Origin of the sequence: Nocardia sp. NPDC050435, from assembly GCF_040655395.1 — a bacterium.
In the GTDB taxonomy this organism is placed as follows: Bacteria; Actinomycetota; Actinomycetes; order Mycobacteriales; family Mycobacteriaceae; genus Nocardia.
The window spans coordinates 654,797-709,476 of sequence record NZ_JBFAJW010000003.1; the positions used below are offsets into that span (position 1 = coordinate 654,797).

At 68.2% G+C, this 54,680-nt stretch carries 62 protein-coding genes (2 of these 62 running past the window's edge); 31 read left to right on the plus strand and 31 right to left on the minus strand.

The features are described from left to right. The 13 genes from AB0I43_RS11565 to AB0I43_RS11625 all read left to right on the plus strand — a co-directional run. Window positions 1-419, plus strand: partial view of a hypothetical protein gene (locus AB0I43_RS11565; protein ID WP_356970621.1) — the 3' portion only. It extends 493 nt beyond the left edge of the window; only the last 419 of its 912 coding nucleotides appear in the window; its start codon lies off the left edge, out of view; its stop codon occupies window positions 417-419. 125 nt (window positions 420-544) lie between these two features. Beyond that, complete coding sequence (locus tag AB0I43_RS11570) at window positions 545-1,282, plus strand: hypothetical protein (protein WP_356970619.1); 738 nt, start codon at window positions 545-547, stop codon at window positions 1,280-1,282. A gap of 63 nt (window positions 1,283-1,345) precedes the next feature. Continuing rightward, window positions 1,346-1,666 carry a type VII secretion target gene (locus tag AB0I43_RS11575; RefSeq protein ID WP_356970617.1) on the plus strand — a complete coding sequence of 107 codons (321 nt, stop codon included), beginning with the start codon at window positions 1,346-1,348 and terminating at the stop codon, window positions 1,664-1,666. Further along, window positions 1,663-2,385: a WXG100 family type VII secretion target gene (locus tag AB0I43_RS11580; RefSeq protein ID WP_356970615.1), complete on the plus strand. Its 723-nt coding sequence runs from the start codon at window positions 1,663-1,665 to the stop codon at window positions 2,383-2,385. Before AB0I43_RS11575 ends, AB0I43_RS11580 begins: the two co-directional genes overlap by 4 nt. Next, window positions 2,385-2,858: a hypothetical protein gene (locus tag AB0I43_RS11585; RefSeq protein ID WP_356970614.1), complete on the plus strand. Its 474-nt coding sequence runs from the start codon at window positions 2,385-2,387 to the stop codon at window positions 2,856-2,858. The genes AB0I43_RS11580 and AB0I43_RS11585 overlap by 1 nt, the downstream gene beginning before the upstream one ends. Next, complete coding sequence (locus tag AB0I43_RS11590) at window positions 2,855-3,709, plus strand: hypothetical protein (RefSeq protein WP_356970613.1); 855 nt, start codon at window positions 2,855-2,857, stop codon at window positions 3,707-3,709. The genes AB0I43_RS11585 and AB0I43_RS11590 overlap by 4 nt, the downstream gene beginning before the upstream one ends. 287 nt (window positions 3,710-3,996) lie before the next feature. Next, window positions 3,997-4,560, plus strand: coding sequence for a YbaB/EbfC family nucleoid-associated protein (locus tag AB0I43_RS11595; protein WP_356970611.1), 564 nt, complete (start codon window positions 3,997-3,999; stop codon window positions 4,558-4,560). A 2-nt stretch (window positions 4,561-4,562) separates the two neighbouring features. Further along, window positions 4,563-4,910, plus strand: a complete 348-nt coding sequence (locus AB0I43_RS11600; RefSeq protein WP_356970608.1) for a type VII secretion target — start codon at window positions 4,563-4,565, stop codon at window positions 4,908-4,910. Next, window positions 4,907-5,758, plus strand: coding sequence for a hypothetical protein (locus AB0I43_RS11605; protein ID WP_356970606.1), 852 nt, complete (start codon window positions 4,907-4,909; stop codon window positions 5,756-5,758). The genes AB0I43_RS11600 and AB0I43_RS11605 overlap by 4 nt, the downstream gene beginning before the upstream one ends. A 122-nt stretch (window positions 5,759-5,880) precedes the next feature. Further along, window positions 5,881-6,432 carry a hypothetical protein gene (locus AB0I43_RS11610; RefSeq protein WP_356970604.1) on the plus strand — a complete coding sequence of 184 codons (552 nt, stop codon included), beginning with the start codon at window positions 5,881-5,883 and terminating at the stop codon, window positions 6,430-6,432. Window positions 6,433-6,800: 368 nt separating this feature from the next. Beyond that, complete coding sequence (locus tag AB0I43_RS11615) at window positions 6,801-7,331, plus strand: hypothetical protein (RefSeq protein WP_356970602.1); 531 nt, start codon at window positions 6,801-6,803, stop codon at window positions 7,329-7,331. 173 nt (window positions 7,332-7,504) lie between these two features. Then, entirely contained in the window at window positions 7,505-7,990 is a 486-nt protein-coding gene (locus AB0I43_RS11620) for a hypothetical protein (RefSeq protein ID WP_356970600.1), read from the plus strand. Between the two features lie 94 nt (window positions 7,991-8,084). Further along, a complete protein-coding gene (locus tag AB0I43_RS11625; RefSeq protein ID WP_356970598.1) occupies window positions 8,085-8,333 on the plus strand; it encodes a hypothetical protein in 249 nt (82 codons plus the stop codon). A gap of 34 nt (window positions 8,334-8,367) precedes the next feature. On the opposite strand, the gene AB0I43_RS11630 is transcribed toward AB0I43_RS11625, so the two are convergent. Continuing rightward, the gene (locus tag AB0I43_RS11630) at window positions 8,368-9,459 is read right to left on the minus strand and encodes an alpha/beta hydrolase (RefSeq protein WP_356970596.1); all 1,092 of its coding nucleotides are present in this window, start codon (window positions 9,457-9,459) and stop codon (window positions 8,368-8,370) included. Between the two features lie 168 nt (window positions 9,460-9,627). Between AB0I43_RS11630 and AB0I43_RS11635 the strand changes: the two genes are divergently transcribed. From AB0I43_RS11635 to AB0I43_RS11655, 5 genes are all read left to right on the plus strand, one after another. Continuing rightward, a complete protein-coding gene (locus tag AB0I43_RS11635; protein WP_356970594.1) occupies window positions 9,628-10,584 on the plus strand; it encodes a GlxA family transcriptional regulator in 957 nt (318 codons plus the stop codon). 15 nt (window positions 10,585-10,599) lie between these two features. Next, entirely contained in the window at window positions 10,600-11,346 is a 747-nt protein-coding gene (locus AB0I43_RS11640) for a DJ-1/PfpI family protein (RefSeq protein WP_356970592.1), read from the plus strand. A gap of 457 nt (window positions 11,347-11,803) precedes the next feature. Further along, the gene (locus AB0I43_RS11645; RefSeq protein WP_356970591.1) at window positions 11,804-13,402 is read left to right on the plus strand and encodes a TROVE domain-containing protein; all 1,599 of its coding nucleotides are present in this window, start codon (window positions 11,804-11,806) and stop codon (window positions 13,400-13,402) included. Window positions 13,403-13,613: 211 nt separating this feature from the next. Further along, window positions 13,614-14,570 carry a DNA-processing protein DprA gene (locus AB0I43_RS11650; RefSeq protein WP_356970590.1) on the plus strand — a complete coding sequence of 319 codons (957 nt, stop codon included), beginning with the start codon at window positions 13,614-13,616 and terminating at the stop codon, window positions 14,568-14,570. Then, entirely contained in the window at window positions 14,567-15,508 is a 942-nt protein-coding gene (locus tag AB0I43_RS11655) for a hypothetical protein (RefSeq protein ID WP_356970589.1), read from the plus strand. The genes AB0I43_RS11650 and AB0I43_RS11655 overlap by 4 nt, the downstream gene beginning before the upstream one ends. A 66-nt stretch (window positions 15,509-15,574) precedes the next feature. Here the strand turns inward: AB0I43_RS11655 and AB0I43_RS11660 are convergent, their stop codons facing one another. Continuing rightward, window positions 15,575-15,742, minus strand: coding sequence for a hypothetical protein (locus tag AB0I43_RS11660; protein ID WP_356970587.1), 168 nt, complete (start codon window positions 15,740-15,742; stop codon window positions 15,575-15,577). Window positions 15,743-16,199: 457 nt separating this feature from the next. Continuing rightward, entirely contained in the window at window positions 16,200-16,766 is a 567-nt protein-coding gene (locus AB0I43_RS11665) for a hypothetical protein (protein ID WP_356970586.1), read from the minus strand. A 50-nt stretch (window positions 16,767-16,816) separates the two neighbouring features. Here AB0I43_RS11665 and AB0I43_RS11670 point away from each other — a divergent pair, with 50 nt between their 5' ends. Together AB0I43_RS11670 and AB0I43_RS11675 are read left to right on the plus strand one after the other, a co-directional pair. Continuing rightward, the gene (locus tag AB0I43_RS11670) at window positions 16,817-17,191 is read left to right on the plus strand and encodes a DUF1801 domain-containing protein (protein WP_356970585.1); all 375 of its coding nucleotides are present in this window, start codon (window positions 16,817-16,819) and stop codon (window positions 17,189-17,191) included. A gap of 193 nt (window positions 17,192-17,384) precedes the next feature. Beyond that, on the plus strand, window positions 17,385-19,271 hold the full coding sequence (locus AB0I43_RS11675; RefSeq protein WP_357431822.1) for a UvrD-helicase domain-containing protein: 1,887 nt from the start codon (window positions 17,385-17,387) through the stop codon (window positions 19,269-19,271). Between the two features lie 6 nt (window positions 19,272-19,277). Here AB0I43_RS11675 and AB0I43_RS11680 read toward each other — a convergent pair whose 3' ends face one another. The 6 genes from AB0I43_RS11680 to sucB all read right to left on the minus strand — a co-directional run bounded on the left by AB0I43_RS11680 (window position 19,278) and on the right by sucB (window position 25,025). Further along, on the minus strand, window positions 19,278-19,610 hold the full coding sequence (locus tag AB0I43_RS11680; protein ID WP_356970581.1) for a hypothetical protein: 333 nt from the start codon (window positions 19,608-19,610) through the stop codon (window positions 19,278-19,280). Between the two features lie 46 nt (window positions 19,611-19,656). Beyond that, complete coding sequence (lipA, locus tag AB0I43_RS11685; RefSeq protein WP_356970580.1) at window positions 19,657-20,673, minus strand: lipoyl synthase; 1,017 nt, start codon at window positions 20,671-20,673, stop codon at window positions 19,657-19,659. A gap of 10 nt (window positions 20,674-20,683) precedes the next feature. After that, entirely contained in the window at window positions 20,684-21,436 is a 753-nt protein-coding gene (gene lipB, locus AB0I43_RS11690) for a lipoyl(octanoyl) transferase LipB (protein ID WP_356970578.1), read from the minus strand. Window positions 21,437-21,652: 216 nt separating this feature from the next. Further along, window positions 21,653-22,186 (minus strand): N-acetyltransferase family protein, encoded by a 534-nt coding sequence (locus AB0I43_RS11695; RefSeq protein WP_356970576.1) that lies wholly within the window; start codon window positions 22,184-22,186, stop codon window positions 21,653-21,655. Window positions 22,187-22,368: 182 nt separating this feature from the next. Next, window positions 22,369-23,277, minus strand: coding sequence for a TIGR01777 family oxidoreductase (locus tag AB0I43_RS11700; protein ID WP_356970575.1), 909 nt, complete (start codon window positions 23,275-23,277; stop codon window positions 22,369-22,371). A gap of 5 nt (window positions 23,278-23,282) precedes the next feature. Then, the gene (gene sucB / locus AB0I43_RS11705) at window positions 23,283-25,025 is read right to left on the minus strand and encodes a 2-oxoglutarate dehydrogenase, E2 component, dihydrolipoamide succinyltransferase (protein WP_356970573.1); all 1,743 of its coding nucleotides are present in this window, start codon (window positions 25,023-25,025) and stop codon (window positions 23,283-23,285) included. A 271-nt stretch (window positions 25,026-25,296) separates the two neighbouring features. Between sucB and AB0I43_RS11710 the strand changes: the two genes are divergently transcribed. Further along, window positions 25,297-25,659 carry an oxidoreductase gene (locus tag AB0I43_RS11710; protein WP_356970571.1) on the plus strand — a complete coding sequence of 121 codons (363 nt, stop codon included), beginning with the start codon at window positions 25,297-25,299 and terminating at the stop codon, window positions 25,657-25,659. A 6-nt stretch (window positions 25,660-25,665) separates the two neighbouring features. Here the strand turns inward: AB0I43_RS11710 and AB0I43_RS11715 are convergent, their stop codons facing one another. Then, on the minus strand, window positions 25,666-25,977 hold the full coding sequence (locus tag AB0I43_RS11715; protein WP_356970569.1) for a peroxiredoxin-like family protein: 312 nt from the start codon (window positions 25,975-25,977) through the stop codon (window positions 25,666-25,668). A 30-nt stretch (window positions 25,978-26,007) separates the two neighbouring features. Here AB0I43_RS11715 and AB0I43_RS11720 point away from each other — a divergent pair, with 30 nt between their 5' ends. Continuing rightward, complete coding sequence (locus tag AB0I43_RS11720) at window positions 26,008-26,952, plus strand: cupin domain-containing protein (protein WP_356970568.1); 945 nt, start codon at window positions 26,008-26,010, stop codon at window positions 26,950-26,952. Here AB0I43_RS11720 and AB0I43_RS11725 read toward each other — a convergent pair. Further along, on the minus strand, window positions 26,924-28,438 hold the full coding sequence (locus tag AB0I43_RS11725; protein WP_357431824.1) for a leucyl aminopeptidase: 1,515 nt from the start codon (window positions 28,436-28,438) through the stop codon (window positions 26,924-26,926). The genes AB0I43_RS11720 and AB0I43_RS11725 overlap by 29 nt on opposite strands. 92 nt (window positions 28,439-28,530) lie before the next feature. Between AB0I43_RS11725 and gcvT the strand changes: the two genes are divergently transcribed. Together gcvT and AB0I43_RS11735 are read left to right on the plus strand one after the other, a co-directional pair. Then, window positions 28,531-29,631, plus strand: coding sequence for a glycine cleavage system aminomethyltransferase GcvT (gene gcvT, locus AB0I43_RS11730; protein WP_357431826.1), 1,101 nt, complete (start codon window positions 28,531-28,533; stop codon window positions 29,629-29,631). A gap of 176 nt (window positions 29,632-29,807) precedes the next feature. Further along, window positions 29,808-30,908: a branched-chain amino acid aminotransferase gene (locus tag AB0I43_RS11735; RefSeq protein ID WP_357431828.1), complete on the plus strand. Its 1,101-nt coding sequence runs from the start codon at window positions 29,808-29,810 to the stop codon at window positions 30,906-30,908. 23 nt (window positions 30,909-30,931) lie between these two features. Here AB0I43_RS11735 and AB0I43_RS11740 read toward each other — a convergent pair whose 3' ends face one another. The 6 genes from AB0I43_RS11740 to AB0I43_RS11765 all read right to left on the minus strand — a co-directional run bounded on the left by AB0I43_RS11740 (window position 30,932) and on the right by AB0I43_RS11765 (window position 35,899). Further along, complete coding sequence (locus tag AB0I43_RS11740; RefSeq protein ID WP_356970561.1) at window positions 30,932-31,645, minus strand: MBL fold metallo-hydrolase; 714 nt, start codon at window positions 31,643-31,645, stop codon at window positions 30,932-30,934. 139 nt (window positions 31,646-31,784) lie between these two features. Next, the gene (locus AB0I43_RS11745) at window positions 31,785-32,525 is read right to left on the minus strand and encodes an adenosylcobinamide-GDP ribazoletransferase (protein WP_357431975.1); all 741 of its coding nucleotides are present in this window, start codon (window positions 32,523-32,525) and stop codon (window positions 31,785-31,787) included. Window positions 32,526-32,527: 2 nt separating this feature from the next. Continuing rightward, window positions 32,528-33,121: a hypothetical protein gene (locus AB0I43_RS11750; protein ID WP_356970560.1), complete on the minus strand. Its 594-nt coding sequence runs from the start codon at window positions 33,119-33,121 to the stop codon at window positions 32,528-32,530. After that, a complete protein-coding gene (cobT, locus tag AB0I43_RS11755; RefSeq protein WP_357431830.1) occupies window positions 33,118-34,242 on the minus strand; it encodes a nicotinate-nucleotide--dimethylbenzimidazole phosphoribosyltransferase in 1,125 nt (374 codons plus the stop codon). The genes AB0I43_RS11750 and cobT overlap by 4 nt, the downstream gene beginning before the upstream one ends. A gap of 70 nt (window positions 34,243-34,312) precedes the next feature. After that, entirely contained in the window at window positions 34,313-34,864 is a 552-nt protein-coding gene (locus tag AB0I43_RS11760) for a bifunctional adenosylcobinamide kinase/adenosylcobinamide-phosphate guanylyltransferase (RefSeq protein WP_357431832.1), read from the minus strand. Window positions 34,865-34,924: 60 nt separating this feature from the next. Next, window positions 34,925-35,899 carry a helix-turn-helix domain-containing protein gene (locus AB0I43_RS11765; protein ID WP_357431834.1) on the minus strand — a complete coding sequence of 325 codons (975 nt, stop codon included), beginning with the start codon at window positions 35,897-35,899 and terminating at the stop codon, window positions 34,925-34,927. Between the two features lie 86 nt (window positions 35,900-35,985). Here AB0I43_RS11765 and AB0I43_RS11770 point away from each other — a divergent pair, with 86 nt between their 5' ends. Together AB0I43_RS11770 and AB0I43_RS11775 are read left to right on the plus strand one after the other, a co-directional pair. After that, a complete protein-coding gene (locus tag AB0I43_RS11770; protein ID WP_356970553.1) occupies window positions 35,986-36,147 on the plus strand; it encodes a hypothetical protein in 162 nt (53 codons plus the stop codon). Beyond that, window positions 36,144-36,305, plus strand: a complete 162-nt coding sequence (locus AB0I43_RS11775; RefSeq protein WP_357431836.1) for a hypothetical protein — start codon at window positions 36,144-36,146, stop codon at window positions 36,303-36,305. The genes AB0I43_RS11770 and AB0I43_RS11775 overlap by 4 nt, the downstream gene beginning before the upstream one ends. A gap of 79 nt (window positions 36,306-36,384) precedes the next feature. Here the strand turns inward: AB0I43_RS11775 and AB0I43_RS11780 are convergent, their stop codons facing one another. Continuing rightward, window positions 36,385-37,053: a DUF3043 domain-containing protein gene (locus AB0I43_RS11780; RefSeq protein ID WP_357431838.1), complete on the minus strand. Its 669-nt coding sequence runs from the start codon at window positions 37,051-37,053 to the stop codon at window positions 36,385-36,387. 185 nt (window positions 37,054-37,238) lie between these two features. On the opposite strand from AB0I43_RS11780, the gene AB0I43_RS11785 reads away from it, so the two are divergent. Next, window positions 37,239-37,589 carry an iron-sulfur cluster assembly accessory protein gene (locus tag AB0I43_RS11785; RefSeq protein WP_356970546.1) on the plus strand — a complete coding sequence of 117 codons (351 nt, stop codon included), beginning with the start codon at window positions 37,239-37,241 and terminating at the stop codon, window positions 37,587-37,589. Window positions 37,590-37,671: 82 nt separating this feature from the next. After that, window positions 37,672-38,640, plus strand: a complete 969-nt coding sequence (locus tag AB0I43_RS11790; protein ID WP_356970544.1) for a carbohydrate kinase family protein — start codon at window positions 37,672-37,674, stop codon at window positions 38,638-38,640. 58 nt (window positions 38,641-38,698) lie between these two features. Here AB0I43_RS11790 and asnB read toward each other — a convergent pair whose 3' ends face one another. Continuing rightward, a complete protein-coding gene (gene asnB, locus AB0I43_RS11795; protein WP_357431840.1) occupies window positions 38,699-40,642 on the minus strand; it encodes an asparagine synthase (glutamine-hydrolyzing) in 1,944 nt (647 codons plus the stop codon). A gap of 425 nt (window positions 40,643-41,067) precedes the next feature. On the opposite strand from asnB, the gene AB0I43_RS11800 reads away from it, so the two are divergent. Further along, window positions 41,068-42,117, plus strand: coding sequence for a cytochrome c oxidase subunit II (locus tag AB0I43_RS11800; RefSeq protein WP_356971404.1), 1,050 nt, complete (start codon window positions 41,068-41,070; stop codon window positions 42,115-42,117). A gap of 13 nt (window positions 42,118-42,130) precedes the next feature. Further along, complete coding sequence (locus AB0I43_RS11805; protein WP_356970541.1) at window positions 42,131-42,547, plus strand: cytochrome c oxidase subunit 4; 417 nt, start codon at window positions 42,131-42,133, stop codon at window positions 42,545-42,547. Between the two features lie 56 nt (window positions 42,548-42,603). Here AB0I43_RS11805 and AB0I43_RS11810 read toward each other — a convergent pair whose 3' ends face one another. From AB0I43_RS11810 to AB0I43_RS11825, 4 genes are all read right to left on the minus strand, one after another. Beyond that, a complete protein-coding gene (locus tag AB0I43_RS11810) occupies window positions 42,604-43,461 on the minus strand; it encodes an SDR family NAD(P)-dependent oxidoreductase (RefSeq protein WP_357431842.1) in 858 nt (285 codons plus the stop codon). A gap of 135 nt (window positions 43,462-43,596) precedes the next feature. Then, window positions 43,597-44,874 (minus strand): FAD-binding oxidoreductase, encoded by a 1,278-nt coding sequence (locus AB0I43_RS11815; protein WP_357431844.1) that lies wholly within the window; start codon window positions 44,872-44,874, stop codon window positions 43,597-43,599. Window positions 44,875-44,997: 123 nt separating this feature from the next. Next, a complete protein-coding gene (locus tag AB0I43_RS11820) occupies window positions 44,998-46,377 on the minus strand; it encodes an AarF/ABC1/UbiB kinase family protein (protein ID WP_357431846.1) in 1,380 nt (459 codons plus the stop codon). A 107-nt stretch (window positions 46,378-46,484) separates the two neighbouring features. Beyond that, window positions 46,485-47,255 (minus strand): sporulation protein, encoded by a 771-nt coding sequence (locus AB0I43_RS11825; RefSeq protein WP_357431848.1) that lies wholly within the window; start codon window positions 47,253-47,255, stop codon window positions 46,485-46,487. A 199-nt stretch (window positions 47,256-47,454) separates the two neighbouring features. Here AB0I43_RS11825 and AB0I43_RS11830 point away from each other — a divergent pair, with 199 nt between their 5' ends. Continuing rightward, a complete protein-coding gene (locus AB0I43_RS11830) occupies window positions 47,455-48,153 on the plus strand; it encodes a DUF4189 domain-containing protein (protein WP_356970535.1) in 699 nt (232 codons plus the stop codon). A 66-nt stretch (window positions 48,154-48,219) separates the two neighbouring features. Here AB0I43_RS11830 and AB0I43_RS11835 read toward each other — a convergent pair whose 3' ends face one another. The 8 genes from AB0I43_RS11835 to AB0I43_RS11870 all read right to left on the minus strand — a co-directional run. After that, entirely contained in the window at window positions 48,220-48,942 is a 723-nt protein-coding gene (locus AB0I43_RS11835; RefSeq protein WP_356970534.1) for a lysophospholipid acyltransferase family protein, read from the minus strand. A 170-nt stretch (window positions 48,943-49,112) separates the two neighbouring features. Next, the gene (locus AB0I43_RS11840) at window positions 49,113-50,114 is read right to left on the minus strand and encodes an ROK family glucokinase (RefSeq protein ID WP_357431850.1); all 1,002 of its coding nucleotides are present in this window, start codon (window positions 50,112-50,114) and stop codon (window positions 49,113-49,115) included. After that, window positions 50,111-50,542 (minus strand): hypothetical protein, encoded by a 432-nt coding sequence (locus AB0I43_RS11845; RefSeq protein ID WP_356970532.1) that lies wholly within the window; start codon window positions 50,540-50,542, stop codon window positions 50,111-50,113. Before AB0I43_RS11845 ends, AB0I43_RS11840 begins: the two co-directional genes overlap by 4 nt. After that, the gene (locus AB0I43_RS11850; RefSeq protein ID WP_357431852.1) at window positions 50,539-51,780 is read right to left on the minus strand and encodes a TRC40/GET3/ArsA family transport-energizing ATPase; all 1,242 of its coding nucleotides are present in this window, start codon (window positions 51,778-51,780) and stop codon (window positions 50,539-50,541) included. The genes AB0I43_RS11845 and AB0I43_RS11850 overlap by 4 nt, the downstream gene beginning before the upstream one ends. A gap of 8 nt (window positions 51,781-51,788) precedes the next feature. After that, complete coding sequence (locus AB0I43_RS11855) at window positions 51,789-52,226, minus strand: SRPBCC family protein (RefSeq protein ID WP_356970530.1); 438 nt, start codon at window positions 52,224-52,226, stop codon at window positions 51,789-51,791. Beyond that, window positions 52,226-52,603: a polyketide cyclase / dehydrase and lipid transport gene (locus AB0I43_RS11860; protein ID WP_356970528.1), complete on the minus strand. Its 378-nt coding sequence runs from the start codon at window positions 52,601-52,603 to the stop codon at window positions 52,226-52,228. Before AB0I43_RS11860 ends, AB0I43_RS11855 begins: the two co-directional genes overlap by 1 nt. A gap of 35 nt (window positions 52,604-52,638) precedes the next feature. Next, window positions 52,639-53,766 carry a glycosyltransferase family 4 protein gene (locus tag AB0I43_RS11865; RefSeq protein WP_357431854.1) on the minus strand — a complete coding sequence of 376 codons (1,128 nt, stop codon included), beginning with the start codon at window positions 53,764-53,766 and terminating at the stop codon, window positions 52,639-52,641. Between the two features lie 60 nt (window positions 53,767-53,826). Then, window positions 53,827-54,680, minus strand: the 3' portion of a protein-coding gene (locus AB0I43_RS11870; protein ID WP_357431856.1) for a hypothetical protein. 151 nt of this gene lie beyond the right edge of the window; 854 of the gene's 1,005 nt are visible here — the last part of the coding sequence; its start codon lies off the right edge, out of view — the gene reads right to left on this strand; the stop codon is at window positions 53,827-53,829.

Consider the following 54,680-nt stretch of genomic DNA (forward strand, 5'->3'; position numbering starts at 1 on the left):
CCGAGCTCCAGAAGGACGTCAGTGAATGGGCTGGAGCCGCGGGATCGGCTTACAAGACCAGGGCAGACGAGTTCATGGCCGACATCGAGGCACAGTCTTCTCTGGCCACCTCGCTCAGCAAGGTGAACGCTGCGCTCGGCGACCTTGTCGAGGGCGTCCGCGGTGTCGTGACCGAACTGCTGAACTGGCTGGCGGGAGTCCTGGTCGAGGCCGCGGCGATCATAATCTGCACCGGAGGGACCGCGTCGCCTGCCGCTGTTATTCGCGCCAGCACTAGCATTGCGGGCGCCGGCACGAAGCTGTCGAAAATACTGCTGGAACTGGCCGGTGAATTATCGACGATGGTCGGCATGGTGCCGAAACTGATCCAGATCGCGCAGGGCGCGTCCGAGGCGGGAGTCAGGTCGGCGACAGCCTAGCTTCAGCCGGTTCAGTCAGGGGACCACGAATGGGTGCATTTCGAACGACGTCCAGCTTGCCGCTACCGCCGGGCTGGGATTCAAAAGCCTTCGGCGCGTACAGGTATGCGGTAGCGCCGGCCGTAGTGGCGTTGATCAGTCTTCCATTGCTGATCAGCGGCATATGGTCCCTGGTCACGGGTGACGCGACGGTATGGGAAGGTCTGCTCGGGCTGCCCTTGTTCGGCGGACTGCTCGCGGCCGCGCTCGTACTGGCATGGTCGCAGGTGCCACGTCGCGCCCCGGTCGCCGGGGAGATCCGCATGGTCGACAAGGAGACCGTGCTGCTGCTGCCGACCGTGTCGAAGGCGGTCGTCGGGCCGCGGATCGCGCTGGGGATCGGGGTCGTTCTCCTCGGCGCGGGGTTATGCAATTTCCTGGCTTCGCTGGACGATGATTGGTCGGCGGGTCTGGCATACCTCTTCCTCATCTCGCTGCCCGGCATGTTCGCGTTGCTGGTCGGCATCGGCTTCAGGAAGAAGCGCAAGGACACTGATCGCGACGGAATCGCCATGACCGCCCGCGAGGTGATCCTTGGTTTCGGCGGAAGGCCGAAGGTTCTTGCCTGGCAGGACATCTCGGCTGTCGCCGCCCGATGTGAGGGAAAGCGGAGTGGCCGGACGAACATCATCACGCTGGTTACCGGTGACCGGACGGTCGACATCGCCCACGATGATCTCGCGACGGACCCGACGCGGGTGTATCACCTCTTCGTCTTCTACGTCCGAAATCCTCTGGCACGGGCCGAATTGGGAACCGAAGTCGGCTTGAACCGCTTCGGGAATGGTGATTATGCGTCCACCAGCAGCGACGCTCGCACCTAGCGGTGCTGTGCGGAGGCCGCTAGCGAGAGTGTTCTGGTAGCGAGAAGAGAAGGAAGAACGCACATGGCAGAAGAGCTGAAGGTAACGCCGGACAATGTGGACAAATTCGCGACAGCGATGCGCGATTTGTCCACCCAAGCGGGCTCCGCCAAAGACTACTCGACGAAGTGGTTCGAGTTCGGTGAGAACGACGGCCGCATCTACATGGGCGTCAAGGACAAGCTCGACGAGGTGCGCCAGAATCTGGAAGCGAATTACGCGAAGTTGCGCACGCTGAGCGAGAACGCGGCGACGGAACTGGGCAAAGCCGCGACGATGTACCGCACGACCGATCTCGACACCGCCAAGAAGATGGACACCACCTACACGAAGGCGGTGAAATGAGCAAGCCATCGGAGGCGTTGCAGCAGCCGGAAGCCGAAGACCCGCTGGCCAGCTGGATTCCCTACTTCGTCGGCGGAAACTTCATCTCGCCCGCCTATTACATCAATGCCGGAATCAAGTCGCTGACCGACGTCGACGTCTTCGGATGGGCGTCGCAGCAGGTCGCGGGCGACTGGGAAGCGGTGAAGAAAGCAGGCGTCGCAGCGGGTAATCTCGCCGATTTCAACACCGCCTTCGGCGATACCATCAAGGCCGATTGGCAGAGCATGCTGGAGGAGACCTGGCGCGGCAACGCCGCCGACCAGGCCGACACGTTCTTCCAGAGTTTGACGGGCGCCGTCAAATGGCAGGTGAGTGCTCTCAACGAGATCGAGCGCACGCTGAACAACATCAGTAACTCGATGGTGAATCTGGCGCGCGTGCTCGGTGACATCCTGCAATCACTCGTCGATATGGCGATCATGTGGCTGGCGCAACTCGCCGCCGCCAGTCTGGCCGCCTCCTCGCTCGTCGCCTCCGGTGCCGCGCCGGCCATGTACGCTCTCGCTGCCGTCCAGGCACTCGCCATCTATACGAAATTCGCGTCCGCGGTCGGTATCGTGGCGACGGCATTTCAGACTGTCGTGGGTCTCGGTGCCGCCGCGCTTCAGCTGTCGAGTGGCGACTTGCAGGAGTTCCCGCAGCTGGGCGACAAGAACTACGATCACCCGGGAGCATGATGTCGGACAAACCAGAGGTCGTCTTCGATGTCGCGCGCGGCGATCTCGGCTTGTCCCGCAGCCTGAAGGCTTCGCTGGAGATCCTGCGGTCGGCGACCCCGGATCCCGCGATCCGCAAACAGATCGAGGAAGTGCTGGCCGGTCGAGCCAGCATGCGTGAGTTCGGGCTGTCCGACGCCTTCGCGAAGGTTCTGGACGGAGTGCCCAAACAGGTCTTCGACCAGGCCGCGTCCATGTCCGAGGAAGAGCGTGCGCGGCTGGCGGCGCAGGGCGAAGCGGAACTGGAGCGTCTTCGCAATCTGGAGCCGGAGTCGGCGACCGCCACGGCCCCGGCCGAACCGCCGCCCGCCCCCGGCCCCGCGGTAACGCCCGGCACTCGAAAGCCCAACCGCGATCGCGTCGTGACGCGGGACGAGCCCGATGACGACGATCTGTACTTCCAGGAACGCCGTGACCGAGGCTGGTTGGAGTGATCGGATACCGGACCTCGTCCGACCTTCCCCTGCCCGCCGAGTGGGATCCAAAGCCGTTCTACGCGTACAGGTATGCCCTGACGGCAGCCGGGGCCGCGGCCTTCCTCCTCTTGCTGTTGGCAGGGGCGCTCTTCGGAATCGTCGCTGACGACGAACGACCTCCGCTCGTCGTCTCGATCGGACTGCTCCCCGTCTTGGCTGCCGCATTTCTCGGATACGCGGTCAACGCGTGGTTGCTGTGGCCGCGAACCGCCGAAGCGGCGGTCGCCATCGAGGGTGCGGCGCTGAAACTTCCGGTGCGCAAGGAGTCCGCCCTCGGACCTATCGCCGCGGTGGTGGGCGGTCTGTACCTCGTGGCGCTGGGCGTCTTCGTTCTGGTCGCCATGCTCTCCACCAATCCGCAGACCGGATTCCTGCTCTTCGCCGTCTTGGCCGGCACTGGCGGCGCGGCCATCTTTCTCGCTTATCTGAGCCGCCAGACGGATTCGGCCGATACCGGCATCTTGCTGAGCCCGACGGACGTCGTGACCGAGTTCGGCGCCGGCCCGATAACCATTGCATGGCAGGATATCTCGGCGATCCACGCCGGCAGCCACCGCAGCGGCAGCGGCTGGTGGCGCACGAATGTCAACACGATCGCCGTTCACGCTCGGTCCGCGGAAGGAGCCGATGTCTCGGCATCTGCGCCGGCCGCTATCGAGATCACCCACAAGCAACTGGCGACCGATCCGACGCGGTTCTATCACCTGCTCAGCTTCTACCTGCGCAATCCGGCTCTGCGTCCGGAGTTGGGCGCGGAGGCGGGTGCGGACCGCTTCCGGTCCGGTCGGTACGGCACGAACGTGCAGTAGCGCGCCGCCCAGCGACGGTAGGCATTTGTTGCACAGCCTCGCGGCACCGAGCGCTCCTATGGCGTGGATCACTTTCACGTGTGGCTTGGAACCGATCGCCTCCGGTGGGCGTCCAATCGTCGAAAGCATGGGAACCTCGCACCGGGATTCTCTCGGTGCGTAATTCGTGCAGCGAGGCTCGGTTCCTCGCGGTGTGATTTGCGTGGTAGCGCGTTGCGCACCAGGCTATTCGGCAACCCGTCGTTCCAGAGGCCGGGTTGGGATTGCTGCGATGAAGGGAAGTGGTGATGGCAGGGTTCGATCCGAGCCATGCAGCGGAAAGCTTGACGCAATACGCAGCTGATCTGGAGCAACAAGCGCAGCGCTTCGAACAGTTGAAGGAGCGGATGAGCACCCTCAGCTGCACTGCTTCGACCGGTGACGGCCGAGTCCAGGTGACAGTCGACAGCAACGGGGTTCCGACCGCCATTACCTTGGGCCAAGCCACGCGGAACACGGAGCCGGCCGTACTTTCGGCCGAGATCATGGCGTGCTTGCGCCAAGCGCAGGGACGTCTGCGCGTCCAGATTCCGGAGGTCGTGCAAGCGACAGTAGGCGATCATCCTGCCGGTGCGCAGTTGGTCACGGGGTTGAGTGAGCGTTTTCCGCAGCCGACGGCCGAACCTGATCCGCTACTGCCGCAAGGCGCGTCGACGTCATCGCCCTCCGTTCCCGCGCCTCCCACTGCGCCGACTGCGGAGAGTCCCGCGTCGCGACCACGGACCCGAACGCCCGATCGGAACCAAGTCGTCACGCCCGATGAACCTGACGATGATGACGAATACTTCAACAAAAAATCCTGGTTGGTGTGAACATGGCAGTTCCTGATTCGATCTCAGTCGACCCGGACGAGGTCAAAGCACATGCCGATGCTGTGACAAAGCTTGTCGCCAGTTTGGATAAGTGCTTGGCGGCGGCATCGTACTTGGATAATGCGGACGATGGCTTCGGTTTGTTCCCTGCACCTTTCATCGCATGGTTGTACAGCGACAAGACCGATCAATCTGTTGCTCTCATCCGGGCGCTCGCGGAGAGTGTCGCCACAGTGCCGGATAAGCTCAAGACCGTCGCCGCGACATTCGAAGACAAAGATGGGCAGTTCGGTGCCGCGCTGACTGGGCTGAAGGAGACGATCGGCGAAGGAGGTGGGAGTCGGTCATGAGTATCTTTCTAGATTCCCAGCCCCCCGAGAACGGCCTCGTCGATAATAACGCGAATGTTCGCAGCCAGTACTTCCAGGAGGAAAATGTAACTCTTTCGAACGTCAGCTTCAAAGGTGGGTCCGAAGCTGATGACCCGGGGATCTACAAGGGAACCATGGCCGGTGATGCCTGGGAGACTGTCGCCAAGTTCCAATCTGGCGATATCAATTCGGCGTGCCTGGGCACTGTCTCGCTCGGCATGAATGTAGTCGGCCTCGCAAAGGGCTTGACCGACCCGCTCGCGTTCGGCGGCGCGCAGTTGGTCAAGTGGATGTTCGAGCACTTCGACCCGCTACGGGCGGTGCTGGAATGGTTTACAGGAAATCCCGTCGTAGTCGAAGCTTACGCCAAATCCTGGTCGGCTGTCTCCGACGAGTTGCAGACGGTGGCCAAGGATTGGAATTCCAGCGTAACCAATGACATCGCGTCCTGGCGCGGCCAGGCCGGAACTTCGTACCGCTTGCATGCCGCAGGGCTCATCGACAAGATCAGTTTGGCGGCGGCCGCAGCGGATGCTATGAACGAGTCGATGAAGGTTGCGGAAAGTATTGTCGACGGAGTCCGCAGCATAGTTCGTGACTTGTTGTCCAATCTTCTCGGTTCGTTGATCGCATATTCGCTGGAGGTTATTGTTACCAGCGGCGGGGCAACGCCGTATGTTGTGCCGAAAGTGTTGAAAGACGTCGCTGAGACGACCACCGCGATGGCCAAGGCGTTGCAGAACTTCAAGGCGGCGATCAAAGATGTCAACGCTTTTTTGGAACCAGTGGTAAAAGGTATTGCCGCAGCTATGGACGACAACGGCTGATGGGTGCATTTCGTAGCACTTCCGTCCTGCCGCTACCTCCGCATTGGGACCGACGAGCGTTCGGTGGATATCGATATGCGATACTCCCTTTTCTGGCGGGATTGCTATTCTTCCAGGGGGCCGTGGGTGCGATCTATTTCCTCGTGGTCGATGGCGGATCGATTTTTGTGGACATACCGGCAGCGTTGATTGCTGCGCTGATTTCATTCCCATTCTTTGCCGCGGCGTGGTCTCTCGTCCCGAGAGATGCGCCGGTCGTCGTCGAAAGCAAGTCCACGGTGAACGGTCCCGCCTCGGTATTGCCGTTCCGGGAGGCATCGTTCTTCCTGCGCATGATCGGAAGAACGCGTTCGCGCAGCTCGATCGAGTTGACTCCGGATCACGTTCTCCTCAACTACTGGGAGAAACCGAAAGTTATTCCCTGGGACCACATCTGTGCTATCGGAACGCGTTGTGACAAAGCGGGATCCAACCGGACGAATGTCATAACTATCGTCTACGCCGCGCCTGGCCATCGGCAGCGGTTTCGGGACATCGGCCACAGTGTATTTGCCACCGATCCCACCAGGGTCTATCACCTTCTGCGGTTCTACCAGTCGAGGCCGGAATGCCGGTCGGAACTCGGAACCGAACTGAGCTCGAACCGCTTCCGGGAGGGCCGCTTCTCGTCATAGCTGTTGGTGGCTCGAACCTGCCCACATCCTCCTGATCGCGGAAACGCGTCCGAGGCAGGGATCAGGTCGGCAACCGCTTAGCGATTCAGCCGTGAGACAGGGGATTACGTATGGGTGCTTTTCGGACTACATCGAACTTGCCGCTACCGCCGGGCTGGGACCCAAAGGCGTTCGGTCGCCATAGCGTGCCAGCGGTGGCGTTTGTCTTGGCGATGCCTGGATTGGCGCTGCTGGGGCCTTGGATATGGGCCATTGGGGCCGGAGAAGAACCTCTAGGGTGGGAGAGCCTCGCCGCACCTGCGGCTTTGGTCGCTTGGCTCGCGGCCTGCGCGAGTATCGGATGGTCGGCGTGGCCGAGGGAAGCTCCGGTGGCCGCCGAAATCCGCGCCGGCGCCGACGGCCAAGGAATCGGCCTACCCGTTCGGGTGCCCTCCACGTTTGCGACCTTCGCGGTGGGCGCGGGGAGCGTTTCTCTGGCCGTCTGTGGGATCGCCGTCAACGTCTTGCTGTTCGCGCCGGCTCTGGTGTTGCTCGCGTTTTTTGCCTCGTGGTACCGGCGTCGGAAGTCTGCCGCGGGCACCGTTGTCTTGGTGACTCCGCGTCACCTCACGATCGAGAGCCGTAAGGAATCAGCTGTTTTCGCCTGGCAAGACATCTCGCGAATCGAGGCGACCTCTGGCGGTAAAGGAGGCAGCCGAGTCAACTACATCACCCTGGTGGGTGTTCCGGTCGAAGGAGGCAACCGCATCTCCCACGAGGAGCTGGCCACCGATTTCACCCGTGTGTACTACCTACTCGAATTCTATTTGCGCCACCCGGTATTGCGCGCTGAACTTGGTACCGAGCGCAGTCTCGAGCGCTTCCGTCGCGGGGACTACCTCTCTGCATCCGTAGCCTGATGAGACGGTGATGCTCCAAACCTGCGCATGGGAAGAGTGTGCGTGTTCGTATTCGGTCCTGGTTGCACCGGCAGCCGATTGTTGGGAGGGAAATCACTGTGCGTGAACAGAATTGGGGACAACCGGATCGTGCCGCGGTCGATCGGCAGCCGGACCCGGGCAACAGATGGCGCATGCTTCCGCCTGCGCAACCGGATCCACCGGAGGCGTACCGCCCGGAACCGGGTCCCACCGGCATTCGCGTCGAGGCCGAGTACTACAGGCCTTGGCCCCTCGCTTTCGCCTACTCGTCCACCGGCCCCCGAATCCTGGTGAACGGCAACGAGGTTCCGGATACCGCCTGGGGTACGACGTTCATCCCGACCCCGCCTGGCCGGTACACCGTCGATGTCGTGACTCGCAAGCCCGCGCTGTGGGCCCGGCTCATCCTCAACAAGCTGTGGTGGGACGACATGGGGCAAGCGATCGCCGAGGTCCCCGTCCACCCCGGCGCCCAAACCCCGGTCTATTACCGCTCGCCCGGCCTCCAGCACTATCAGGGCGTGATCGGCGCCGAACCGAAACGCTGGCCCGCGCTCAACTGGATGCGCTTCAGCTGGATCCTCGCAGCATTGCCGATCGCCATGATCATCGCAGGTCTCGCCGCTTTCCTACGGTGACGGGGGTGTGCGAACCGCACACCCAGGGTGGCTGGCACCGGAGTCGTTCCAGCGGCACCATCGAAGGTAATCCCTTCGAACCGTCAGGAACGCCATGTCTCTCACCACGACCCGACTACTCACCGCCACCGTGACCGCCGCCGCGGCCCTCACCATCGCCCTCCCGGCCGCCGCGGCGGCCCCGACCACCAACTCCGAAGCCTCGGAAACCTGCGCGGACCTGACCCGGGCCCTCAACCGCGCCGAACGCGAACTCCGCATCACCAACTCCGATTCCCAGCAGCGAATCCTGGAGTTCCGCATTCGCAGACTGGAAAGTCAGCTGAACGACAACAACTGCTGACTTCCGGTCATCACGGCCCCGCCCTTTGCGCCCGTCAGCTGCCGAAGCGCAGTTCGGGGTTCGCGGGGGTGGGGCCGTCGAGGATGGGGGCGGGCAGGCCGCGCAGGTGGTGGTCGAGGAATGCGGTGACGCAGGCGCGGGTGAGGGTCATGGCTCGGGTGCCGTCGAGGGTGGTGCCGGGGATTTCGATGCCCAGGTGGTCGGCGATCGGGCCGTAGTCGGTGAAGGAGGAGTGGTTGGTTCCGTCGAGGACGAGCCAGCGCTTCCAGCCGGTGAAAGCCGTGTAGGCGGCTGACCATTTGGCGCTGTTCTCGCCGCCGGGGGCGTGATGCGGGGCGCCGAGCATGAGGAATGGTTGCTGGGTGGCGCGGTCGGCGGGTGGGGTGGGGAAGGTGCCGTCCATGTTGAATCCGGCGCGGATGCGGGTGTCGAGTGCGAGGGCCGGCGGGGCGGTGAAGCCGCCTGCGGAGTGGCCGCCCATGGCGATTCGTTCGGGGTCGATCGGCAGGCGGGGGGTCAGTTCGTCGAGGACGAAGGAGACGTCCTCGGCGCGGTTGCGGGCGACCCGTTCGGCGTCCAATTCGCCTCGGCAGGCCAGGCATTCGGCGATGCGACCGTCCGGGAACGTCACCGCGGCGGCTTCGTAGGTGTGATCGATGCCGATGACCAGATAGCCGCGGCTGGCCAGTTCTTCGGCCAAACCGGTGAGCGTGAACCGCGACATGCTGAAACCGGGGGAGAGCACGACCGTGGGCAGGGGGACGCCCAGTCTGAGCGCGTCGACGTAGGAGTGGGTTCGAATGTCGCTGAGCTGTGCGGGGTCGATCTCGCTGAGCAGCGGCTGTAATGCCAGGATCAGTTGCGCTTCCTGCGGTGTTGCCCATGGGGCGGGGCGTCCGAGCGGAGCGAGCGCGGGGTACCAGGCAGACACCATCAACTCGCGTGATCGCTCCGGCGCCCAGATATCGGGCCGATCGTCCACCAGGTGAAACTGCTGGACACCGACCGGTAGCGGCCCGGTCGGGGCGGGCAGCGCCCAAGGTTCCGCGGCGGTGCCGGCTGCCGGTAACGCGCCGAGCCCGGCTATGAGAAGTGCTGCGGCAGCGAGGAAACGGGTGAAACGCATGGACTCACTCTCGTAGATCATTCAGGATTCACCGAGTCTCGCAGGCTCGTCGCCGCTGTGAATCGGGAAGTTCCCCGGGCTCGACCCTGAGATAGCCACGACGGCGATGGCTGGATCTGCGGTAGTTGTGTCGTTGACGCCATCAGCTCGCTGCAGGAGGGTTGAGGGATGCGGACGGTGCTGATCGTGGTGTTCGACGGGTTTCAGCTGCTGGATTTGGCTGGGCCCGCGGATGTGTTCAGTTCCGCCGCGTTGCTGGGGGCGCGGCCGGGGTATCGGGTGGAGGTTGCCTCAGCCGAGGCCGGGCCGGTGCGGTCGGCGTCGGGGGTGGAGGTGCTGGCGCGGCATGCGCTGGGGAAGTGGGAAGAGCCGGTGGACACGCTGTTGGTGGCGGGTGGGCTGTCGGCGTGGGCCACGAGTGGGGAGGACGGGCTTGTGGCGGGGATACGGCGGGGCGCAGGGTGGGCGGAGCGGGTCGGTTCGATTTGTTCGGGGGCGTTCTTGTTGGCGCAGGCGGGGTTGCTGGACGGGCGGCGGGCTACGACGCACTGGGCGGGTGGGGAGTTGCTGGCGAGCCGGTTTCCTGCGGTGACTACCGAGCCGGATCGGATCTATGTGCGGGACGGACCGGTATGGACGTCGGCGGGGGTGACGGCGGGGATCGATCTGGCGTTGGCGATGGTCGCGGCGGACCATGGGGCCGAGCTGGCGCGGGAGGTGGCGCGGTGGTTGGTGGTGTATTTGCATCGGCCGGGTGGGCAGAGCCAGTTCAGCGTGCCGGTCGCGGCGGGGCCGACGCAGCGGAATTCGCTGCGGGAACTGCAGGTTTGGGTGGAGGAGAATCTGGCGGGGGATCTGTCGCTGGCGGCGCTGGCGGCGCGGTCGGGGATGAGCACCCGGCATTTTTCGCGGGTGTTCGCGGCCGAGATCGGGATGACGCCGGCGCGGTACGTGGAGCGCGTGCGGGTGGGCGCGGCCAGGCGGCTGCTGGAGACGACCGATCGGCCGATGGATCGGGTCGCGTCGACGGTGGGGCTGGGGAGCCCGGACACGCTGTATCGAATTTTCCATCGGCACTTGGGGATACCGCCGGGCGAGTATCGCGCCCGGTTCTCGGATCACTGAAAAAGAAAGCATGTCATGACATTTCAGATTGCCATCGTTCTCTATCCCGGGCTGACCGTGCTCGACGCGATCGGGCCCTACGAGGTGCTGCGCGGGCTGCCGGACGGGGAAATACGGTTCGTGTGGAACGAGGTCGGGCCGATCGTGTCCGACAGCGGGGTGCTGGTGCTCGGTGCGACGCACACCTTCGACGAGACGCCCACGCCGGACCTGGTTTTGGTGCCCGGATCGGAGGCGTCGACGCCGCGGGCCATGGCCGACAAGGGGTTGATCGAGTGGTTGCGGCGGGTGCATCCGCAGACGACGTGGACGACCTCGGTGTGCAGCGGTGCGCTGGTGCTGGCCTCGGCGGACATTCTGCGTGGGCATCCGGCGACGACGCACTGGTCGGCGCAGTCGGCCCTGGCGGCTTTCGGGGCGGAGTCGCGTCCGCACGACCGGATCGTGCGCAGCGGCAAGATCGTCACGGCGGCAGGGGTTTCCGCGGGGATCGATCTGGGATTGTGGCTGGTCGGTGAGATCGCGGGGGCCGAGGCGGCGCAGATGGTGCAGCTCGGAATCGAATACGATCCGCAACCCCCGTTCGACAGTGGGCATCCGGACAAGGCGCCCGCGGATGTGCTGCGCAAGACGCGGCTGGAGATGACCAAACGTTCCTTGACGCCGCGGGTTCCGGTGGACGTGGCGACGGCGCTGTGGCGCCACACGCTGAACCGGGTGCGGGACCGCGCGGCGAAGCGGTCCGGAGCTGCCGCGCGGTGAGCCGGGTCAGCTGGTTTCGCAGCCGATGCCGTTGCCGCTGCCGCCCTTGCAGTCGACGCGTTAGGGGAGGGAATAATTCGGTGGCAGCGGCCGATCGGAACGATCTACAGTTCTTCCAGCAAGGCAATCGGGGGTGGGCGGGCCGGAGTTCGGTCGGTTATCCACTCTTAATGGACAGGTTGCGGGTTCGAGTCCCGTCGGCGGTTCGCCGTCGTAGCTCAACTGGCAGAGCAGTACGTCGGTCGGCGCAACATGTCCGCCCACCTCGAAATTGCCTGGGCGACAAGGGCGGGCCGGAGCCGATCGGTTCCCGGTTCACAGGTTCAACTCCTGACAGCGCCGGTGCGAGTCGGCGCTGATTCCGGTCGGCATCCCATGACCGTTCCTGTCGCCCACAGTGTTTGGATGAGGGGGCGGGCCGGCAGTCTGTCCCGGCACGGCCGGAATCGAGGACGACATGGACGCACTGGCAGGCATCAACGCCCGCGCGACCGCGCAGGACACCCAGGCCGACCCGCGGCAGGTCCGCAACAGCGCGGGCGGATTCACCTTCGAGGTGACGCCCGAGGTTCGGCTGCGCAGGTTCCTGGTTCTCGGCGTCGACGGTGGCACCTATTACGCGAAGGCGCATGAGCTGGCGAAGGAAAATGCCGACGTAGTAATGGATTTCGCGCGCAATCGCACGGCTGATCTGATGCGGGAAGTCGTCGAGATCTCCACCTCCGGACGCGCGCCGAAGCAGAACCCCGCGCTGTTCGCGCTTGCCGCGGCGGCGTCGCTCGGTGACGAGGACGGGCGTCGCATTGCGCTCGAGGCGCTGCCGCTGGTCGCGCGCACCGGTACCCACCTGTTTCTGTTCGCGCGCTACATCGAGCAGTTCCGGGGCTGGGGTCGCGGGCTGCGGCGGGCGGTCGGGGCCTGGTACACGGCGAAGACGGTCGATGACCTGGCGTATCAGGTCGTGAAGTACCGGCAGCGTGAAGGCTGGTCGCATCGCGACCTGCTGCGGCTGTCGCACCCGGCCACCGCGGACGGCGATCGCGCGCGGCTGTTCGACTGGATCTGCGGGCGCGGCGACTCGATGGAGGGTCTCCGGATCGTCGAAGGGTTCCAGCGCGCCCAGGCGGCTCCGGTGGCTGAGGTGCCGGAGCTGGTGCGTGCGTACCGGCTGTCCTGGGAGATGCTGCCCGATGCCGCACTGAACGAGGTCGCGGTGTGGGAAGCGCTGCTGGACAACGGGATTCCGCAGACCGCGCTGCTACGGCAGCTGCCGCGCCTGACGCGGCTCGGCCTGCTGTCGCCGTTGGGTGCTCGGACCGAAACGGTCGCAGGGCAACTCGCCGATCCGGCGCGGCTGCGCAAGGCTCGGGTGCACCCGGTGTCGGTGCTCGTCGCGCTGCGCACCTACGTCTCCGGGCGGAGTGCTCGTGGTGAAAGCTACTGGGAGCCTTCGCGTCCCATCGTCGACGCGCTCGATGCCGCGTTCTACGCGGCGTTCGATGCCGTCGAGCCGACCGGGAAGCGGCACCTGCTGGCGCTGGACGTGTCGGGATCGATGACGGTGGGCATCTCCGGGCTGCCGATCACCGCCCGGGAAGCGTCTGCCGCGCTGGCGCTGGTTACCGCGAGTACCGAATCCGACTACGAGATAGTCGGATTCACCTCGGGCGGCTCCGGGAACTACCGCGACAGCGCGCTGACGCCGCTGCCGATCGGCCCGCGACAGCGGCTCGACGATGTGCTATTGCGCATCTCGAGCCTGCCGTTCGGCGGCACCGACTGCGCGCTGCCGATGCTGTATGCGCTGGAGCGCAAGCTCGAGGTCGACGTCTTCACTGTCTATACCGACAGTGAGACCTGGGCCGGTGCGATCCATCCGCACCAGGCGCTGCGGCAGTACCGGGAGCGGATCAACCCGGAGGCGAAGCTCGTCGTGGTCGGTATGACCGCGACCGACTTCACCATCGCCAATCCGTCGGACGCGGGGATGCTGGACGTCGCCGGGTTCGATGCGGCGGTGCCGGGGCTGCTGGCAGATTTCGCCCGCAGAGTGTGACTGGCGCCATCGCCCGTCTGCTAGCCATTTCGGCTAGCGGACGGGCGATGGCTGTCCAAAAACCATTTCCGACGCTGGCGGCAACGAGGGAGCACTCACACCGGGTTGAGCTACGCTTGCGTCGTTCGGCGGGTTCGGCGAGGAGTCCGATACCTGTCGGTCCCCCATGTAATAATTCGAATGTACGTTCGAAATACCTCGAGGAGGGCAGGTGACACACCCGCACGCCTCCCAGGGCTGGGACGACGACGCGGCGGGCGACCAACCGCTGCCCTGGGATGATCATGACCGAGCTGCAATCGTCGCGATGATGCGGCTTACGCCGAAGAACACCGACTGGTCCAGGTTGACCGAGCGGATCAGTGATATCGGCAGCGCTGCGCAGCTATGGGCGGATGAGCATCCGGAGGATCTTTTCGGCACGGATGACGAGTCCGAGATCTGGGCTCGAGCAGTCGCTGATATAGCGGAGTGGCGGAAAGCTCCTTTCGAGTTCCACACATTCATGGACGGTACGTATCCCGAGCGGTTGCGATCTGTTCGTCAGATGCCGCCGATTGTCTTTACCCAAGGCAGTCTTGTGGAGCGCGATGCTGGTGTCTGTGTGGTGGGTTCGCGCGGCGCCTCCGACCGCGGAATGGATTTCGCGCGCCGGGTCTCGGTAGGTCTTGTGAAAAACGACGTGACTGTGATCGCGGGCTTGGCGAAGGGGATAGATACCGCAGCCCATCAAGCTGCGCTGAGTTCCGGTGGCCGTACCGTCGCCGTGCTAGGAAATGGTCTGAACCACTTCTATCCGCGCGACAATCGGTCGCTGCAGGCCGAAATTGCACAACGGGGAATGCTTTTGACGCATTTCCTGCCGGAGTATGGCCCATCACGATGGTCGTTTCCTGCGCGTAACGTAACGATGAGTGCATATGGGATGGCAACGGTCATCGTCGAAGCAAGCGAGAAGAGCGGAACGAGGATCCAAGCGCGCGAAGCGGTCGCACACGGTCGACCCGTCATCCTCAATGAGACGGTCGTGCAGGCAACATCGTGGGGTCGTGCGTTGCAGGACGAGCCGGGTGTCTACGTCGCGGACTCGCCTCGGGCGGCCATCGAGTATGCAACGAGCATCATCGCTCAACGGACTACCATAACGAGGCTTTTGGGCATTCGGTGAATGAACTCACGCGTGATCAGTTCCGGCGTCAATCGACTGAAATGCTTCTTCGTGAACAGTCGAAAGCTTCCGAAGAGGGACTGCACAATGTAACCCACGAGGCTCTGCTGCTACGGGGTGTGGTCCGGGATCGGATCGGTGGGTTCTTCTCCAACGCAGGCGTGCCGGGCATGTCCGGCATCTGTACCGTCTGCCGTGGCCCAGCGGAGAAGGAGATGTGCGGGCGGTGCGCCGTCGCCAGCAGTAACTATCCTGGACTACTCGCCGATCGAACCATTCTGCTGACATACGCGATCGGGAACCGTGCGGGCGAGCGTCATCAGTCTGCCCATCATATGGTGGCGTATAAGGGCTATCGTGGCACACCACAGGCGGAGGAATGCGCCGAAGATCTGCAATTGCTGATCTCTTCAGTGGCTGAATTGCACCGGCCCTGTTTCGAAGCCTGGCTGGGCGCGCCATGGGATTCGCTGACCTTCGTTCCCTCGAAGGAAAGACCTGATCGAAGACATCCGCTTGTGGCACTTGCCAATTCCGTCATCCCTCCGCTCAGCGCGGCTCCCAGCTTGCAGAAATTCATGTTGACGCCAGGACCAGGGAGCGAGACCAAGCATGAGATGACGGACGACCGTTACCTGATCGAGGAGCGTTGGCTCCCGGTCGTGGAACATAAGAATGTCCTGATAGTCGATGACACCTGGACAACTGGTGCGAGCGCGCAGGGGGCTGCTATGGCCGCCAAGCTGGCAGGGGCGGAGTCGGTATCGATCCTGTGCGTTGCCCGGTGGCTACGCTGGGACTGGGCCGATCATAAGGTCTTGATCGACTCGCTGACGGAGGGGTTCGACGCGCTGCGTTGTCCGGTCCATGGGGTTCATTGCACACCGGCCATTCAGTACGAGGCTCCCGGCTTGAGGGGGACGCAGCTATTCGGCTGACGATCCTCTTGCGTGGAACCGCTTGCTGATTCGGATTTTTCGCTCTGCGAAACCGTCGGCGAAGTGTTAGGCCGACCTCGGCAGTGGCCGGGGGCTGAGCTGGTGTGCGGGCGCGAATTCGCGTGTGAGCGCTCCGTTGTCGAGGTAGACGACGAGTCCGAACCACGCCCGGTCGGGATCCTGCCGCCAATGCAGCAGGAGACCGTCGTGGGTCTGCGATTCCGTCGTGATCACGCACGGTTTGACTTTGCCGTCGTTACGCTGACCAGCCTCGCGGGGCAGGCAAAGCGGGCACGCCACGCCCCGACGGCGAGCCTCCCACAACGGTACGACTTCGATGCAGGCGCAAGAGCCGCACAATTGCGCCAACCGGAAGTCGGCGTCGAGCACTCCACAATCTCGGTACCAATGGTAGACCTCGCACTGCGGCTTGCATCGAACCCGCAGGGCATGTCTTCCCGGGTCGAATTCGGTGTGGTCGCCATGAGGTTCGAATGTCGGCGACGGCTGGTAGCCATGAAGCTCCGCGTAGATATCTCGCGGGCCGTCTGGGTTGAATCTGCGAGTGAACCGTTTGACCATGTCGACTCCGCTCAGAAGCGATCATGCAGGCATTACACGAGAGACGGTTTCGAGTGTCCCCAGCTACCGGGTGCGTGTCAAGGTGGGGCCGGGCCCGCGTGATTGCGGATCACCGGGCCAGGTGCGGCTGGTAGCCGAGACAGCGGAAGCCGTGGCCGAGTTGCTCGTAGGCGGCGGGGTTGTTGCGTAAGCCGGGGGCGGAGACGTCGATGGTGCCGGGGTGTTCGGTGTCGTGGCGGACGACGATGAGGTGGGTTTGGTCGCCGTCGAGGCTGCTGATGATCAGTTCCCAGTTGCGGGGGCCGCGGCGCAGGAGGTACGTGGGCTGGTCCTGGTGGATGCGGCTCAGGGCGCGGATGGCGAAATCGTCGGAGAACGGGGAACCGACCTTGCGCCACACCGGTTCCGGGCCGGAGTGGTTCAGGTCGGAGAAGAGCTGGCGGCGCAGTTCGGCGTACCGGTGGCCCTGTGCGGCGACGCCGGTGAAGACCAGTTCCACGTCGATCGCGTTGTCGCACCAGGACAGGTTGGCGCCGCGCCCGAGTAGGTCGTCGCGGATCCACGGCTTGAGGTAGTTGTCCAGCCGGCCCAGCCGCCACGCGTCCTCGCAGACCTCGGCGACGTTCAGCATGGACTCGATCAGTTGGCGATAAGCGGATTCCAGCGAGTCGGGCACTCCTCGATCTTCCTGGATCGTGGCAGGGCGTGCATTTAAGATCTCTGGATATGGTGCAGAGCAAGGCGTCCACCGTCACCGAATACCTTGCGGAGTTGCCCGAGGACCGGCGGGCGGTGCTGACCCGGCTGCGGGAGTTGTGCCGCACCGAGCTGGGCGGGTTCGACGAGGTCATGGAGTACGGGATGCCCGGGTATCGGCGCGACGGCGTCGTGCAGCTGAGTTTCGCCAGTCAGAAGCAGTACATCTCGGTTTATGTGTTGCGTACCGATGTGCGGACGGCGTTCGAGGAGCGGCTGGCGGGGCAAGATATGGGCAAGGGGTGCCTGCGATTCCGCAAACCGGAGTCGGTGGACTTCGAGTTGCTGGGCGAACTGGTGCGGGCGACGGCCGGGGCTCCGGGCGAGGTGTGCGGCGACCTATGAGCTAGTCACGTCATAGAAACCGGCCGACCAGTATTTGTGGCTCAGCAGATTTGTGCGTCACGCTGGTATCGGGTCGCTCGGTCGGGTGGCCGTCATCGGATGGGGAGGCGGTGGCGCCGTGGCGCGAACAACGAGTCACGACAAAGAAATTCGGCGTATCCGAGCACAGGAGGCGGTTACCGCCGTAGGACCGATGTCGCCACGCCAGCGCAACGTACTGGTTGGCCTGCTCGCGGAGGGGCGACAGGGATGGTGCCTCCTCGTCCGGCGTGGACAGCAAACGACTACGAAATCGGTAGACGCGTATCTCATCGGGCCCGGTGGTGTGTTCGGACTGATGTTCTCCGATGTATCGCCCGATGAGATGAGCAAAGTCATGGGTCGCTCCGCGCTGCTATTCGCAGATCTCGATGTGGGGCAGCATCGCAACGTATTCGTGCCGGAAACGATCGAGCATGTCGTGGTCGTTGCTCCGCACACCCGAGGCGATGGCCGGCATCGGGCGGTCAGTGAGCTCACCTATCGCACTCTGTTCGACGGCGGCAATCGACTGGAACGCGGCGCGGCTGCCCGGATCGCGGATGCGGTCAGCAAGCGGTCGCCGGACTACGCGTTGCTGTCTCTCGATCGCTCAGCATCGACCGGGCCACACGACGCGGCCATGATCGAGACAGCGGATATCCATGATCAGCAGCGAGAACATGCCCTTACCAGACCGTTTCCTTCGTGGATGAGCTTTCTCGACCCGGCGCAGCAGGCACTGGTCGCGCGAAACTACAACGGCCCGGCCCGTATCGCCGGCCCTGCGGGCACCGGCAAGACGGTGGTGGCTTTGCACCGAATGGCATATCGCGCTCGCCGTACCACCGGAAAGCTGCTGTTCACCACGTTCGTTCGGAATCTGCCCAGATGTCAGCAGCAGGCATTCGCTCAGTTGGCGCCGGAGATCGGGGATCGAGCCGAGTTCAAGAGTTTGCATTCCTGGGCAGGAGAACTGCTCGGAATGCGAGGCCAGCCGGATCGGATGGACATGACCGCCGCCGACAACGCCTTCAATCGGGCGTGGTCGCGGGTCGGCCGCCGGGGCCCGCTCCCGGAAATCGAGAGCGACAACCGGTACTGGCGGGAAGAGGTCGATCGGTTGATCAAGGGCCGCGGCCTGACCGCGTTCGAGGAGTACGCCAGGCTGGATCGCCGCGGTCGTAACGGCACACTGCGGCGCTCGGCCCGCGAGGCAGTGTGGGCGCTCTACGAGGAATACGAAGGACTGCGAAAGGAGGCCGGGTTCCTCGACGCGAACGATCTGATCAGCGCCGCGCTGCGAGAGGTGCGGGCAGAGCCGCTGGGCGAACGCTATGACATGGTCGTGGTGGACGAGGTACAGGACATGACGGTGATGGGACTGCGTCTCGCACACGCGATCGTCGAGGACGCGCCGAATGCGCTGCTCCTGGTCGGCGATGGCCAGCAGCAGGTCTACGCGGGCGGTTGGCGCCTCTCGGATGCGGGCATTCCGATCGTCGGTCGCGGTGCGATTCTCGAAGTCAACTACCGCAATCAGGACGCGATACTCGAACTCGCCGCATCGTTGGAGGGCAAGGGGGTGGTGGACGACCTGGACGGCGAAGCAGCCATCACCCTGAGCCGATCGAAAACGGCTCTTCGTGGTGGCGGGGTGGCCGAAACATGGCATGGGGACAACGATGAGGTCGAGCGCCAAGTGCGGCTACAACTCGACAGAATCAAGGAACGTGGAATTCCGCTCTCCGCGACAGCTCTCATCACGCGGACTAATCACGAGGCCGACCGTTTCCGGAGCGCCTTGCGCCGCTGGAAGGTGCCCTTCCGGAACCTCGAGGATTACGACTGCACCGAGGAGGAGAAGCTCAAGATCGGGACGGTCTACCGCGCCAAGGGGTTGGATTTCCGCGCGATACTTCACCCGTTCTTTTCGAAATCCCAACCGGAAGAAGAAGTCTCCGATGCTCGCCGGGATCGTGAGCGGCTCTCCGTCAATCAGCGGTTCGTCGCGATCACTCGAGCTCGGGATTACGTATGGCTGGGTGTTGTCGAGGATTGAAGCAGGTCAGTAAGGCGACTTGATCAGGACGGCCTTGATCGAGAGTTCCGCGACCGGGCGCAGGCCCTGCAGGATGGTCCAGCCGGCGCCGGGGTAGAGGTGGGGGTCGGCGAGGCAGGGGACGAGGAAGCCGACCTGGACGAGTTCGCCTTCGTCGGAGAGCTGGCCGGTGCGTTCGATGCGGATGCTGAGCAGCACGTCGTGCAGGCGGATCGCGTTGATGCCGGGCAGGGCCTTCGCGGAGAAGACGGGGCCGGGTGGTGGGCCCAGACGGCGGCCGCCGGGGAGCCAGTGCAGGCGGCCGGTCGCGACCGGGTTGTCGAGTTTGTCTCTGTTCATCGGGAATGACCGGACCCCGCACGCCGGGGCGTGCGGGGGCTCCGAGCTAGCTGCCGAACCGCGCCAGGACGGAACTGGCTTCCTGGGAGGCGGTGCCTTCCTGGGCCAGATGCGCCATGTCGGACGGGATTTCGCGGCCGTGATGGGCCATCGCCTGGGCGTAGAGGCGACCGGCGCGGTAGGACGAGCGGACCAGCGGCCCGGCCATCACACCGGCGAAGCCCATCTCCTCGGCGGCCTTGGAGTGCTCCACGAACTCCTCCGGCTTCACCCACCGGTCGACCGGGTGGTGGCGCGGGGAGGGGCGCAGGTACTGGGTGATGGTGAGGATGTCGCAGCCGGCCTCGTGCAGATCGCGCATGGCCTGGGTGACCTCCTCCGGGGTCTCGCCCATGCCGAGGATGAGGTTGGACTTGGTGACCAGGCCCGCCTCGCGCGCCGCGGTGAGCACCGCGAGCGAGCGCTCGTAGCGGAACGCCGGGCGGATGCGCTTGAAGATGCGCGGCACCGTCTCCAGGTTGTGCGCCAGCACCTCCGGGCGCGAGGAGAACACCTCGGCCAGCTGCTCGGGATCGGCGTTGAAATCGGGGATGAGCAACTCGACGCCGGTGGACGGGTTCAGCGCCTTGATGGCGCGGACCGTCTCGGCGTAGAGCCAGGCGCCGCCGTCGTCCAGGTCGTCGCGGGCGACGCCGGTGATGGTGGAGTAGCGCAGACCCATGGCCTGGACGCTCTCCGCGACGCGGCGCGGCTCGTCGCGATCGAGTGCGGCGGGTTTGCCGGTATCGATCTGGCAGAAGTCGCAGCGGCGGGTGCACTGCTCGCCGCCGATCAGGAAGGTGGCTTCGCGGTCTTCCCAGCATTCGAAGATGTTGGGACAGCCGGCCTCTTCGCAGACGGTGTGCAGGCCTTCGCGTTTGACCAGACCCTTGAGTTCGGAATACTCGGGGCCCATGGTGGCGCGGGTACGAATCCACTTGGGCTTGCGCTCGATCGGGGTCTCCGAGTTGCGCGCTTCGATCCGCAGCAGTTTGCGTCCTGCCGGGGCTTGAGCTGAGGTCACGTGATCGACCTTACGCCTGGGCCGGAACGGCCGGTCGGGGTGTGCCGGAGCCTGTGGCATTTCCGACACGGGGAATATCGTGCGCGGTAACTGGCAACTCGCCGTCGAGCGCGCGCACGATCGCGGCGGCCACCAGCGGCTTGACCTGCTCGACGGTGACTTCGCGGCCCAGCTCGCGCGAGAGCGTGGTGACGCCGGCGTCGCGGATGCCGCACGGGATGATGGCGCCGAAGCCGTCCATCGCGGTGCAGTTCAGCGAAATGCCGTGCAGCGCAACACCTCGCTGCACGCGCACGCCGATCGCGGCGATCTTGCGTTCGGCGAAGACCTCGGTCGCGGGCAGCCACACGCCGGAGCGGCCCTCGATCCGGCCGCAGTCGAGGCCGAAACCGGCGACGACGGAGATCAGGGCCTCCTCGAGGCGGCGCACGTACTGCACCACGTCCACCGGCTCGGCGAGCCGCACGATCGGGTAGCCGACGAGCTGCCCGGGACCGTGCCAGGTGATCTTGCCGCCGCGGTCGACCTGGATTACGGGGCTGCCGTCGATGGGCATGTCCTCGGGTTCGGTGCGGCGACCGGCCGTGTACACCGACGGGTGCTCGAGCAGCAGCAGGCGGTCGGCCCCCTGGCCTTCGGCTCGTTCCCCGGCGATGGTGCGCTGCAGGTCCCAAGCGGCGTGGTAATCGATGAGCCCGAGATCCTCGACCACGATCGGGGTCGGATCGAATCTGGCGGACCGGATGGTGCGCGTGTCGTTCACTGCTCCGACGCTACGCCCAGGGTGGGCGGTGGGTGAAGGGGGCCCGAGCGGGTTCGGGGGACCAGTTCGAGTTGTCCCACTCTGAGCGACAAGGCTCGAGGTTGGTTCAGGGTTGTCGCTCGGAGTGGGACGGTAGGTAGTGCTGGACTGGGCTGGTCGCCGCAACCGGGGCGGTTTCAGGGAGGCTCTGGGCTGGTCGCCGTAAGCGGGGCGGTTTCAGTGGGGCTGTAGCGGAAGAGTGAGCTGCATGAGGGTGAGGTCCATCCAGCGGCCGAACTTGTGGCCGACCTCGGGCAGCTGGCCCACGGTGACGAAACCGAAGCGCTCGTGCAGGGCAATGGAACCGGTGTTGGAGGACTCGATGGCGGCGATCATGGCGTGCACGCGGCCGGACTCGCGGGCGCGGGCGATGAGCGCGGTCAGCAGGGCCGTGGCGAGACCGCGGCGGTGGAACCGGTCGGCGATGTACACCGAGTTCTCCACCGAGTAGCGATAACCGGACTTCGGCCGCCACTGCCCGTAGCTGGCGTACCCGGCGAGTTCGCCGTCGATCTCGGCGACGAGGATCGGCATGCCCGCGGCGGTGCGATCCCGGAACCACGCCTGCCGGTCGTCCAGCCCGACCAGATCGGTATCCCAGATGGCGGTGGACGCCGCGATGTTCGCGTTGTGGATGTCCAGGATCGCCATCAGGTCGTCTTCGCGCGCGTCGCGAATGACGGTGGCCGGGCGTAGGTCGGTGTCTGCCATCGGTCGCCTTCGGGTGCTGGTCGGGGTTGTCGCCGGTAGGCGGCATTCCGATTGTCGCTGATCCCGGCTTGTGCGGCCGCTCCCGGTTCGCAAGATCACAGGGTGGGTCGGCGGAGGGATGGCCGGGCCGCGGGCCGTGTGGTGGGCGCTTGCCGCTGAAGAGTGAGGGAAGCCGACTGGATTCAGCGGTGGTCGTTCTCGCGACCCGCGACGGCGGCGAACGCTGCCCCGATCGTGGGGTGGCGGAATTGGTAACCGGCCGCTTCGAGCACCGCGGGGATCGCACGCGGGCCGTGCAGGATCGCTTCGTCCGCGAACTCGCCGAGCACGGCGCGCAGGGTGACGGCCGGGACCACGAAGGGGGCGGGGCGGCGCAGCGCCTTGCCGAGGGCGCGGTTGAATTCGGCGTTGGTCACCGGCGCGGGGCCGACCGCGTTGACCGGGCCGGAGACGGTGTCGTGGGTGAGCGCGAAGACGATCGCGCCGATCTCGTCGTCGCCGGAGATCCAGGGGGTGTACTGCCGACCGTTGCCGAGGCGGCCGCCCAGGCCGAGCGAGTAGAGCGGGCGCAGCATGCCGAGCATGCCGCCGTGCCGGGTCAGTACCGGAGCGCTGCGCAGCAGCACCACCCGAGCACCGGCGGCGACCGCCGGGCCGGTGGCGGCTTCCCAGTCCCGGCACAGCGTGGCCAGGAAACCCGTTCCGGCGGGGGCGGATTCGTCGACCACCCGGTCGCCGGTGCCGCCGCCGTAGACGTGCACGCCGCTGGCGTTGACCAGCACCGGCACCTCCGCGGCGGCGACCGCCGAAGCCAGGACGTCGGTCGGCGTGATGCGGCTGTCCCGCAGCTCCTGCTTGTAGCTGCCGGTCCAGCGTCGCCCGCCGATCGACGCGCCACACAGGTTGACGACCGCGTCCGCACCCGGCAACGCCCGCGCGTCGATCTCGGCGCGGACCGGATCCCAGCGGAATTCGTCAGGAGCGGCGGCGGCCCGGCGCACCAGCCGGGCCACCTCGTGCCCGTCGCGGCGCAGGGCCGCGACGAGCGCTGTCCCGATCAATCCGGAGGATCCGGCGATCACCACCTTCATGGGCGCTACAGACCGAGATCCGCCTCGAACGCCGCTTCCTCGAGCCGGTGCCGGATCGTGGTCAGGAAGCGACCCGCGTCGGCGCCGTCGATGAGACGGTGATCGTAGGTGAGCGGCAGGTAGCACATCGAGCGCACGCCGATGGACTCGTTGCCTGTCTCGTCGGTGACCACCACCGGGCGCTTGACGATCGCGCCGGTGCCCAGCATGCCCGCCTGCGGCGTCACCAGGATCGGGGTGTCGAAGAGCGCGCCCTGCGAACCGATGTTGGTGACGGTGAAGGTGCCGCCCGACAGCTCGTCGGGCTTGAGGCCGCCGTTGCGGGCGCGGTTGGCGATATCGGCGATGGCGCGGGCCAGGCCGGCCAGCGACAGGTCGCTCGCGTTGTGGATGACCGGGGACAGCAGGCCCTTGTCGGTGTCCACGGCGATGCCCAGGTGGACCGCGGCGTGGTAGGTGACCTCCTTGGTCGACTCGTCGTAGGACGCGTTGACGTTCGGATGCACACCCAGCGCCTCGACCACGGCCTTGGCGAAGAAGGGCAGGAACGTCAGATTGACGCCCTCGCGCTCCTTGAACGAGGCCTTGGCCTGCGCGCGCAGCGCGGCGATCTTGGTGACGTCGGCCTCGTGCACCTGGGTCAGCTGCGCGGTGGTCTGCAGCGATTCCCGGGTCTTGGTGGCCGTGATCTGGCGGATCCGGTTCGCCTTCTGCGTGGTGCCACGCAGGTGGGCGAGCTCGGGGCTGGGCGCGGCCTTGGCGGCGGGCGCCTTGGTCGCGGCCGGCGCGGCGGAGCTGGTGGCGGCCGCCGGCGCCTTCTTGGCTTCGGCCGCGGCCAGCACATCCTGCTTGCGGATGCGGCCGCCGACACCGGAACCGGTGAGCGAGGAGAGGTCGACACCGTTCTCGTCGGCCAGCTTGCGGACCAGCGGCGTCACGTACGGAGTCGCGCCGTTGCCCGAGGACGAGGACGACGCGGCGGGCGCGGTGGCCGGCGGCTGCGGCGCGGGCGCCTTCGGCGCGGGAGCCGGGGCCTTGGCGGCCGGGGCCGGCTCGGGCTTGGGCTCGGGCTTCGGTTCCGGCTTCGGCTCGGGCTTGGGCTTGGGCTCGGGCGCCTTGGCGGCGGGTTGGCCGCTGCCGATCACGCCGAGCTGACCGCCGACCGCGACGACGTCGTCTTCCTCCGCGCTGATCTCCAGCAGGGTGCCTGCGACGGGGGAGGGGATCTCGGTGTCGACCTTGTCGGTGGACACCTCGAGCAGCGGCTCGTCGACCGCGACCTCGTCACCGACGGCCTTGAGCCAGCGGGTGACGGTGCCCTCGGTGACGGACTCGCCCAGCTCGGGCATCTTCACCGGGGTGCCGGAGGAGCTGTCGGCGGCGGGCGCGGATTCCGCCGCGGCGGGCTCGGGCTCGGGCTCGGCTTCGGCCTGCGGCTCGGGGGCGGCCTCGGGCTCGGGTTCGGGGGCGGCTTCGGGAGCAGGGGCCGGGGCGGATTCGGCGGCCTCGCCGGCTTCGCTGATCACGCCGAGTTCACCGCCGACCTCGACCACATCGTCTTCGCCTGCGACGATCTTCGACAGCACGCCCGCCGCGGGGGACGGGATCTCGGTGTCGACCTTGTCGGTGGAGACCTCGAGCAGTGGCTCGTCGACCTCGACCGTGTCTCCTTCCTGCTTCAGCCACCTGGTCACCGTTCCCTCGGTGACGCTCTCACCAAGAGCCGGCATCTGGACGGAGAAGGCCATGTCCGTTGACTCCTCTGACTGCTCGACGGATTTTGCAACAGTTGATCTTCGGCAGGCCGCCGCCGCAGGTCGCGACGAATGCCCGTGAGCCACCGATCGATCTGGTGGCACCGGAGATCCGGGTGGTTCCTTGTACCGCGATCCATCCTTGCACTCGCCCGGGTGGCGTGTAGCACAGGGCAGCCAAGAAATCGGTTAAATCTCGCCGAGCTGGCAAGATGGGGGTACCGGTGGGGATGATGTCTCCGGTGTCGCTAGGAGGTCGGCGCTGATGGGTTTACTGGATCGGTTCAAAGGCGCCGGTAGGGGTGGGGGCACGTCGTCACGTGCGGGTACCTCGGCCAAGGAGGACCTGCGCTACATGCGCGAATGGGTGCGCACCCATGTCGGCGTCGAGGGTTTCGTAGAGCCCAAGACGACAGTGACCGATGTCACAGTCGTGCTGGTCGCCGCGGACGGGGAATGGACCCGCCGGATCACCGGCGAACGCGGCGCCGCCCGGCTCGCCGGTGATCTGCACATCCCCGTCTACGACGTCGCCAGGACGGGCTACCCGCAGCGGATGCGCGACTACGACGCCCGCAAGAAGATCGAGCGCCAGCGCGCGTTCGAACAGGAACTGCGCGATCTCTGACCGGCCTCAGGCCGCCGCGTCGAGCCGCCAGCCGGACGCCGCGAGATCGGTGCCGGTGGCCCGGAAGGTCTCGCGGATCGATTCCGCGACAACGTATTCCAGCTCGTAGGCGCGGATCGCGGTCAGCTCCGGATCGGACAGGACGGCGAATTCCAGTGTGTGGGCGCGGACGGTGTCCAGCGACCGGTCCGGGGTTTCCGGGGAGATCGCGACCAGTCGCGCGCCGCGCGCGTGGAATTCGGGGAGCGACTGCTGGAGCAGCCGGAGTTCCAAATTGCAGAACGGGCACCAGCCCCCGCGATAGAACGAGAGCACCACCGGCCCCGCCGCCAGTGCGGCGCCGAGGGCATGGACGTGCTGGCCGATGTGCTCGCCGCGACCAAGCTGGGCGGGGTGGTCACCACGCATCTGATCGCGGCGGCGCCGTGGGGCATCCGCATGGACGACGTGCCGACGGCGACTTTCCACGCGGTGGTCGCGGGCGCCTGCTGGCTGATCCGGCCCGGCGCCGAACCGCTCGCCCTGGCGGCGGGCGATTTCGTGCTGCTGCCCACGGGGACCGGGCACGCCCTGTGCAGCGCACCGCGGGCCGCGCTGGCGCCCGCGTCCGGCACCGAAGGCGGCACGGGCCGCCAGCTCGTTCGCCTCGCCGGGCCCGGCCCGCAGACCACGATCATCTGCGGCGCCTACCGCTACGACGCGTTCCCCGGGCACCCGCTGCAGCGGCTGCTGCCCGGATTCGTGCACATCCGGGCGGACCGGGAACTGGCCGCCACCGTGGCGCTGCTGGAGGCCGAATTCGCCGCGGATCGCCCCGGCGCGCAGACGATCACCGACCGGCTCGTCGACATCATGTTCGTCCGGATGCTGCGGGCCTGGGCCGAGTCCCGGGCCGAGGCGGGCGCCACCTGGCTCGCCGCCCTGCGTGATCCGGAGATCTCCGCGGCACTGGCGCTGCTGCACGCGGATCCCGCGCACGCCTGGACGGTGCGGGAACTGGCCGAGCGGGTCGGTGTCGCGCGCGCCACGCTGGCTCGCCGGTTCACCGCTCTGGTGGGCGAGCCGCCGCTGGCCTACCTCGGGCGCTGGCGGCTGGGCCTGGCCGCGGCGGCTGCGCGATACGCCGGATGCCGTTGCCGCCGTGGGCAAGAGCGTCGGCTACGCCTCGGAATTCGCGTTCTCCCGCGCCTTCAAGCGGGTGCACGGCTCCGCGCCCGCGGTCTATCGCCGCGAGCAGCGGTCACGGGATTCGGCTTAGGTTCGCTCAGTCCGCCGCGGCGATGTCCTCGATGACGGCGATCAGGGTGCGCACCGGCACGCCCGTGCCGCCCTTGCCGATGTAGCCGAAGGGGCCGCCGGTGTTGTAGGCCGGGCCCGCGACGTCGAGGTGCGCCCACTGCACGCCCTCGGGCACGAACTCCTTGAGGAACAGGCCGGCCGAGAGCATGCCGCCCCAGCGGTGCGGGGCCACATTGGCCAGGTCGGCGATCTTGGAGTTCAGGTCCGCGCGCAGTTCGGTGGGAAGCGGCATGGCCCAGCCGTTTTCGCCGACCGCGCGGGAGATGTAGGCGACGCGGTCGCGGAACTCCTCGGTGCCCATCACGCCGGGCGTGCGGGTGCCCAGCGCCACCATCTGCGCGCCGGTGAGGGTGGCGACGTCGATCAGGTAGTCGGGGTCGTCCTCGCAGGCCCGCACCATGGCGTCGGCCAGGATGAGCCGGCCCTCGGCGTCGGTGTTGAGCACCTCGACGGTGGTGCCGCCGTACTGGGTGAGCACGTCGCCGGGGCGCTGCGCGGTCGAGGACGGCATGTTCTCGGCCATCGGCAACGTGGCGGTGACCGTGATCGGCACGCCCAGGCGCGCGGCCAGCAGCGTGGTCGCCACCACCGCGGCGGCCCCGGCCATGTCCGAGGTCATGTTCTCCATGTTCTGCGCGGGCTTGATGGAGATGCCGCCGGTGTCGAAGGTGATGCCCTTGCCGACCAGCGCGACCTTCTTCGGGCCGCCCGCGTAGGTCAGCCGGACCAGGCGCGGCGGGCGCGAGGAGCCCTGGCCGACGCCCAGGATGCCGCCGAAACCACCTGCGGCCAGAGCGTGTTCGTCCAGCACCTCGACCTCGAGGCCGGCCGCCTCCGCGAGCAGGCGGGCGCGGTCGGCGAACTCGGCGGGGTAGAGGTGGCTGGGCGGGGTGTTCACGAAATCGCGTGCGGTGGCGACGGCTTCGGCCGTCAGCTCGGCGCGCAATAGCGCGCTCTCACCGAAATCCGGTTCCGGGACCAGGAATTCGATCCGCGCCACCGGCCGCTCGTCCGGCTTCGGCGCCGACTTCGCGGACCGGAACGGGGTGAAGGTGTAGGCGCCCAGGTAGAAGCCCTCCGCGGCGGCGCCGAGATCGACGCCGCCCAGCGTGGTCACCACCAGCTCGGTGCCCGACAGCGAGCGCGCGGCCACGCCGGCCGACTTGCGCACCTGCTCCTCGTCGATCTTCTCGGCCGCGCCCAGGCCGACCGCGAGCACGCTGGAAACGCCGTCCAGGCCCGCCGGGGCGGGCACCCGGGTCAGCTCCTCGGCCTTGCCCTTCGCGCCGACCGCGCCGAGCTGATCCAGCAGCTCCGCGCGGATCTCCTCGGTCAGCACGTCGCCGAACAGGTCCGCCGGGACGATGGACGGACCGTTCTCCGAGGACGTCAAGCCGATCACCAAGACGTCGGTGTCGGGATTGATGGTCTGGGTACGGGTCAGTTCCGGTCCGAGGGAGCGATCTGCGACAGCGGTCATGCGGGTCAGGTTACTGGCCGGTGCGATCTTGTTCGCGGTGAGCCGGGCGGGACACGCGGCGCGGTGCGCGCGGGCCCGGTTAAGCTCGCCGGGTGACCGAAACGAACCTGCTGCAAGGCCCCATCCACGCCGTCCACGTCGAGCTCGGAGCGACTTTCGCGCCGTTCGGTGGCTGGGAGATGCCGGTGTCGTACGCAGGCACGGTCGCCGAGCATCTGGCGGTGCGCGAGACGGTCGGGCTCTTCGATGTCAGCCATCTGGGCAAGGCCACCGTGCGCGGCGCCGGCGCGAAGGATTTCGTGAACGCGGCGCTCACCAACGATCTGGACCGGATCCGGCCGGGCAAGGCGCAGTACACGCTGTGCTGCGCGGCCGACGGCGGCGTCATCGACGATCTGATCGCCTACTACGTCGGCGATGACGAGATCTTCCTCGTGCCGAACGCCGCGAACACCGCGGCGGTGGTGGCCGAGTTGGAGAAGGTCGCGCCCGCGGGCGTCACCGTGACCGACGAGCATCGCGAGTACGCGGTCTTCGCCGTGCAGGGGCCCAAGTCCGCCGAGGTGCTGAGCGCGCTGGGGTTGCCCACCGATCTGGAGTACATGGCCTACGCCGACGCCGAATGGGACGGCCGCCCGGTGCGGGTCTGCCGCACCGGTTACACCGGCGAGCACGGCTACGAGCTGCTGCCGCGCTGGGCCGACGCGGCGGAGCTGTTCCGCGCGCTGACCGAGCGGGTGCGGGCCGCGGGTGGTCAGCCCGCCGGGCTCGGCGCGCGCGACACCCTGCGCACCGAGATGGGTTACCCGCTGCACGGCCACGAACTGTCGCTGGAGATCTCCCCGGTGCAGGCGCGCGCGGGCTGGGCGGTCGGCTGGAAGAAGCCGGAGTTCTGGGGCCGGGAGGCGCTGGCGCGGGAGAAGGCCGACGGTCCGCGCCGCGGGCTGCTGGGCCTCAAGGCGCTCGATCGCGGCGTGCTGCGGCAGGGGCAATCGGTGCTGCGCGACGGCGAGCCCGTCGGCGAGACCACTTCGGGCACGTTCTCGCCGTCGCTGAAGGTCGGCATCGCCCTGGCCCTGCTCGACACCGACGCGGGCCTCGCACCGGGTGACGAGGTGGAGGTCGACGTCCGGGGCCGCCGGCTGCGCTGCGAGGTCGTCAAGCCGCCGTTCGTGCAGGCGCGCACGGCCTAGCCCCGAACATTGCTATCTGCTCAGCAAAAACCGTGCCGGGCGGGGTGTTGCTGACCGGGATGCCACCAGCGGGCAGCGCCGGTTGCGAGTCCGGAGGCGGGTAGGCGAACCTCGGCTCGAGCGGCGCGCCCAACAGGGCGCACCGTGCGAAACCGGACAGAGTTAGGATCAGCGTCATGACCGTTGCCGCACAGTTCACCCGTGTTCCTCATCCTGCGCCCGCCCCGGCGCAGCGGGTACAGGAGATACTGGCGGCTCCCGGGTTCGGCCGGTACTTCACCGACCACATGGTGTCGATCGATTACGCCGACGGCCAGTGGGGCGACGCCCGCGTCGAGCCCTACGGCCCGCTCACGATGGACCCGGCCACCATGGTGTTCCATTACGGCCAGGCCATTTTCGAGGGCCTGAAGGCCTACCGGCAGCCCGACGGCACCGTGTCCTGTTTCCGGATCGACGCCAACGCCGCCCGCTTCCAGCGCTCGGCCCGGCGCATGGCGATGGCCGAGCTGCCGGAGGAGCTGTTCATCGAGTCGGTGCGTCAGCTGCTCGAGGTCGACGAGCGCTGGGTGCCCGCGGCCGGCGGCGAGGATTCGCTGTATCTGCGCCCGTTCCTGCTGGCCACCGAGGTCGGCGTGGGCGTGAAGCCCGCCGACGCCTACAAGTACCTGCTGCTCGGGTCGCCCTCGGGCGCGTACTTCAAGGGCGGGGTGAAGCCGGTCAAGGTGTGGCTGTCCACCGAGTTCGTGCGCGCCGCCCCCGGCGGCACCGGTGAGGCCAAGGTCGCCGGCAACTACGCGGCCTCGCTGCTCGCCCAGGCCCAGGCGTCCGAGCAGGGCTGCGATCAGGTGGTCTGGCTGGACGCGGTGGAGCGGCGCTACGTCGAGGAGATGGGCACCAACAACCTGTTCTTCGTCTACGGGTCGGGTTCGCAGGCGCGGCTGGTGACGCCGTCGCTGTCCGGGTCGCTGCTGCCCGGCATCACCCGCGATTCGCTGCTCACCCTCGCCGCCGATTCCGGCTTCTCGGTCGAGGAGCGGCTGGTCTCGGTCGAGGAGCTGCGCAAGGGCGCCGAATCCGGTGAGATCACCGAGGTTTTCGGCTGCGGCACCGCCGCGGTCATCATCCCCGTCGGTTCGGTGCGCTCCGCGGAGGGCGAATTCACCATCGGCGGCGGCCAGCCCGGTGAGGTCACCATGGCGCTGCGCGACACGCTCACCGGCATCCAGCGCGGCACCTTCGCCGACATCCACGGGTGGATGAACCCGATGAAGTAGCACTCGCGGGAAACGGGCCCGGTTCAGCCCGGCATCAGCATCTGCCACTGCTCCAGGGTCTGCGGGCGCATGACGTAGTTGCTGTCCTTGATGTGGGACAGCGCGGCGCTCGGCTCCTGCGAGTACCAGTGCCCCGGGTAGACCACCGGGTCGCTCTTGAGGCCCGCGAGATAGCGCAGGCTGCGGAACATCTCGTCGGAGTCGCCGCCCGGGAAGTCGGTGCGGCCGCAGCCGTCGACGAACAGCGTGTCACCGGCGATCAGCCGGTCGTCGAACAGGAAGCACTGGCTGCCGGGGGTGTGTCCGGGGGTGTGCAGCAATTCGATGTCGAAGGCGCCGACGGTGATCTTGTCCCCGTGCTCGTGGCCGGTCAGCTCGCTCGGCGCGATCCCGGTGACGTTGGCCACCCAGGACAGCTCCTGATTGTTGACATGCACTGGGACGCTGGTCTTCTCGAGTAACTCGCGGACGCCGCGCAGGGTGAAGCCCATCATGGAGCCGCCGACGTGGTCGGGGTGGTGGTGGGTGGCGAGCACGCCCGTCAACCGCAGGCCGTCGCCCTCGGCGATGTCGGCGAGATCGCCTGCGGCATAGGCGGGATCCACCACCACACATTCGCCGGCCTCCCGATCCCCGATCAGATAGGCGAAATTGCGCATTTGCGTCGCGATCGGATCACCCACGGCGTAATCCCGCCCGGACAGCAGCTGTCGGAAATAGAGGCGCTCGGAAGACATGGACACCACCTTAGGGCCCGACCCAGACGGTCAGCGCGGTGGCGGGGAAAATCGTGGGCAAACGTGGGGAGCGCCTCATCTGTCCGTGATCCGTACCAACGGTCGGTCGGGATTTTCCCAGGACAGCCGGGCGTGCGGCCTACGCGCCCAGGGAGAGTCCGGCCGCCGTGAGGGCCACCGACACCTCCAGGACCGCGCCGAGCACGTCGCCGGACAGACCGCCGAATCGGCGCGCGGTGTGCCGGACGAGCAGCACCGTCAGGGCAACGGCGCACAGCACCACGACCGGGCCGAGCCAGGGTTTCCCCGGCACCGCCGCCAGCGCGGCCGTCGCGGCGAGTGTCACCCATGCGACACCGGTCCACGGCGATTGCGTCCCGGCGACCAGCGCGCCGAACCCGGTGTCGGGGGCCGCGCCGAGCGGGCGGCGGCAGGCGAGGACCACCACGACCCGGCCGAGCGCCACGGCCAGCGCCACCGCGAACCAGCGACCCGACGCCGCGAGCACACCGAACGAAACCGCCTGCACGGCAACGGCGAACACGATGGCCGCGACGCCGAACGGCCCGGCGCCGCCGCTCTTCATGACGGCGCGGGCGCGCTCCGGCGGTCCGTAACTGCCGAGGCCGTCGAAGGTGTCGGCCAGGCCGTCCAGATGCATGCCCCGGGTGATCAGCGCCAGCGCGGCCACGGCGGTGAAGCCGCTCAGCAGCGGGTCGGCGCCGATCGTGGTCAGTGCCCACAGCAGGGCGGCCGTCGCGGCGCCCAGTCCGGCGCCGACCACCGGCGCGAGCGCGATGGCCCGGCCCGCCCCCGCCCGGTCGACGGTCTCCGGTCCGCGCACCGGCAGGACCGTGAGCCAGGACACCGCGAGGCGAATGCTCAACGGGGGTAGCCGATTCCGATGAGATCGGCGTCCAGCGCACCGGGCTCGAGGTCCGGGTTCAGCCCGGACACCACGTCGGCGGTGAGTGGTCGCAGTTCGAAGACATGGCGGACCGCGCCGAGATCCGGTTCGGCCTCGAAGTAGTCCGCGGCCCAGCGCTGGTAGGCCTCCGGCGTGCCGGCCAGCAGCAGCTCGAACAGGTCGCGGTCGGCGCCCGAGACGCCCCACGCCGCGTCGCCGGGCTCGCGCCAGAAGCACACGGTGGCCCGGGGCGATCCGTCGAAGTCGGCGAACGCGGGCTCGGCCACGAAGGGCGCGAAAACCTCTGGTACCGCGTCGAATACGCGCGGATCGGCAGGCGCTTCGTGATCGAAGCCGAGGCCGTAGCAGCCGGCTGGCGCGAAGACGATATGCCACTCGTTGCCGGAACCGTCGCGCATGGAAGCCATTTCCTGGTCGTCGTCCCAGGCGGCGTCGAAGGAGTAGTAGCGATCGCCCCACTCCGGGCTGAGTACCGCGTCGAGCGTGGCCAGCGCCCGGCAGCGGTCGCGGAGAGCGTCGATGCCGGGCAGGCCCTGCAAGGCGCTCACTGCGCCGCCTCGCGGCCGGTGTCGGTCTCCGGCGCGTGCGCGCCTGTTTCGGAGGTCGCCTCGGCCTCGGCGGTCTCCGCGTCGGCGGTACTGACGCCCGCCTCGGCGAACGTCGACATTTCCGCGAGTGTGGCAACGGCGGCGCGGAGCAGGGGCAGGGCGGTGAGGGCTCCGGAGGCTTCGCCGAGGCGCATACGCAGGTCGACGAGCGGGGTCAGGCGCAGGTGGGCCAGGGCCAGGTCGTGCGCGGGCTCGGTGGAGCGGTGACCGGCCAGCCACCAGGCGCTGGCGCCGGCGGCCAGGTCCTCGGCGACGAGGGCGGCGGCGGTGACGACGACGCCGTCGAGGATGACCGGGGTGCGGCGGACGGCGGCCTGGGCCAGGAAGCCGGTGATCGCGGCGAAGTCGGCGCCGCCCGCGACGCGGAGCAGGTCGACCGGGTCCTTGGCGACGGGCCGGGCCCGGCGCATGCCGTCGCGGATGGCGGCGACCTTGCGGGCCCAGCCGTCGTCGTCGACGCCGGTGCCCCGGCCGACGGCGGCGACCGGTTCCTTGTCGGTGAGGGTGGCGATGAGAACGGTGGCGGGGGTGGTGTTGCCGATGCCCATGTCGCCGGCGACGAGCAGGTCGGCGCCCGCGTCGATCTCCTCGTCGGCGATCGCCTTGCCCGCCGCCAGCGCGGCCACGACCTCGTCGGTGCTCAGGGCGTCCTCGCGGTCGATCGAGCCGCTGGACCGGCGGACCTTGTGCTTGCTGATGGCCGGATCGGTATCGCCGTCGACGGCGATGTCGGCGACCCGCACCGTCGCGCCCGCCACGGCCGCGAGGGCGTTGACCGCCGCGCCGCCGCCCAGGAAGTTGGCGACCATCTGCCCGGTCACCTCGCTCGGATACGCGGACACCCCGTGCCGGGCCACGCCGTGATCTCCGGCGAACACCACGACCCGCGCGCGCTCGAACTGCTTGGGCGGGCACTGGCCCTGGCAGGCCGCGACCCAGTTGCCGAGTTCCTCGAGCCGTCCGAGCGATCCGCCGGGTTTGGTCAGTTGCGCCTGTCGTTCTCCAGCCACCGCGCGAATCTGCGCGTCCGGCGGCGCAACCGGTCCGAATCCGTGTGTCACTGTCGAGCCTCTCGGGTCGGGGCGCGCGGCCGTCGCCGCACTGACTTCGCCGCCCAATCTTGCCTGCCGGTTATTTGAGCCGGAGGGGGAGGCCCGCGACGACGAGAAAGACCTCGTCACACACCGCGGCGAGCCGTTGGTTGAGGGCGCCGATCTCGTCGCGGAACAGCCGCCCGGAGCGGGTGGCCGGAATGACGCCCATCCCGACCTCGGGGCTCACGATCACCAGCCGGCACGGGTACTCCGCCACCGCCGTGACCAGCGCGTCGCAGTCGGGAACGATGGTGCCGCGCGGCGCCTCCCAGGCCTGGCGCGCATCGATCCGCGCGGTCAGCCAGGTGCCGATGTCGTCGACGAGAGTCGCGCCGTCCGTCGGCTCGCCGGTGAGAACCCCTGCCGGATCGGCACTTTCGACCACGCTCCACGCCGCGGGCCGCCGCTCCCGATGCCCGGCGATCCTGGCCGCGAAATCCAGATCCGCCGGATCCGGCACCGAAGTCGCCAGATACCGCACCGCCTCCGCCGCCTCCGCCAGCCCTTCGGCGAACCCGGACTTCCCGGACCGCGCCCCACCGAGCACCAGCGTGCGCAGCGGACGGGCGACTTCCTCGACGTTCGGCACGCCTGCACGCTACCAACCTCCGCTCCGCACCTGGGCAGCGAAATCGCGCCGCCGCCCCGTTCAGTCCGCGGCGGCGGTGGCGGTGCCGAAGCGGCGGCGATACTCCGTGGGCGCGATGCCGACCAAGCGCTGGAAATGGTGGCGCAGGAGGGCGCCGGAGCCGAAACCGGAACGGGTGGCGATGTATTCGAGGCTGTGGTCGGTTTCCTCGAGCAGGTGCTTGGCGTAGAGGACGCGCTGGTTGGTGAGCCATTTCACCGGGGTGGTGCCGGTCTCGGCGGCGAAGCGGCGGGCGAAGGTGCGGGTGGACATCATGGAGCGCGCGGCCAGATCCTCGATGGTGTGCGGGTGCTCGAGGTTCTCGTCGATCCATTGCAGGGTGCTGCGCAGGCTGTCGGTGGTGCAGGCGGGCACCGGGCGCTCGATGAACTGGCGCTGGCCGCCGTCGCGCTGCGGCGGCACCACCATCCGGCGGGCGATGGAATTGGCCGCCGCGCTGCCGATCTCGCGGCGCACCAGATGCAGGCAGGCGTCGATGCCCGCCGCGGTGCCGGCGCTGGTGATCAGGTTCCCGGCGTCGACGAAGAGCACGTCGGGATCGACGGTGGCCGCCGGGAAGCGCCGGGCGAGTTCGTCGACGTAGCGCCAGTGCGTGGTGCACTTGCGGCCGTCGAGCAGGCCGGCGGCGCCCGCCAGGAAGGCGCCGGAGCAGACGGTGAGGATGGTCGCTCCCGCCGCGTCGGCGGCCTGCACCGCCTCGATGATGGCCGGATCGATGTCGTCGATGGCGGCGGCGGGGAACGCCGGCAGGGCCACCAGATCGGCCTGCGCCACCTCCTCGAGCCCGTAGGCGGGGGTGATGGTGACGCCGGGCGTGGAGGAGGGCAGGCCGACGCCCGGTGCGACGCCGCACACCTTGAAGTCGAAGGCGGGGATGCCGTCGGCGGTGCGGTCCAGGCCGAAAACCTCACAGATTACGCCGAATTCGAACACGGCGACTCTCGTGGCGAGCACCACGGCGACCTTCGACAGCATGTGCCAAGACTACCTGGCTGAATCTTTGCGCACAATGACAGTTCAGCCACTTTCGGCGGTAATTCTACGAGCGCAAAATTACTGCCATGCTTACTTTCCTGCTCGTAGCCACCGTCATCGTCGCCCTCGGAGTCGTCACCTCCGGCCGGGACCGCACCGGAACCGACCGCATCGACCGGGACGCCCAGCGCGTCCAGAACGAACTGACCGCGATCCGCGCCTATTCCGGGGGAGCGTTGCTGTCATGATCCCGCTGCTCGTCACCCTGCTGGTGCTCGCGGCCTTCGCGTTCTTCGCCGTGCGCGGCCGCGAACTCGCCGGTTCCTCGAACGTGGTGGACCGCGACGCCCAGCGCCTGCGCTGCGACCTGATCGCGCTCGACGGCCGTGCGGCCGATCACCATTGAGCCGCCGCCCGGCGGCGGCTCATCCGACCAACGAAAACAGGCCCTTCCGGATTCGGAAGGGCCTGTTGCCGTCATGTGGTCAGATCGCGTCGCCGGGGCTGACGCGCGGCTTCGGGGCGCGCATCTTGCGGATCTGCGAGGCGCGCACGAAGGCGTACCAGCCGAGCTTGGCGCCGCCGTCCGTGCTGTCCGGGAACCGCTCGCGCACCCGGTTGTTGACCATGCGCCCGAGAATGACGCCCTCGATCAGCATGAAGAGCATCATCACCAGCATGACCAAGGTCACAATGGTCTGGTAGGCGGGCAGCACGAAGGTGGTCAGGATCAGCACCAGCGCCATCGGCATGAACAGCCCGACCAGGTTGCGCCGGGCGTCGACCACGTCGCGCACGAAGGCGCGGACCGGGCCCTGATCGCGGGGCAGCAGGTACTTGTCCTCGCCGGCGAGCATGCGCGCGCGGCGGTCCTGGGCGGCCAGCCGCCGCTCGGCCGCGGCCGACTTCCGGTCGGCCTTGGTGCCGCGGTTGGCCTTGCGGCGCGCCCGGGCCTCCTTGGCGGTCAGCGGGGCGGGCGCGACGGGGCCGCGCCGTTTCCCTTGCGCGTCACGACGTTTCGGTGTCGGACGCCCCTTGCCCAGGGTGACGGTGGACGAATTGCGGGTATCGGCGGCCACGCCACCGGTTGCGTCCGCCGTGCTGTCGGCGGTCGCGTCGGTGCTGCTGGACTCGCCGCGACGGAACAATTTCACAGCGACCAGGCTATTCGATGCCGGACGTAGTCGGAAACGCGCGGGTCCCGCAAACCGCAGGAGTCGATGTTTCCTCCGAGTACCGTGGTGGCAAGATAGGGAATAGCAGCCCGCTGAGTGGTGTTGAAGGCCACGAGCCGTGCGCTGTTCACGGGTTGACCACAGCTGTCCCTTTAGGAGAGTTCATGACTGTGCAGAACGAGACCGAAACTCACGGCGCGATCCTGACCGATGCCGCCGCCGCCAAGGCGAAGGCGCTGCTGGAGCAGGAAGGCCGCGACGACCTGGCGCTGCGCATCGCTGTGCAGCCGGGTGGCTGTGCGGGCCTGCGCTACCAGCTCTTCTTCGACGACCGCTCGCTCGACGGCGATCTCGTCGTCGACTTCAGCGGTGTCAAGCTGGCCATCGACCGGATGAGCGCCCCCTACGTCCAGGGTGCCTCGATCGACTTCGTCGACACCATCGAGAAGCAGGGCTTCACCATCGACAACCCGAACGCCACGGGTTCCTGCGCCTGCGGCGACTCCTTCAACTGAGCTGAGATTGATACGGTGAGGACGGGATTGTTCCCGTCCTCACCTTTTGCCGTCCACCCACCGTTCGAAGGGCCTTCAGCTCGTGTCTATCGCCGTGTCCGCGTCCATCGCGACCGATCACCTCATGCGTTTCCCCGGACGGTTCGCCGACGCCCTGCTGGCCGACCAGCTCGACCACGTGTCGCTCAGCTTCCTCGTCGATGACCTGCAGGTCCGCCGCGGCGGCGTGGCCGGCAACATCGCCTTCGCCATGGGCGCCCTGAACCAGCGCCCGCTGCTGGTCGGTGCGGTCGGCGCGGATTTCACCGAGTACCGGGGCTGGCTGGAGGACCACGGCGTGGACACCTCCACCGTGCGGGTGTCCGCCACGGCGCACACCGCCCGCTTCACCTGCACCACCGATGAGGACATGGCGCAGATCGCCTCGTTCTATCCGGGTGCGATGAGCGAGGCCCGCGACATCTCGATCGCCGAACTGGCCGAAAGCAACACCCTCGATCTGGTGCTGGTCGGCGCCAACGACCCCGAGGCGATGCTGCGCCACACCGAAGAGGCCCGCGAGCTGGGCATCCCGTTCGCGGCCGATCCCTCCCAGCAGCTGGCCCGCCTGGACGGCGATCAGTCGGTGCGCCTGATCGAGGGCGCCACCTACCTGTTCACCAACAAGTACGAGTGGGCGCTGCTGCTGCAGAAGACCGGCCTGAGCGAGGCCGAGGTCGCGGCGAAGGTCGGCATCCGGGTCACCACGCTGGGCGCGCAGGGCGTGACGATCGTGGACAAGGACGGCACCGAGATCCAGGTCGGCGTCGTGCCGGACCGCGGCCGGGTCGATCCGACCGGCGTCGGCGACGCCTTCCGCGCCGGCTTCCTCACCGCGCACACCGCGGGCCTGGGCCTGGAGCGCGCCGCCCAGCTGGGGTCGCTGATCGCCGTGCTGGTGCTCGAGACCATGGGCACCCAGGAGTGGACGCTGAACAAGGACGACGCCCTCGAGCGCCTGGCCCAGGCCTACGGCGCCGAAGCCGCGGACGAGATCAAGCCGCTGCTCTGACCTGATTCGAAAAGAGCCCCTCGATCGAAAGATCGGGGGGCTCTTTGCCTTCGGGCCGCTACAGCGAGACCGGGTAGACCGGCTCCTGGATGTCGGGCTTGATCCGGTCCTCGACGAAGATCCCGTGCCAGACCATGAAGACCAGCAAGGTCCACAGGCGGCGGCTGTGATCGGAGCGTCCGGCGCGGTGCTCCTCCAGCATGGCCAGGATGGCGGGCTTGTCCAGCAGCTGATCGGTCTGCGAGTCGGCGATGGTCTGGCGGGCCCAGTCGTAGAGTTCGGTGCCGCGCAGCCAATGCCGCATCGGCACCGGGAAACCGAGTTTCGCGCGGTGCAGCACGTGCCCGGGGACGATGCCCTCGAGCGCCTGACGCAGCGCGTACTTGCTGGTCTCCTTGCTGATCTTCTGCTCGTACGGCAGCTGTTCGGCCACCTTGAAGACCTCGGAGTCCAGGAACGGCACGCGCAGCTCGAGCGAGTTGGCCATGGTCATCTTGTCGGCCTTGACGAGGATGTCGCCGCGCAGCCAGGTGAACAGATCCAGGTGCTGCATGCGCGTCACCGGATCCCAGCCCCGGGACCGGTCGTAGATCGGGGCGGTGACGTCCTGATGGGTCCACTCCGGGCGGAATTCGCGCAGCACCGCCCGCAGCTGGGCGTCGTTGAAGCTGCGCGCGTTGCCGTAGTAGCGCTCCTCCAGCGTCAGCGAACCGCGGTGCAGCAGGCTCTTGCCGCGGGTGCCGTCCGGAATCCGCTCCGACAGGCGACCGGCGAGCTTGCGCACGCCGCGCGGCAGGTACTCGAAGGGCTTGAGCGACAACGGCTCGCGGTAGATGGTGTAGCCGCCGAACAGCTCGTCGGCGCCCTCGCCGGACAGCACCACCTTGACGTGCTTGCGCGCCTCCTTGGCCACGAAGTACAGCGGCACCAGCGCCGGGTCGGCCACCGGATCGTCGAGGTACCAGACGATCTCGGGAATCGCGGCCGCGAATTCGGCGGGGGAGACGGTGCGGATGATGTGCCGCGCGCCGATCGCCGCCGCGCTCTCCGCGGCCACGTCGGCCTCGGAGTAGCCCTCGCGCTCGAACGCGGCGGTGAAGGTGATCAGGTTCGGGTTGTGCCGGATGGCCAGCGCCGCGATGGCGGTGGAATCGATGCCGCCGGACAGGAACGAGCCGACGGTCACATCCGCGCGCATGTGCTTGGCGACGGAATCCTCGAGCGCCTGGGCGATTTCGCGGTAGCGTGCCGCCTCGGCGCCGGCCGCGAACGGGCGGACCTTGAACTCCGGATGGAAGTACCGGGTGACCTGCGGCGCCTGACCGGGCCGGATGGTGGCGTAGCTGCCGGACTCCAGGCGGCGGATGTCCTGGTGCAGGGTTTCCGGTTCCGGCACGTACTGCAGCACCGTGTAGTGCTCGAGCGCGCGCGGATCCAGGGCATCGCTGAGGCCGAGCGCGGGCAGCAGTTGCAGCAGGCTCTTCTTCTCGCTGCCGAACGCGGTGCCCCCGGGGCCGGTGGCCAGGAACAGCGGCTTGATGCCGAACTGGTCCCGGGCGACGAACAGGTCCTGGGTCTCGGTGTCCCAGATGGCGAAGGCGAACATGCCGCGCAGCTTGCGCACGGCCTCGGGGCCCCAGTAGTGGAAGGCCGCGACGATGGTCTCGCTGTCGCCCTGGGTCAGGAACATCTGGCCGTCCGGGAACTCCGAGCCGTGCGTGCGGCTCAGCTCCTCGCGCAGCTCGATGTAGTTGTAGATCTCGCCGTTGAAGGTGAGCGCGTAGCGCTCCCGGTTCTCCGGCGGGCCCCAGCGCAGCGGCTGGTGCGAGTGCTCGATGTCGATGATCGACAGGCGGTTGAACCCGAAGATGATGTGGTCGTCGTGCCAGGTGCCGCGTTCGTCGGGCCCGCGATGCCGGACGCAGTGCAGCGCGTCGTATACCTGCTGAACTACATCCTCAGTTGCCGCATCAGACGTCAGAAATCCGAGCAGTCCACACACGGTGCCGGCGACCTCGTTTCGTTGTGTCCGGGCAGCTCCCGGAGCATGGGGCGGAATTTGTGTCGAGTATGCCGTACCCGGAACCGAAATGTTGTGTCCGCCTGTGCCTACCGCCCCGCCGCGGCCCGCTGTCCAGCGCTTTTGCCGAAGACCGGGACGGAGTGGCGGGTCCGGCGCAGGATCGGCGGAGTGTCGAACGCGACCCGACGCAAAACTGTGCGCCGGTTTGGTCTACGCTGCGTAGTACTCAGGTCCTTCTCAGCTGTCGTATGCCCGAAAGTGTATGCCCGGCCGAGGGCCTGAAACGTGCTTAGGAAGTGCCGCCGGGAGATCGCACCCCGGCGGCGCAGATGTCGGACATGTGTGGCGACCAGGAAGGCGTGAGCGTGGCGCACAAGGCGAGCGAAGAGATCGGGGCCGGACCCGTGAAGGGTCGGCGAGGCCGCGTCCTTCGGCGGGCCGGGCTGGCGGTATCCCTCGGGATCACCGCGATGCTCGTCTCGGGCTGCTCGATCGACAATGTTTGGCTGCGGTTCGGCTGGCCCTCGGGTGTCACGCCGCAGGCCACCCGGATGCGGGAGTTGTGGACCTGGTCCATCCTGGCCGCGCTCGCGATGGGCGTGCTGGTGTGGGGCCTGACCTTCTGGACGGTCGCCTTCCACCGGAAGAAGAAGGACTCCCCGGAGTTCCCGCGCCAGACCGGCTACAACGTGCCGCTGGAGCTGACCTACACGGCGATCCCGTTCGTGATCATCGCGGTGCTGTTCTACTTCACCGTCGTCGTGCAGAACTACGTGCACGAGAAGGTCGCCGACCCCGATGTCACCGTCGACGTCACCGCCTTCCAGTGGAACTGGAAGTTCGGCTACCGCGACGTCGACTTCAAGGACGGCTTCAAGTACAACGGCGTCGACACCGAGCGCGAGGCCCGCGCCCAGGAGCAGCTCGAGGTCTACAAGGAACTCAAGAACGACAAGGGCCACCCGCAGCCGGGCCCGGTGCACGGCAAGCCGGAGAACGACATCCTGTCCTACCTGCACTACAACAAGATCGAGACCATCGGTTCCACCACCGAGATCCCGGTCCTGGTGCTGCCGACCAACCGCGTGATCGAGTTCCAGCTCGCCGCCGCCGACGTGATCCACGCCTTCTGGGTGCCGGAGTTCCTGTTCAAGCGCGACGTGATGCCGAACCCGAAGGAAAACCACTCGGACAACGTCTTCCAGATCACCAAGATCGAGAAGGAAGGCGCGTTCGTCGGCCGTTGCGCCGAAATGTGCGGCACTTTCCACTCGATGATGAACTTCGAGGTCCGCGCGGTCTCGCCGGAGAAGTTCGTCAAGTACATGGAGGCGCGTCAGGCGGGCAAGACCAACGCCGAGGCGCTGGCTTCGATCGGTGAGTCGCCGGTCGCGACGTCTACGACGCCGTTCAACTCCGACCGCACGGTCAAGAGCGCGTCCGAAGCCAAGTGAGGAATGATCTGACATGAAGATCGAAGCGCGTATTTTCGAACTCCTGACGGTGTTCTTCGTGATCACGGGCGTGATCTACGGCTTCTTCACCGCCAAGTCCCGCACCGGCGTCGAGTGGGCGGGCACCACCGCCATCGTGCTGACCGCGGGTCTGTCGCTGATCATCGGCACCTACTTCCGGTTCGTGGCCCGTCGACTGGACCTGCGTCCCGAGGACTACGAGGATGCCGAGATCGTGGACGGCGCGGGCGATCTGGGCTTCTTCTCGCCCGGCAGCTTCTGGCCCATCTCGCTGGCGGCCGCCGGCTCGCTCGCGGCGCTGGGTCTGGCTTTCTGGCAGTACTGGCTGATCGCGATCGGTGTGGTGGCCGTGCTCGTCGCCGCCGCCGGTCTGGTGTTCGAGTACTACCTCGGCCCCGAGAAGCACTGAGACAAGACACCGAAGCGCCCCATCGGATTCCGATGGGGCGCTTCGCCGTTTCCGGGTCAGATGCCCAGCACCTGCAGCAGCCGGTGGGTCGAGCGCGGCGCGACCCCGGCTAAGCCGCGCAGCGTGCGGGCCAGCCGCGGTTCGATGCGCCCGGGATGGGCCCGGATGGCGGTCTCGACGGACAGGGCCGCGCCGGTGGGATCCAGGGCGTACTCGTGGCCGAACAGCGTGCCGGGGCCGACCGCGCCGACGGCGGGATATTGGACGGCGTGCACCTGGATGCCGTGCGCGGACAGTTCGGCGTCGGCGGAGCGGCCGAAGGTGGTCCAGGCGGCCTGTGCGGCGGCGTAGGAGGCGAAATGCGGGGCCGCGCCGGTCTCCCGGCTCCACGGCCCCACATTGATGACCTGACCCGATCCCGAGTGCAGCATCGCGGGCAGCAGCCCGAGCGTGAGCCGCAGCGGGCCGAAGTAGTTGGCGGCCATCATGCGCTGGTAGTCGCGGAAGCGGTCCAGCGACTGCGCGAGCGGGCGGCGCAGCGGGCGGCCCGCGTTGTTGATCAGCACGTCGACGGTCTCGAACTCGGCGAGCGTCCACCGCACCAGCTGGTCCACGTCGCCGAGCGCGGACAGGTCGCAGCGATGCCAGCGCGCCTGCCCGCCGGCGTCGGTGAGCTGCGCGCAGGCCGACACCAGCTGGTCGCGCTGTGGTGCGACGAGCACCAGTCGCGCGCCGCGGCTCGCGAGCCGGGCCGCGGTGGCCCGCCCCACCTCCGAGCAGGCGTCGGTGATCAGGATCCGCAGGCCCCCCAGGGCATCGGCGGGACACTCCTGGTCGCGGTCGGATCGGCGGAGCAACTCGGCGCCGAGCTTCTTGCGGAACGACGGCACGGGGGCGGGGCGGAATTCGAGCATCGGAGCAGCAACCTTCGCATCAGGTGGAACGCTGATCTAACGCATCGACACCCCGCCGACAGTGCCGAAGTTTGCCGGCGACCGTCAGGGGCGGTGGAGCAACCCCTGGGCGACTAATCGCGGCGTGAGAGGAGTCTAATCCGCCGACTCGTATCGCAGGGCGTGTTCGGAGGTGCAGATCTCATCGATTCCGGAGACGATGTCGCGCAACAACTCCGAGGGCAGCGCCGAGGGGCGCAGCCGGCAGGTGAAGGTGATCAGCGCGTGGTCGTCGGCGGGCAGCTGCCGCGTCGCGGCCTGGGCCTGCAGGTATTTCGAGCGCACGCCGTAGGTCATCGCGGAGATGACGGTGAAGCAGCCGGTGCGCTCGCGATGCCCGGCGAACAGATCGTGCAGCCGGTAGAACACCGAGGTGTAGTTGGCCAGCGGCGCGAAAACGCCGACGCGGTAGGCCGGGCCGCGCTCGGAGGAGCTGATCACGGTGTCGGCCAGGTACTCCGCGTCGCGCAGGGTCAGCACCTTCGGAGCGAACATCAACGCGCCCGCCGCGGCGTTGCGCACCGGCATGCCGGCCTTGCCGCTGGCGGCGGAAGCGATGGCGCCCAACGACTTCCGGGTGCGCGTGCCGACCTCGCGGCGAGCGCGCAGCGACCGGGTCGGCGTGGTGGGGTAGAGGCTGGACCACTGCCCGAAGCGCACCGTGCCCAGCTGCACCTGCCCGGTGCCGACCGGCCGCGAGACCTTCAGCGGCGCCGTGTCCACCCAGCGGCCCACCTGCAGCGCGGCATTCCCGGGCCGCACGATCTCGGCGTGCGCGTGCTCGATGAAGGAGTCGAAATCCAGGAAGCGGTCCGCGTCGGTGGTGAGCCAGGTGTGGTCCTTGTCGATGTCGACCGCGTCCAGGGTGAGGGCGGTGATGATGCCCGCGCGGCCGCCCGCGCCCAGGATGCGATGGAACCGCTCGGTGTGGTGCCCGCGCCCGCAGGTGCCGATGCGCCCGTCCGGGTCGACGTACTCCAGATCGACGATCTGATCGATGAACAGGCCGTACCGGTGCGAGGCGCTGGACACGCCGCCGACCGAGGCGAACCCGCCCGCGGTGATGTCGCGGTGGTCGCCGACGATCGGCAGGCCCAGCCCGTGCGCCCCGAGCCGGCGATCGATATCGGACAGCTTGGCGCCGGCCTGCACCCGCACGGTGCGTCTGCCCAGGTTGATGTCGAGCACCGAGTTCATCCGCCGCAGCGAGACCACGGTGCGGTGGTCGGGCAGGGCCAGCCCGTCGTCGAGCTGCTCGCCGCCGCGCACCATCAGCGGCTCGGAGCGATCACGTGAATCCCGCACCGTGCGAACCACATCCGCGGTGTCGCGAGGTAGAAATTCTGCGGCGGAGACAGTGCGCGGCGTGCTCATGAATCGAAAGCTAACCACAGCCGAGGCGCTCGTGCGTACCCGAACTCCGCAGTGCGCCAACGGCCCCGGTGCGACCGGCGCTGACCAGCGCGGATGTCGGTCTATCAGCAAGAAACCGGACGGTCATTCCGATGGGGGGAGGACCGGGTCCAGATCGCCGACTATCTCGGGGAACCAGCGGGTGAATTCCGCGCGCAGCGGCAGCTCGGCCCGCAGCTGACCGAGCACGCCCAGCCCGCCCAGCGCGGTACGGGCGACGGGCGTGTGCTGCGAGGGCATCGTGAGCTGGCGCAGCACATTGGTCACCCGCAGATCGGTGGCGGCGCGCAGGTGCGTGCGCAGCCAATCCGGCGTGAGCGCGATGGTCGGGGCGACGACGGCGTCGCGCAGCGGGGTGAGCCGCCGGACCACGGTGTCGATGTCGAGTTCGCGGTCGGGCGCGATGTAACCGTTGCGCCGGATCGCCGCCTCGAGTTCGGCGGGTGCACAGTTCAGCAGCGGCGGCGCGAAATCCTTGGCCATCTCCAGGTATCCGGGCGGCCAGGCCGCGCAGGCCCCGAAGTCGACGACCCCGAGGCGGCCGTCGGGCATGATCCGGAAGTTGCCGGGATGCGGGTCGCCGTAGAGCAATCCGGCGCGCGCGGGCCCGGACAGCAGGAAGCGCAGGATGAGCAGGCCGATCCGATCGCGCTCCGCGCGCAGCGGGCCGTCGGCGGCCGAGCCCTGGGTGATCAGGCGCGAGAGCGAGACGCCCTCCAGCCACTCGGTGATCAGCACGTCGCCGTACTGGGCGAGCACCTCCGGGACGACGAAATCGGGATCCGCGGCGTAGGCGGCGGCGAAGGCGCGCTGATTGTCGGCTTCGCGGGCGTAGTCCAGTTCCTCGCGGATATAGCTGCACAGCGCCTCGATCACGGCCGCGGTGTCCGCGCCCGGCAACAGCGCCGAGAACAGCGGGCCGATCCGGCGCAGCGCCTGCAGGTCGTCGTAGACCGCCTGACGGGCACCGGGATACATGACCTTGACCGCCACCGGGCGGCCGTCGTGCCAGACCGCGCGATGCACCTGGCCGACCGAGGCGGCCGCGGGCCGGCGATCGTCGAAGTCCAGGAACCGGGACCGCCAATCCGCGCCGATCTGGGCGGCCAGCACCCCGTGCACCGTGCCGGGCAGCATGGCCGGGGCCGAATCCTGTAGTCGCCCCAGGGCCTGGCGGTACGGCGCGGCCACCTCGTCGGGCAGCACGAACTCGTACACCGCCAGCAACTGGCCGAGCTTGGCGATACACCCCTTCAACTCGCCCAGCACCTCGAACATGTGCTGGGCGGTGCGCAGCCGGATCTCGCGATCGACCTCGTCCACCGAGCGGCCCAGGGCGCGTTTGCCCACCCCGGCCATCCGGCGACCGGCGAACGCCACCGGCACCCCCGCCAGCTTCGCGCTGCGCACCAGCTTGCCCGCCGGTGGGACCCCGCCCCCGTCTGCCGGGGTCCGCTTGGGCAACCGCACTATTCGACCACCGGATTCACGGCGGACCATGCTCACCTCACTCGCACGCCGGCCCCGAACGCGCCCCTACCGCGCGTCCCGCCGGCGTGCCGACCACGCTATCAGCGCCGCGAAGCCAGGCCTGCCAGCCGGTGGTGCAACTCCCCGGCCCAGTCCCGTTGCCCGAGCGCGGCGTAGTCGACCCACAGCGCGTCGAGCACATCACGGCTCTCCGACCACAGACCGCCGCGCTTGTCCGCCTCCAGCACCACGCTCATGCCCTGCTCGTTCGGGACGAAGGTGACCTCGAGCTGATTCAGCTGCGGGTAGCGCGGCGAACCGCCGAATTCGATCTCCTGATAGAACGGCTGCACCTGCGGGCTGTTGTGGATCCGCCCGAATTCCACGTCGGCGCTGCGCAGTCCGAAGCCCAGCCGCTCCACCGCCTCCAGCAGCACGTGCTGGGCCGGCAGCGCGCCGACGCCGATCGGGTCGGTGTCGGTGGCGTCCACCGCGCCGGGTACGTCGACCAGCGTGCGCAGCGCCACCCAGGTGCCGGGCAGCACCCGGCCGTTGTAGAAGGTGATGGGCGTTTCCATGGGCGCCCGCGCGCCGAAACGGAATTCGACGATCGCGCCCGGCTCCAGCCGGAGCGGGCCCGCCACCCAGGTGCGGCCGAAGCCCATGTCGCGCACGCCCTCGTGGTCGTCGTGCTCGTGCTCGACCCGGGTCACGAACTCCACCGCCACCTCGGCGATGTCCTGGGCGACCTTGCCGCCCCGCAACCGGATCACGCCCTCGGCGACGCCGCCGGGCTGCACACCGGGGGTGAACAGTTCGGTCTCGACCTCGGCGCCACCGACTCCGGCGGCGGCCAGCAATTTCTTGAACATGTCCCAGATCCTGGCGGCCGCACCATAAAACCGGCTTGCGGTTCGCTTGGCATGTGACCGAGGTCATCGGTGAATCCGAAGGGGGCGTGTCGTGGCGCCGGTCGTCGGATACTGGTGATACGTCGCGCGCTCGCCAGTCGATATAGCGACAGATAGTGTAATGCCGCTCTTGATGTCGAAACACGAACCGGGGGACGCAATGTCATACCCGCCGCACGGGCAGTATCCCGGCGAGCAACCTGGTCAGCCCTACCAGCCGACCCAGCCTTACCAGGGTGATCCGTATCAGTCGGGTCCGCAGTATCAGCAGCAGTACGGCCAGTATCCGCCCGGCCCGCCGTACCAGCAGCCGCCGTACGGCACCGGTGGGCCAAGCGGCGGCGGTGGCGGCGGGAAGATGGCCGCGATCATCGTCGCGGTGCTGATCGGCGTCGTCGCCATCATCGGCGTCGTGGGCGTCCTGGTGATCCGCAGCAACAAGGACGATCCGGATATCACCGCGCAGACCACCACCTCGACGTCGTCGTCGTCCTCGTCGAGCCCGTCGCCGACCTTCGAGACGACCACCTCCTCCCCGTCCCCGACCACGTCCTCCAAGCGGGACACCTGGATCGCGGCCACCTACAAGGAGGACACCAACCAGGTCGTGTGGGTGCGCTCCACCATCAGTCAGGAGTCCGCCACCAACCAGGTGCTCTCCGACTGCGGTGCGGGGTGCCCGAATCCGATCTGGTCCCGCAACGGGTGCATCGCGCTGGCGTTCGGCCAGAACGGCGGCTGGGGCTCGGACTGGGGTTCCACGGCGGCGGAGGCCGAGTCCAAGGCGATCAAGACCGCGACCGGCACCTACAACGTGTCCGGGCCGTTCGAGCTGTGGTCCAAGTGCGCGTTCGAGTGAGCGGCCACTGACCGCGAAAGGCCCCGAATCCCAGCGGATTCGGGGCCTTTTCGCTGTCTGTTCGCGCTATCCGGCGGCGGTGTCCGGGATGCGCGCGGCGTCGGAGCGGGAGCCGCTGGGCACGCCCTTGAGGCTGTGCGCGTAGACGTCCACGTACTCCTGGCCGGTGAGCTGCATGAGCTCGTACATGACCTCGTCGGTGACGGCGCGCTCGACGAAACGGTTGCCGCCCATGCCTTCATAGCGGGAGAAGTCGATGGCCTTGCCGTAGGTGACGGTGACGCGCTGGCGCTTCCACCGGAACGGTCCGGGCGGGCTGACCTTGTCGGTGCCGGTGACCGCGACCGGGATGACGGGAACGCCCGTCTCCAGCGCGAGCCGCGCCATGCCCGTCTTGCCCTTGTAGAGGCGGCCGTCGGGGGAGCGGGTGCCTTCCGGGTAGAGGCCGACCAGGCGGCCCTCGTCCAGCAGTTTGCGGGCGGCGTTGAGCGCGTCCTCGGCGGCGTCGGCGCCGGTGCGGTCGATCGGGTACTGACCGGTGGTGGTGAAGAACCACTTCTGGAAGGCGCCCTTGAGACCGGGGGTGTTGAAGTACTCGGCCTTGGCCAGGTAGTTGATCCGGCGCGGGCTGGTCAGCGGGGCGAACAGCCAGTCCGCGAACGACAGGTGGTTACCCGCGAGGATGGCCGGACCGTCCGACGGGATGTTCTCCACACCTTCTACCTTGGGCCTGTTGTAGAAGGTGATGAATGGCCCCACCAGGACGAATTTCAGCAGCCAGTAGAACATGACGTCCTTCCCCCGGGACCGGGATGAGTTGCGGGCACTGCGTCAGATGCCGACTTTACCGCTGGTCGCAGATCACATCCAACCTGCAGAGGGGTATCTCACCACATTCATAGGAGCGGTTGTGAACTGCCGATTACGCCGCCCGCGTCATTCGAACGCGTGAGCGAAAATCAGCCCACGCGGGAAGGTCGCTGATCGGTGTCCACCAGCACCGCCCGCGCCAGTTCGGCCGCGCCGATCATGCCCGCCGCCTCGCCCAGCTGGGTGGTGCGGATGCGCGCCAGGGGGCGATGGCCCGCGCCGGTGATGGCGCGGGCGTACTCCTCTCTGGCGTCGTCCAGGAACAGCGGAGCCGAACTGCTCACGCCCCCGGCGATCACCACTAGATCGGGGTCGAAGATGTCGCTGACGAAGGCCAGGCCCAACCCGAGCCAGCGCGCGAAATCGGCCATCGCGGTCAGTGCGATCGGATCGCCGTCCTGCGCGGCCCCGGCGACGCGGCGGCCGGTGAGCGAGCCCGGATCGCGGAAGACCTCCCGGGCCAGCACCGTGGAGCGGATCGGGTCGGTGGCCAGCAGTTCGATCGCGGTGTCGGCGAGCGCCGTTCCGCTGCAATAGCGTTCCCAGCAGCCCTGTTTGCCGCACGGGCAGGCCCGGCCCTGCGGGACCACCTGCAGGTGCCCGAGTTCCGGTGCGACGCCGTGCGTGCCGCGATAGAGCCGGCCCTCGATCAGCAGCGCCGCGCCGATCCCGGTGCCGATCGCGACCAGCACCACGTTGTGCCCGCCCGCGGCGGCGCCGAAGCGGTACTCGGCCCAGGCGGCGGCGTTGGCGTCGTGCTCCAGAATGACCGGCAGTTCCAGGCGCTCGGTGAGCCGCTTGGCGACCGGGGCGTCCTTCCACGGCAGGTGCGGTGCGAAGCGCACGGTGCTGCGGTCGCTGGTGATGAACCCGGCCACCGCGAGACCGACCGCGCCGATCGGATGCCGGTCGCAGAGTTCGCGGACCGCGCGGGCCAGCGCGTCTTCCAGGGCGCGAGCCGACTGCGGTGTCGGCGCGGCCACGGTGTCGAGCACCTGGCCCTCGGCGTCGACGACCGAGGCGCGAATATTGGTGCCGCCGACGTCGATTCCGACTGTCAGGGGGAGGGCACCGGGGATCTTGCGCGTCATGCCTTGAACGTCACGGGGATCTTGACGTACCGGGAACGCTTGCGCCCCGGCCCGCGCCCGGCGGGCGGCTCCGCCTCGTCCCGAGCTTCCGGCTCGGTGGCCGCCTCCGGCTGCGGGGGCGCGTCCTCCGGGTCGGGCAGCACCGGCTCCACCGGTACGCCGGCCAGCGCTTCGCGCAGCACGGTGACGATGGCGGTGCCGTGATCGGCGATGGCGGCCACCACGTCGTGGTGCTCGCCGCGCACCAGCGCGGCCGCCGCGCACACCGGGCACCAACTGCAACTGGACCATTCGGCCTGGCCGTCGGTGGCCGTGCGGCGCAGCACCGGCTCGACCCGCTCCAGCACGGCCTCGGCGAGTAATTTCAGTTCGTCGGCGAATTCGCCCAGCCCGTCGTCGTGCGCGCCGGGCCCGCGGTGGTCGGTCATCGCGGCCAGAGCTCCGGATCCGGAACGAAGCGCAGGACCAGATGCTGCCCGTCGAGTTCGGCGGCCTCGACTGTGCACCGCCGCAACACCGGGGCCAGGCGCACTCGGCGCCGGACTCCGTCCGCTCCCACGATCACATCGTCCTCCACTCGTCCCAGTCGCAGCGTCGCCGGATCGACGACGGGCAGGTGCATCCGCAACGTGTAGACCGAATGCAGACCGGTGCCCGACTCCCATCGAACCACCGGTTCACCGGAACTTGTGCGAACCTCCGGCAGATTGTATGTGGGGGCGTCGCCCGCGCCCACCGCGTAGGAGAGCGCGGACAGTGCTGGGAGACCGACCGGTTCGGCCCCGCTGTGCTCGATGATCCGCACGTCCACGGCCTGGCCCGAGTGTTCGCGCAACCGCTCGACGACCTCGCTCTGTTCGGCGCGCCGGGTCAGGTACCACTGGATCGCCGGATGCGGGGAGTCCGCGGGCGGCACCGGCGGCAGCACCTTGTTCACCAGCACCGCGTCCAGCCGCAAGCCGAGCAGCGCGGCCGCGGAGCGGACCCGCTCGGTCTCGGCGACGGCGACCCGCTCGGCCGCGGTCACCAGTTTCGCGCCGGTGCGGGTGTGATCGGCCAGCAGATCGCGGACCTCGGTGACGGCTTCGACGATCTTGTTCACGGTCGCGGCCAGCACCGCGCGCCGCAGGTCCAGCCCACCCGCGCTCATCGCGCGCGCGTGCGGCGGCCAGATCCGCTCCAGATAGCCGAGCAAGGTCTCGGGGGCGGTGACGATGCGCAGCATGTCGGCCGAGGGCGGGCAGTCCAGGACCAGCACGTCCCAGTCGTCCTCCTCCGCGAACTGCGCCAGCTCGACCAGCATCAGCAGTTCCTGCACGCCGGGCAGGCCGGTCAGCTCGGCCGGATCCAGCGCCGTCAGATCGATGCCGTGCCGGTGCTCGCCGCCACGGGACAGCATCCGCACCACGTCGCGGAACCGATCCTCCAGCAGCGCAAGCGAATCCACCTCGATCGCGTCCAGACCCGGCGCGACCCGGGCGATTCCGGTGACCGCGCCGGGATCGTGCGCGAAGCGCACACCGAGCGCGTCGCCGAGGGAGTGGGCCTGATCCAGCGAGGCGATCAGCACCCGCTGTCCGGAGCGCGCGTAGGCCAGGGCCGTGGCGCACGCCAGCGTCGTCTTCCCGACACCGCCCTTGCCGACGAACAGCTCCAGTTGGGTCACGGCGGCCGTCAGCCTTCCACCCGTTTCTTCAATTCCTTGAGCGCGGTATCGGTGATCACCTTCTCGGCCTTGCGCTTGAACATGCCGATCATCGGGATGTTCAGGTCGACGGTCAGCCGGTAGATCACCTCGGTGCCGCCCTCGGGGATGTCGCGCAGTTCGTAGGTGCCGTCCTGGGCCTTCTGCAGTTCACCGCTGATCAGCTGCCAGCTGACGGCGCGGTTGTCCGGGCGCCAGGTGTAGGTCAGCACGTAGGTGTCCTTGACGACGCCGGCGTCGAGCACGAAGCGCGCGGTGCGGGCGCGCCCGTCGCCGCCCTTCTCCAGTACCTCCACCGATTTGGCCGCCGACACCCACTCGGGATAGGACTCCAGGTCGGCGATCACGGCCATCACCCGCTCGGCGGGCGCGTCGACGAGGATGGACCTCTCTGTCCGGTCCACCATCAGCAGGCCGGGGCCACGCCCGCGGGGCGGCCCGCCTCCAGCCGCGCCTTGATCCCGAAGGCCATTTCCTTGCCCGCCACCCGGCGGGCCCGGTTCGCGGCGGGCAGCCGCTTGGCCGGCAGCGCCTCGCGCGGCTCGGCGTGCAGGAAGTAGTGCAGGATCACCCCGTCCAGCATCTCCTGCAGCCACACCTCCATGGTGCCCTCCAGCGCGCCGCTCACGGTCCAGCGAATGCCCTTGTCGCCCCGGTCTTCCCGCACCTCGAGGCTGAGATCGGGCCACCAGTTGCGCCAGTTGCCCGGTCCGCCGAGGACCTCGGCGACCGCGGCGCCCGGAGCGGCGACGAACGTCTGATCCGCGACCTGAATACTGCTCACACCGCTGAGCGTAGTGGATTAGGACACAGCTCCGTTCAGTGCAGTAGGTGCCGCAGCCGCGCGCCCAGGCTGTCCCAGCGCCACTGCTGCTCCACCCAGGCCCGGCCCTGCGCGCCCATCCGGGCGGCGGCGTCCCGGTCGGACAGGATGCCGACGATCGCGTCGGTGATCGAGTCGGTGCGTCGGCCGTCCACGACATGACCGGTCTTGCCCTCGATCACCGTCTCCGGGGCGCCGCCCGAATTGCCCGCCACCACCGGCACTCCGGCGGCCGAGGCCTCCAGATAGACGATGCCCAGGCCCTCGACGTCCAGGCCCGCGCCGCGGGTGCGGCACGGCATGGCGAAGACGTCGGCGAGAGTGTGGTGCGCGGCCAGTTCGGCGGAGGCGACGCGGCCGGTGAAGACCACGTCGTCGGCGACGCCGAGCGCCGTGGCCAGGCCGCGCAGTTTGTCCTCGTAGGGGCCGCCGCCCGCGATCACCAGCACGGCGCCGTCGATCCGGTCGCGGATCTCGCGCATCGCCACGATCAGCGCGTCCTGGCCTTTGCGCGGCACCAGCCGGGACAGGCACAGGATCGTGGGCCGATCGCCCAGGCCGTAGCGGGCGCGCAGCTCGGCGCGCGCGGCCGGATCGGGCCGGAACACCTCGGTGTCCACGCCCGGCGGCAGGTACTCCAGCGCCGCGTTCGGGCCGAACGCGGACGCGAAACGCCCGCGCGTGTACCGGCTGACATAGGTGATGACATCGGTGTGCTCGCCGATGGCGCGCAGCGACTGCCGTGCGCCGGGCAGCATGGACCAGCCCACCTCGTGGCCGTGCGTGCTGGCCAGGATGCGTTCGGCCCCGGCGCGGCGCAGCGTCGGCGAGAGCAGCGCCAGCGGCGCGGCGGCGCCGAACCAGACGGTGTCGCAGTTCTCGCCGCGCAGCAGGCGGGCGGCGCGGCGGGCCACCAGCGGGGTGGGCAGCATCAGCGTCGTCGGATGGCGCACGACCTGGAACTTCTGTTTGGCGTCGAACTTCAGATGGCTGTCCCCGCGCCAGCGCGGGGCGTAGACGACCAGGTCATCGGGGGGTAACTGACCGGTGAGCGCCTGCAGATACGACTGGATACCGCCCGGCCGTGGCGGGAAATCATTGGTAACCAGCAGAGTTCGGGCCATAACCGAACAACCTACTGTGTCCGATCGACAGCGCGGAAAACCCGTCGTCGGGACCTGCTCCTAGGCGGATTCGGCGCCGAGCCAGGCCCGCCAGGCGGCGGTGAACTCGGTCCGCCCGGCTCCGAGCACCGTGCGCAGGATGTCGTCCTCGGTGTCCGGCGTCTGCTTGCCCGCGGCCAAGGCGCGGTAGAGCTGGACCAGGCGCGGCTCGCCGTAGGTCTCGGCGACGAAAGCGCAGACCGACCAGGCCTGTTCGTAGACCGCCGCGGCGTCGGGACCGGTGAAGGCCGGGTCGGCGGGCAGTTCGGCGGGACTCGCGCCCGCGCGCAGGCGGGCGCTCAGCGTCGGCGCGATCTCGGCGAAGCGGTGCCGCGCGCCGCGGTGCGCGGCGTATTCGGCGAACCCCTCCAGCAGCCACTGCGGTGCGCCGTCGACGGTGGCGGCGCGGGTCGCGACATGGGTGAGCTCGTGGCGCAGGATCGTGCGCAGCCCGTCGGGGGAGAGGCGGCGGCCGGCGTCGGGGCCGAAAACCACGCGCTGCCCGGTGGGCTGGGTGCCCGCGGCGAACGGGTCGGCGACCGCGGCGGCGGCGACCTCGCCGGGCACCAGGCCGGGCGAACGCAGCAGCGCGGCGAACTCGGACGGATTCGAGGCGACGACCACCAGGCCCGAGCGCGCCCACTGCGTGCCCCACAGTTCGCTGATCGAGGCGGTGGCCGGGCCGAGTTCCGCGGCCAGCACTGCCAGCTCGGCGCGCTGGGCGGCGTGCCCGACGACCAGGGCGTCCGGTCCGTCGCCGACGGCCGCCCGGACGGCGGTGATCGGGCCGAACGGCTCCATCAGGCCGCGCACCGCCTGCAGGCGCGGATCGCTGTTCGCCTGGCGCTGCGGCGAACTCGGCTGATCGGCGCGGA

Coding starts and splice junctions, on each gene's coding strand:
- AB0I43_RS11735 (WP_357431828.1), top strand. CDS start 29,808: ATGACCGTTGCCGCACAGTTCACCCGTGTTCCTCATCCTGCGCCCGCC.
- AB0I43_RS11680 (WP_356970581.1), bottom strand. CDS start 19,610: ATGAACAGAGACAAACTCGACAACCCGGTCGCGACCGGCCGCCTGCAC.
- AB0I43_RS11830 (WP_356970535.1), top strand. CDS start 47,455: ATGTCATACCCGCCGCACGGGCAGTATCCCGGCGAGCAACCTGGTCAG.
- AB0I43_RS11740 (WP_356970561.1), bottom strand. CDS start 31,645: ATGTCTTCCGAGCGCCTCTATTTCCGACAGCTGCTGTCCGGGCGGGAT.
- AB0I43_RS11645 (WP_356970591.1), top strand. CDS start 11,804: ATGGACGCACTGGCAGGCATCAACGCCCGCGCGACCGCGCAGGACACC.
- AB0I43_RS11725 (WP_357431824.1), bottom strand. CDS start 28,438: ATGACCGCTGTCGCAGATCGCTCCCTCGGACCGGAACTGACCCGTACC.
- AB0I43_RS11630 (WP_356970596.1), bottom strand. CDS start 9,459: ATGCGTTTCACCCGTTTCCTCGCTGCCGCAGCACTTCTCATAGCCGGG.
- AB0I43_RS11585 (WP_356970614.1), top strand. CDS start 2,385: ATGTCGGACAAACCAGAGGTCGTCTTCGATGTCGCGCGCGGCGATCTC.
- AB0I43_RS11815 (WP_357431844.1), bottom strand. CDS start 44,874: ATGAGCACGCCGCGCACTGTCTCCGCCGCAGAATTTCTACCTCGCGAC.
- AB0I43_RS11840 (WP_357431850.1), bottom strand. CDS start 50,114: ATGACGCGCAAGATCCCCGGTGCCCTCCCCCTGACAGTCGGAATCGAC.
- AB0I43_RS11770 (WP_356970553.1), top strand. CDS start 35,986: ATGCTTACTTTCCTGCTCGTAGCCACCGTCATCGTCGCCCTCGGAGTC.
- AB0I43_RS11595 (WP_356970611.1), top strand. CDS start 3,997: ATGGCAGGGTTCGATCCGAGCCATGCAGCGGAAAGCTTGACGCAATAC.
- AB0I43_RS11855 (WP_356970530.1), bottom strand. CDS start 52,226: ATGGTGGACCGGACAGAGAGGTCCATCCTCGTCGACGCGCCCGCCGAG.
- AB0I43_RS11635 (WP_356970594.1), top strand. CDS start 9,628: ATGCGGACGGTGCTGATCGTGGTGTTCGACGGGTTTCAGCTGCTGGAT.
- AB0I43_RS11695 (WP_356970576.1), bottom strand. CDS start 22,186: ATGGCAGACACCGACCTACGCCCGGCCACCGTCATTCGCGACGCGCGC.
- AB0I43_RS11845 (WP_356970532.1), bottom strand. CDS start 50,542: ATGACCGACCACCGCGGGCCCGGCGCGCACGACGACGGGCTGGGCGAA.
- AB0I43_RS11775 (WP_357431836.1), top strand. CDS start 36,144: ATGATCCCGCTGCTCGTCACCCTGCTGGTGCTCGCGGCCTTCGCGTTC.
- AB0I43_RS11720 (WP_356970568.1), top strand. CDS start 26,008: ATGGACGTGCTGGCCGATGTGCTCGCCGCGACCAAGCTGGGCGGGGTG.
- AB0I43_RS11580 (WP_356970615.1), top strand. CDS start 1,663: ATGAGCAAGCCATCGGAGGCGTTGCAGCAGCCGGAAGCCGAAGACCCG.
- AB0I43_RS11600 (WP_356970608.1), top strand. CDS start 4,563: ATGGCAGTTCCTGATTCGATCTCAGTCGACCCGGACGAGGTCAAAGCA.
- AB0I43_RS11805 (WP_356970541.1), top strand. CDS start 42,131: ATGAAGATCGAAGCGCGTATTTTCGAACTCCTGACGGTGTTCTTCGTG.
- AB0I43_RS11625 (WP_356970598.1), top strand. CDS start 8,085: ATGTCTCTCACCACGACCCGACTACTCACCGCCACCGTGACCGCCGCC.
- AB0I43_RS11865 (WP_357431854.1), bottom strand. CDS start 53,766: ATGGCCCGAACTCTGCTGGTTACCAATGATTTCCCGCCACGGCCGGGC.
- AB0I43_RS11605 (WP_356970606.1), top strand. CDS start 4,907: ATGAGTATCTTTCTAGATTCCCAGCCCCCCGAGAACGGCCTCGTCGAT.
- AB0I43_RS11670 (WP_356970585.1), top strand. CDS start 16,817: ATGGTGCAGAGCAAGGCGTCCACCGTCACCGAATACCTTGCGGAGTTG.
- AB0I43_RS11575 (WP_356970617.1), top strand. CDS start 1,346: ATGGCAGAAGAGCTGAAGGTAACGCCGGACAATGTGGACAAATTCGCG.
- AB0I43_RS11640 (WP_356970592.1), top strand. CDS start 10,600: ATGACATTTCAGATTGCCATCGTTCTCTATCCCGGGCTGACCGTGCTC.
- AB0I43_RS11675 (WP_357431822.1), top strand. CDS start 17,385: ATGTCGCCACGCCAGCGCAACGTACTGGTTGGCCTGCTCGCGGAGGGG.
- AB0I43_RS11785 (WP_356970546.1), top strand. CDS start 37,239: ATGACTGTGCAGAACGAGACCGAAACTCACGGCGCGATCCTGACCGAT.
- AB0I43_RS11835 (WP_356970534.1), bottom strand. CDS start 48,942: ATGTTCTACTGGCTGCTGAAATTCGTCCTGGTGGGGCCATTCATCACC.
- AB0I43_RS11825 (WP_357431848.1), bottom strand. CDS start 47,255: ATGTTCAAGAAATTGCTGGCCGCCGCCGGAGTCGGTGGCGCCGAGGTC.
- AB0I43_RS11810 (WP_357431842.1), bottom strand. CDS start 43,461: ATGCTCGAATTCCGCCCCGCCCCCGTGCCGTCGTTCCGCAAGAAGCTC.
- AB0I43_RS11765 (WP_357431834.1), bottom strand. CDS start 35,899: ATGCTGTCGAAGGTCGCCGTGGTGCTCGCCACGAGAGTCGCCGTGTTC.
- AB0I43_RS11700 (WP_356970575.1), bottom strand. CDS start 23,277: ATGAAGGTGGTGATCGCCGGATCCTCCGGATTGATCGGGACAGCGCTC.
- AB0I43_RS11620 (WP_356970600.1), top strand. CDS start 7,505: ATGCTTCCGCCTGCGCAACCGGATCCACCGGAGGCGTACCGCCCGGAA.
- AB0I43_RS11710 (WP_356970571.1), top strand. CDS start 25,297: ATGGGTTTACTGGATCGGTTCAAAGGCGCCGGTAGGGGTGGGGGCACG.
- sucB (WP_356970573.1), bottom strand. CDS start 25,025: ATGGCCTTCTCCGTCCAGATGCCGGCTCTTGGTGAGAGCGTCACCGAG.